The sequence below is a fragment of the Halopseudomonas sp. genome (genome assembly GCF_036961105.1).
GTDB lineage: Bacteria > Pseudomonadota > Gammaproteobacteria > Pseudomonadales > Pseudomonadaceae > Halopseudomonas.
This window is the reverse complement of the sequence record NZ_JBALWW010000006.1, coordinates 1-57,312: the sequence shown is the minus strand read 5'-3', so window position 1 is coordinate 57,312 and position 57,312 is coordinate 1. Positions and strand designations below refer to the sequence as shown.

General features: G+C 60.2%; 54 protein-coding genes, 1 tRNA gene, 2 pseudogenes and 1 riboswitch (1 of these 58 only partly in view). Of the genes and pseudogenes, 24 read left to right on the top strand and 33 right to left on the bottom strand.

All coding sequences use genetic code 11. The features are described from left to right. Positions 1-47: the final stretch of a DUF1853 family protein gene (locus V7756_RS08490; RefSeq protein ID WP_335609723.1), read on the top strand. The gene continues 895 nt to the left of window position 1, outside the view; only the last 47 of its 942 coding nucleotides appear in the window; the start codon falls outside the window, past its left edge; the stop codon is at positions 45-47. Here the strand turns inward: V7756_RS08490 and V7756_RS08485 are convergent, their stop codons facing one another. Continuing rightward, the gene (locus V7756_RS08485; protein WP_335609722.1) at positions 48-902 is read right to left on the bottom strand and encodes a hypothetical protein; all 855 of its coding nucleotides are present in this window, start codon (positions 900-902) and stop codon (positions 48-50) included. It abuts the gene before it with no gap. A 241-nt stretch (positions 903-1,143) separates the two neighbouring features. Further along, entirely contained in the window at positions 1,144-3,180 is a 2,037-nt protein-coding gene (locus V7756_RS08480; RefSeq protein ID WP_335609721.1) for an NADPH-dependent 2,4-dienoyl-CoA reductase, read from the bottom strand. A 192-nt stretch (positions 3,181-3,372) separates the two neighbouring features. Between V7756_RS08480 and V7756_RS08475 the strand changes: the two genes are divergently transcribed. Continuing rightward, positions 3,373-4,404, top strand: coding sequence for an AraC family transcriptional regulator (locus V7756_RS08475; protein WP_335609720.1), 1,032 nt, complete (start codon positions 3,373-3,375; stop codon positions 4,402-4,404). Between the two features lie 88 nt (positions 4,405-4,492). Here V7756_RS08475 and V7756_RS08470 read toward each other — a convergent pair whose 3' ends face one another. The 15 genes from V7756_RS08470 to V7756_RS08400 all read right to left on the bottom strand — a co-directional run bounded on the left by V7756_RS08470 (position 4,493) and on the right by V7756_RS08400 (position 18,605). Beyond that, on the bottom strand, positions 4,493-4,639 hold the full coding sequence (locus V7756_RS08470; protein WP_335609719.1) for a hypothetical protein: 147 nt from the start codon (positions 4,637-4,639) through the stop codon (positions 4,493-4,495). Between the two features lie 72 nt (positions 4,640-4,711). After that, positions 4,712-5,446: an adenosylcobinamide-GDP ribazoletransferase gene (locus V7756_RS08465; RefSeq protein ID WP_335609718.1), complete on the bottom strand. Its 735-nt coding sequence runs from the start codon at positions 5,444-5,446 to the stop codon at positions 4,712-4,714. After that, a complete protein-coding gene (locus tag V7756_RS08460; RefSeq protein WP_335609717.1) occupies positions 5,443-6,021 on the bottom strand; it encodes a histidine phosphatase family protein in 579 nt (192 codons plus the stop codon). The genes V7756_RS08465 and V7756_RS08460 overlap by 4 nt, the downstream gene beginning before the upstream one ends. Next, a complete protein-coding gene (gene cobT, locus V7756_RS08455; RefSeq protein ID WP_442908979.1) occupies positions 6,018-7,073 on the bottom strand; it encodes a nicotinate-nucleotide--dimethylbenzimidazole phosphoribosyltransferase in 1,056 nt (351 codons plus the stop codon). The genes V7756_RS08460 and cobT overlap by 4 nt, the downstream gene beginning before the upstream one ends. Beyond that, the gene (gene cobU / locus V7756_RS08450) at positions 7,070-7,591 is read right to left on the bottom strand and encodes a bifunctional adenosylcobinamide kinase/adenosylcobinamide-phosphate guanylyltransferase (protein WP_335609716.1); all 522 of its coding nucleotides are present in this window, start codon (positions 7,589-7,591) and stop codon (positions 7,070-7,072) included. Before cobU ends, cobT begins: the two co-directional genes overlap by 4 nt. Positions 7,592-7,629: 38 nt before the next feature. Further along, positions 7,630-9,114: a cobyric acid synthase gene (locus V7756_RS08445; RefSeq protein ID WP_335609715.1), complete on the bottom strand. Its 1,485-nt coding sequence runs from the start codon at positions 9,112-9,114 to the stop codon at positions 7,630-7,632. Next, positions 9,111-10,106, bottom strand: a complete 996-nt coding sequence (gene cobD, locus V7756_RS08440; RefSeq protein WP_335609808.1) for a threonine-phosphate decarboxylase CobD — start codon at positions 10,104-10,106, stop codon at positions 9,111-9,113. The genes V7756_RS08445 and cobD overlap by 4 nt, the downstream gene beginning before the upstream one ends. A gap of 22 nt (positions 10,107-10,128) precedes the next feature. Further along, complete coding sequence (cbiB, locus tag V7756_RS08435) at positions 10,129-11,040, bottom strand: adenosylcobinamide-phosphate synthase CbiB (RefSeq protein ID WP_335609714.1); 912 nt, start codon at positions 11,038-11,040, stop codon at positions 10,129-10,131. Next, positions 11,037-11,825 carry a cobalamin-binding protein gene (locus V7756_RS08430; RefSeq protein ID WP_442908983.1) on the bottom strand — a complete coding sequence of 263 codons (789 nt, stop codon included), beginning with the start codon at positions 11,823-11,825 and terminating at the stop codon, positions 11,037-11,039. The genes cbiB and V7756_RS08430 overlap by 4 nt, the downstream gene beginning before the upstream one ends. Before the next feature lie 4 nt (positions 11,826-11,829). Beyond that, a complete protein-coding gene (gene bluB / locus V7756_RS08425; protein ID WP_335609713.1) occupies positions 11,830-12,492 on the bottom strand; it encodes a 5,6-dimethylbenzimidazole synthase in 663 nt (220 codons plus the stop codon). Next, positions 12,489-13,781, bottom strand: coding sequence for a cobyrinate a,c-diamide synthase (locus tag V7756_RS08420; RefSeq protein ID WP_335609712.1), 1,293 nt, complete (start codon positions 13,779-13,781; stop codon positions 12,489-12,491). The genes bluB and V7756_RS08420 overlap by 4 nt, the downstream gene beginning before the upstream one ends. Beyond that, on the bottom strand, positions 13,778-14,392 hold the full coding sequence (gene cobO / locus V7756_RS08415) for a cob(I)yrinic acid a,c-diamide adenosyltransferase (RefSeq protein WP_335609711.1): 615 nt from the start codon (positions 14,390-14,392) through the stop codon (positions 13,778-13,780). The genes V7756_RS08420 and cobO overlap by 4 nt, the downstream gene beginning before the upstream one ends. After that, entirely contained in the window at positions 14,389-14,964 is a 576-nt protein-coding gene (locus tag V7756_RS08410) for a hypothetical protein (protein ID WP_335609710.1), read from the bottom strand. Before V7756_RS08410 ends, cobO begins: the two co-directional genes overlap by 4 nt. 109 nt (positions 14,965-15,073) lie before the next feature. Next, positions 15,074-16,879 carry a TonB-dependent vitamin B12 receptor gene (btuB, locus tag V7756_RS08405; protein ID WP_335609709.1) on the bottom strand — a complete coding sequence of 602 codons (1,806 nt, stop codon included), beginning with the start codon at positions 16,877-16,879 and terminating at the stop codon, positions 15,074-15,076. 118 nt (positions 16,880-16,997) lie between these two features. Beyond that, positions 16,998-17,224: riboswitch (cobalamin riboswitch) on the bottom strand. Between the two features lie 91 nt (positions 17,225-17,315). Further along, positions 17,316-18,605: a nitrate- and nitrite sensing domain-containing protein gene (locus V7756_RS08400; RefSeq protein ID WP_335609708.1), complete on the bottom strand. Its 1,290-nt coding sequence runs from the start codon at positions 18,603-18,605 to the stop codon at positions 17,316-17,318. A gap of 300 nt (positions 18,606-18,905) precedes the next feature. On the opposite strand from V7756_RS08400, the gene V7756_RS08395 reads away from it, so the two are divergent. Continuing rightward, a complete protein-coding gene (locus tag V7756_RS08395; protein ID WP_442908982.1) occupies positions 18,906-19,349 on the top strand; it encodes a DUF2231 domain-containing protein in 444 nt (147 codons plus the stop codon). Further along, on the top strand, positions 19,346-20,635 hold the full coding sequence (locus V7756_RS08390) for a PQQ-dependent sugar dehydrogenase (protein WP_335609706.1): 1,290 nt from the start codon (positions 19,346-19,348) through the stop codon (positions 20,633-20,635). Before V7756_RS08395 ends, V7756_RS08390 begins: the two co-directional genes overlap by 4 nt. A gap of 170 nt (positions 20,636-20,805) precedes the next feature. Here the strand turns inward: V7756_RS08390 and V7756_RS08385 are convergent. From V7756_RS08385 to V7756_RS08375, 3 genes are all read right to left on the bottom strand, one after another. After that, a tRNA-Asp gene (locus V7756_RS08385) sits at positions 20,806-20,882 on the bottom strand. A gap of 156 nt (positions 20,883-21,038) precedes the next feature. After that, positions 21,039-24,074: an efflux RND transporter permease subunit gene (locus V7756_RS08380; protein ID WP_335609705.1), complete on the bottom strand. Its 3,036-nt coding sequence runs from the start codon at positions 24,072-24,074 to the stop codon at positions 21,039-21,041. Then, positions 24,071-25,156, bottom strand: a complete 1,086-nt coding sequence (locus V7756_RS08375) for an efflux RND transporter periplasmic adaptor subunit (protein ID WP_335609704.1) — start codon at positions 25,154-25,156, stop codon at positions 24,071-24,073. Before V7756_RS08375 ends, V7756_RS08380 begins: the two co-directional genes overlap by 4 nt. Positions 25,157-25,264: 108 nt before the next feature. On the opposite strand from V7756_RS08375, the gene V7756_RS08370 reads away from it, so the two are divergent. The 3 genes from V7756_RS08370 to V7756_RS08360 all read left to right on the top strand — a co-directional run bounded on the left by V7756_RS08370 (position 25,265) and on the right by V7756_RS08360 (position 26,874). Then, positions 25,265-25,897 (top strand): TetR/AcrR family transcriptional regulator, encoded by a 633-nt coding sequence (locus V7756_RS08370; protein ID WP_335609703.1) that lies wholly within the window; start codon positions 25,265-25,267, stop codon positions 25,895-25,897. 152 nt (positions 25,898-26,049) lie between these two features. Then, complete coding sequence (locus tag V7756_RS08365; RefSeq protein WP_335609702.1) at positions 26,050-26,259, top strand: DUF2897 family protein; 210 nt, start codon at positions 26,050-26,052, stop codon at positions 26,257-26,259. Between the two features lie 42 nt (positions 26,260-26,301). Beyond that, positions 26,302-26,874: a DUF2058 domain-containing protein gene (locus tag V7756_RS08360; protein ID WP_335609701.1), complete on the top strand. Its 573-nt coding sequence runs from the start codon at positions 26,302-26,304 to the stop codon at positions 26,872-26,874. 53 nt (positions 26,875-26,927) lie between these two features. Here the strand turns inward: V7756_RS08360 and rloA3 are convergent, their stop codons facing one another. Then, positions 26,928-27,593, bottom strand: coding sequence for a retropepsin-like aspartic peptidase RloA3 (gene rloA3 / locus V7756_RS08355; protein ID WP_335609700.1), 666 nt, complete (start codon positions 27,591-27,593; stop codon positions 26,928-26,930). A gap of 323 nt (positions 27,594-27,916) precedes the next feature. On the opposite strand from rloA3, the gene V7756_RS08350 reads away from it, so the two are divergent. Further along, positions 27,917-29,551: a methyl-accepting chemotaxis protein gene (locus V7756_RS08350; protein ID WP_335609699.1), complete on the top strand. Its 1,635-nt coding sequence runs from the start codon at positions 27,917-27,919 to the stop codon at positions 29,549-29,551. A 97-nt stretch (positions 29,552-29,648) separates the two neighbouring features. On the opposite strand, the gene V7756_RS08345 is transcribed toward V7756_RS08350, so the two are convergent. Further along, positions 29,649-30,968, bottom strand: a complete 1,320-nt coding sequence (locus V7756_RS08345) for a Na+/H+ antiporter family protein (protein WP_335609698.1) — start codon at positions 30,966-30,968, stop codon at positions 29,649-29,651. 412 nt (positions 30,969-31,380) lie between these two features. On the opposite strand from V7756_RS08345, the gene V7756_RS08340 reads away from it, so the two are divergent. After that, on the top strand, positions 31,381-32,616 hold the full coding sequence (locus V7756_RS08340; RefSeq protein ID WP_335609697.1) for an OprD family porin: 1,236 nt from the start codon (positions 31,381-31,383) through the stop codon (positions 32,614-32,616). A gap of 257 nt (positions 32,617-32,873) precedes the next feature. On the opposite strand, the gene V7756_RS08335 is transcribed toward V7756_RS08340, so the two are convergent. The 11 genes from V7756_RS08335 to V7756_RS08285 all read right to left on the bottom strand — a co-directional run bounded on the left by V7756_RS08335 (position 32,874) and on the right by V7756_RS08285 (position 49,520). Then, complete coding sequence (locus V7756_RS08335) at positions 32,874-34,775, bottom strand: SurA N-terminal domain-containing protein (protein WP_335609696.1); 1,902 nt, start codon at positions 34,773-34,775, stop codon at positions 32,874-32,876. 234 nt (positions 34,776-35,009) lie between these two features. Then, complete coding sequence (gene hupB / locus V7756_RS08330; RefSeq protein ID WP_092284196.1) at positions 35,010-35,282, bottom strand: nucleoid-associated protein HU-beta; 273 nt, start codon at positions 35,280-35,282, stop codon at positions 35,010-35,012. Positions 35,283-35,496: 214 nt separating this feature from the next. Beyond that, positions 35,497-37,896 carry an endopeptidase La gene (gene lon, locus V7756_RS08325; protein ID WP_335609695.1) on the bottom strand — a complete coding sequence of 800 codons (2,400 nt, stop codon included), beginning with the start codon at positions 37,894-37,896 and terminating at the stop codon, positions 35,497-35,499. A 186-nt stretch (positions 37,897-38,082) separates the two neighbouring features. Then, positions 38,083-39,366: an ATP-dependent Clp protease ATP-binding subunit ClpX gene (clpX, locus tag V7756_RS08320; RefSeq protein WP_335609694.1), complete on the bottom strand. Its 1,284-nt coding sequence runs from the start codon at positions 39,364-39,366 to the stop codon at positions 38,083-38,085. A gap of 175 nt (positions 39,367-39,541) precedes the next feature. Then, complete coding sequence (gene clpP / locus V7756_RS08315; protein ID WP_335609693.1) at positions 39,542-40,183, bottom strand: ATP-dependent Clp endopeptidase proteolytic subunit ClpP; 642 nt, start codon at positions 40,181-40,183, stop codon at positions 39,542-39,544. An 88-nt stretch (positions 40,184-40,271) separates the two neighbouring features. Beyond that, the gene (tig, locus tag V7756_RS08310) at positions 40,272-41,618 is read right to left on the bottom strand and encodes a trigger factor (protein WP_335609692.1); all 1,347 of its coding nucleotides are present in this window, start codon (positions 41,616-41,618) and stop codon (positions 40,272-40,274) included. Between the two features lie 171 nt (positions 41,619-41,789). Further along, positions 41,790-44,597, bottom strand: a complete 2,808-nt coding sequence (locus V7756_RS08305; RefSeq protein WP_335609691.1) for a putative bifunctional diguanylate cyclase/phosphodiesterase — start codon at positions 44,595-44,597, stop codon at positions 41,790-41,792. A gap of 8 nt (positions 44,598-44,605) precedes the next feature. After that, entirely contained in the window at positions 44,606-45,085 is a 480-nt protein-coding gene (locus tag V7756_RS08300; protein ID WP_335609690.1) for a prepilin-type N-terminal cleavage/methylation domain-containing protein, read from the bottom strand. A 288-nt stretch (positions 45,086-45,373) separates the two neighbouring features. Then, positions 45,374-45,592: a hypothetical protein gene (locus V7756_RS08295; RefSeq protein ID WP_335609689.1), complete on the bottom strand. Its 219-nt coding sequence runs from the start codon at positions 45,590-45,592 to the stop codon at positions 45,374-45,376. A gap of 1,160 nt (positions 45,593-46,752) precedes the next feature. Next, entirely contained in the window at positions 46,753-47,766 is a 1,014-nt protein-coding gene (locus tag V7756_RS08290) for a phage portal protein (protein ID WP_335609688.1), read from the bottom strand. Beyond that, positions 47,763-49,520, bottom strand: coding sequence for a terminase ATPase subunit family protein (locus tag V7756_RS08285; RefSeq protein WP_335609687.1), 1,758 nt, complete (start codon positions 49,518-49,520; stop codon positions 47,763-47,765). The genes V7756_RS08290 and V7756_RS08285 overlap by 4 nt, the downstream gene beginning before the upstream one ends. A gap of 148 nt (positions 49,521-49,668) precedes the next feature. Between V7756_RS08285 and V7756_RS08280 the strand changes: the two genes are divergently transcribed. The 15 genes and pseudogenes from V7756_RS08280 to V7756_RS08210 all read left to right on the top strand — a co-directional run. Further along, positions 49,669-50,514 carry a GPO family capsid scaffolding protein gene (locus tag V7756_RS08280; protein WP_335609686.1) on the top strand — a complete coding sequence of 282 codons (846 nt, stop codon included), beginning with the start codon at positions 49,669-49,671 and terminating at the stop codon, positions 50,512-50,514. A gap of 51 nt (positions 50,515-50,565) precedes the next feature. Beyond that, positions 50,566-51,576, top strand: a complete 1,011-nt coding sequence (locus tag V7756_RS08275) for a phage major capsid protein, P2 family (protein ID WP_335609685.1) — start codon at positions 50,566-50,568, stop codon at positions 51,574-51,576. A gap of 2 nt (positions 51,577-51,578) precedes the next feature. Next, on the top strand, positions 51,579-52,286 hold the full coding sequence (gene gpM / locus V7756_RS08270) for a phage terminase small subunit (RefSeq protein WP_335609684.1): 708 nt from the start codon (positions 51,579-51,581) through the stop codon (positions 52,284-52,286). A 97-nt stretch (positions 52,287-52,383) separates the two neighbouring features. Then, positions 52,384-52,845, top strand: coding sequence for a head completion/stabilization protein (locus tag V7756_RS08265; protein ID WP_335609683.1), 462 nt, complete (start codon positions 52,384-52,386; stop codon positions 52,843-52,845). Further along, a complete protein-coding gene (locus V7756_RS08260) occupies positions 52,845-53,054 on the top strand; it encodes a tail protein X (RefSeq protein WP_335609682.1) in 210 nt (69 codons plus the stop codon). Before V7756_RS08265 ends, V7756_RS08260 begins: the two co-directional genes overlap by 1 nt. 12 nt (positions 53,055-53,066) lie before the next feature. Next, entirely contained in the window at positions 53,067-53,432 is a 366-nt protein-coding gene (locus V7756_RS08255; RefSeq protein ID WP_335609681.1) for a putative holin, read from the top strand. Between the two features lie 2 nt (positions 53,433-53,434). Next, positions 53,435-53,707 (top strand): phage holin family protein, encoded by a 273-nt coding sequence (locus V7756_RS08250; protein WP_335609680.1) that lies wholly within the window; start codon positions 53,435-53,437, stop codon positions 53,705-53,707. Beyond that, complete coding sequence (locus V7756_RS08245; RefSeq protein ID WP_335609679.1) at positions 53,704-54,546, top strand: N-acetylmuramidase family protein; 843 nt, start codon at positions 53,704-53,706, stop codon at positions 54,544-54,546. Before V7756_RS08250 ends, V7756_RS08245 begins: the two co-directional genes overlap by 4 nt. After that, positions 54,543-54,950: pseudogene (locus V7756_RS08240) on the top strand (Rz-like lysis system protein LysB); the annotation flags it as partial. The gene V7756_RS08245 and the pseudogene V7756_RS08240, both read left to right, overlap by 4 nt. Beyond that, positions 54,877-55,122, top strand: a complete 246-nt coding sequence (lysC, locus tag V7756_RS08235) for an Rz1-like lysis system protein LysC (RefSeq protein ID WP_442908978.1) — start codon at positions 54,877-54,879, stop codon at positions 55,120-55,122. The pseudogene V7756_RS08240 and the gene lysC, both read left to right, overlap by 74 nt. Continuing rightward, positions 55,082-55,597 (top strand): phage tail protein, encoded by a 516-nt coding sequence (locus V7756_RS08230; protein WP_335609677.1) that lies wholly within the window; start codon positions 55,082-55,084, stop codon positions 55,595-55,597. The genes lysC and V7756_RS08230 overlap by 41 nt, the downstream gene beginning before the upstream one ends. After that, positions 55,590-56,045: a phage virion morphogenesis protein gene (locus tag V7756_RS08225; RefSeq protein ID WP_335609676.1), complete on the top strand. Its 456-nt coding sequence runs from the start codon at positions 55,590-55,592 to the stop codon at positions 56,043-56,045. The genes V7756_RS08230 and V7756_RS08225 overlap by 8 nt, the downstream gene beginning before the upstream one ends. A 61-nt stretch (positions 56,046-56,106) precedes the next feature. Next, positions 56,107-56,661 carry a phage baseplate assembly protein V gene (locus V7756_RS08220; RefSeq protein ID WP_335609675.1) on the top strand — a complete coding sequence of 185 codons (555 nt, stop codon included), beginning with the start codon at positions 56,107-56,109 and terminating at the stop codon, positions 56,659-56,661. Continuing rightward, complete coding sequence (locus V7756_RS08215) at positions 56,658-57,005, top strand: GPW/gp25 family protein (RefSeq protein WP_335609674.1); 348 nt, start codon at positions 56,658-56,660, stop codon at positions 57,003-57,005. The genes V7756_RS08220 and V7756_RS08215 overlap by 4 nt, the downstream gene beginning before the upstream one ends. After that, positions 57,002-57,312: pseudogene (locus V7756_RS08210) on the top strand (baseplate assembly protein); the annotation flags it as partial. The gene V7756_RS08215 and the pseudogene V7756_RS08210, both read left to right, overlap by 4 nt.

Here is a 57,312-nt window from a genome sequence, read left to right as displayed (position 1 = left end):
TCCGCGCAGACCGCCTGATTTGTGTAGCTGACGGCTGGCCGGCCTGATCAATCGATATCGGTTGAGGTGCGGCTCTGCAGTTTCACCAGGTCGCGTTTCAGCGCAACATTGAGTTTCTGCTGCTGGGCCAGCTCCTGCTTGATATCGAGCAGTTCACCCTGGACGATTTCCAGGTGATCGGCGTGGGTGCCCTTGAGCTCGGCAAGCGCCTGATCCTTTTCCAGGGTCAGCGCCTTGAGACGATTACTCAGCAACTCGATCTGGCGCTGGTACTCGCGAACCTCCAGTGCGTGCTGCTCAAGCACATCGTCAAGTTCATCGCTGTGCGGGGCGCTGGATTCGATAGGCAGGAGCGTGGTGTTGTCCGGATCAATGATTACGCCACTGCCGTACCAGGTATCTTCGGCGGCGACCTGGAGGCGTTCCGGGGAAAGTATGCTGATGGCTTCTTCGTCATCGCCCAGAATACCCAGAGAATTGCGCGTCACCGCGTCCTTCACCAGGGCCAGATCATTGGTACCGGCGCGCTGGCCGGGTTTCCACAGCAGGGGGCGATAATTGGGCAGTTTGTTGTAGCCCAGACAAACCAGGCGAATAGGACCGCCGCCCATGTCCGGACCGCGCTCGGCTTTCTCCGCCAGTTGGCGCAGCGGCATGTTCCACAGGCGGTTGACGTAACCGTCCAGATCGAAGTCGAGCGTAAAGAACACCGCTGCGCGAACCTGCAGCCGCGAGTTGATCTGTACGAATACCGCTTCGACGGTTTCATCGGCGAATTCGGGGGACGCCACGAGGCCATCCAGCAATGCTTCAAACTCGGGGAACAACATCTCCTTGCAGATGCCGCGCTCCGAGAAGAACATCACCGCCTCAGTGAGCATTGGCCGTGTTGCTGTGCTCATCATCTATCTCCTTGCCCTGCTCAATACTCTGCGCCTTTTTTCCGGCAAATGCATCCCGCACGCCTGTAAGGCAGCAAGTGTAGGGAAAAGGTTCATGACCTTATGTGATCGATTTGGCAAGCAGCCTATCTGCTGGCATAAAATCGTCATGGCAGAGGTGGCGCGGGCTGGAGACGAAAGCCGTGAAACGGGAAGACCGACACCGCAGCAGCGGTACAGCTGCGGTGCCGGCAGAACAAACTCAGATTGCCGCAGCCAGACGCGAGCCCTGATCAATCGCCCGCTTGGCGTCCAGCTCGGCGGCCACGTCGGCACCACCCACCAGATGCACCGGCTTGCCCTGCGCCTGCAATACCTCCTGCAACTCGCGCAGCGGCTCCTGTCCGGCGCAGATAATGATGGTATCTACCGGCAACACCCTGGGCTCACCTAACTCGCCGATCTGAATGTGCAGGCCAGCGTCGTCGACTTTCAGGTACTGCACCGCATTGAGCATCTGCACCTGCTTGCTCTTCAACCCGGCACGGTGAATCCAGCCGGTGGTCTTGCCCAGACCATCGCCGACCTTGCTCGCCTTGCGCTGCAGCAGATAGACCTCGCGCGCCGGCGCATGCGGCTGAGCCTGAATGCCGGCAATCCCGCCGCGCGCCTGTAGCTCAGGATCGATACCCCACTCTTTCCAGAACAGCTCAACACTCAGACTCGGGCTCACCCCCTGGTGAGTAACGAACTCGGATACATCGAAGCCAATACCCCCGGCGCCAATCACCGCTACCTTCTGCCCTACCGGCTTGCGCTGCTGGATCGCCTCCAGGTAACTGATGACCTTGGGATGATCGATACCGGGAATATCCGGCGTGCGCGGCTTGATACCGGTCGCCAGAATCACCTCGTCGAATTCGGCCAGATCAGCTGCATCAACTCGCCGGCCCAACTGCAGGCGCACGCCGGTTTTTTCGATCAGCTTGCTGAAATAGCGCAGGGTTTCATAAAACTCTTCCTTGCCAGGAATCAGCTTGGCAATGTTGAACTGACCGCCAATCTGCTCGGCGGAATCGAACAGCGTTACCTGATGGCCGCGCTCGGCCGCAACCGTTGCTGCCGCCAGGCCAGCCGGGCCAGCGCCCACCACGGCAATGTTCTTGACGCTGGTGGTAGCTATGTAGTTCAGCTCGGTCTCGTGGCAGGCGCGCGGGTTGACCAGGCAACTGGTCAGCTTGCCGCCGAAGGTATGGTCCAGGCAGGCCTGGTTGCAGCCGATACAGGTATTGATCTCGTCGGCCTTGCCAGCCGCGGCCTTGTTGACAAATTCGGGGTCGGCCAGAAACGGGCGCGCCATGGACACCATGTCGGCATCGCCCTCGGCCAGGACCTGCTCGGCTACCTCAGGCGTGTTGATGCGGTTGGTAGTGACCAGCGGAATGCTCACCTCGCCCTTGAGCTTGGCGGTCACCTTGGCGAAGGCCGCACGCGGCACCTTGGTGGCTATAGTGGGAATACGCGCTTCGTGCCAACCGATGCCGGTATTGATAATGGTGGCGCCGGCCTGCTCAATGGCCTTGGCCAGCATGACTACTTCACCCCAGGTGCTGCCACCTTCAATCAGGTCGAGCATCGACAGACGATAGATGATGATGAAATCGTCGCCGGTTGCCTCACGCACCCGTTTGACGATCTCTACCGGCAAACGCATGCGATTCTCATAGCTGCCACCCCAGCGGTCGGTACGCTTGTTGACATGACTGACCAGGAACTGGTTGATGAAATAACCTTCCGAGCCCATTACCTCAACACCGTCATAGCCGGCCTGTTTGGCCAGCGCGGCGCAATGGGCAAAATCGGCGATCTGCTTCTCGATGCCCGCCTCGTCAAGCTCCTTCGGCGTAAAGGGATTGATGGGCGCCTGCACCGCACTGGCCGACACCTGCTTGGGGCTATAGGCATAGCGGCCGGCATGCAGAATCTGCATGCAGATCTTGCCGCCTGCCTCGTGTACCGCTGCGGTCACTATCTTGTGCTGCTCGGCTTCTTCGGGCGTGCTCATCTTGGCCGCACCGTGAGCTACGCAACCCTCATCGTTGGGCCCGATGCCACCGGTTACGATCAGGCCTACGCCGCCGCGCGCGCGCTCGGCAAAATAGGCCGCCATGCGCTCGAAGCCATGGGGGCGCTCTTCCAGCCCGGTATGCATCGAGCCCATCAGGGTGCGGTTGCGCAAGGTGGTAAAGCCCAGATCCAGCGGGGCCAGCAGGTTGGGATAGAGCGTATGTGCAGTCATGGTTTACTCCGGCATCATCAGGCGGCATCACATCGAATAGGCCCGCGGGTACCTGCCCGGAGCCTGTTATGGCCAGAACAATAGGCCCAGGCGGGATGCCGCTCAATCACCTTAAATGACACATTCATAACCTTGAATTACAATCCCGTAGCCACCGCTCCCCCTTCGCGGGCCACTTGTAGAGCTATGCCCATGAAACTCGGCGACATCTCTGTCAGCTATCTGCTCAGCCTGCGCGCGGCTATTCAGCAGCTGCAGCTGGACCCTGCGCCCCTGCTGCGCCGCTTCGGCATTACCGACGCCTTGCTCAGCGAGCCCCACGCACGCATCAGCATTGCGCGCTTCATGCGCCTGGGCAATGCCGCCATCCGTTACACACAGAACCCCGCCATTGGACTGCTGATGGGCAACCATAGCCAGCTCAGCCACCTGGGCCTGGCTGGCATGACCGCGCAGTGCGCCCCCACGCTCGGCGAAGCCTTCGAGGTCATGGTTCGATATGAACGCCTGACCAGCCAGAACTATCGCGGGCATTCCAGTTTTGAAATTCCGGCGCTGCGCTTTTACTCCATCGCGCCTTACAACATGTTCAACCTGTTTGTCGTGGATTCTGCCCTGGCAGCACGTGCGTTAGCCGCCAGACAACTGACTGGCGCACAGGCGCAACTGCGCGAAGTGCATATCGAGTTTCCCGCGCCTACTTATGCAGCGCGCTATGAAGAGGTATTTCAATGCCCGGTGCTGTTTTCCCAGAGCCAGAATCAGCTGGTGTGGGAGCCGCGCAGCCTGCAGCTGCCATTGCTGCAGAGCGCGCCAGGCCATTATCAGCACCTGCTGTCCTTGTGCGACCAACGCTTACAGGAACTGACCCGCCATAGGGCCTTGCGCGAACGGGTCGAAAGCATTGTCGCGCCGCAGCTTCATCAACGGCTACCCAGCCTGGACGAAGTCGCGCGGGAATTGGGGTTGCCCTCCTGGACCTTGCGCCGGCGTCTGCAACAGGAGGATCACACCCGCTTCCAGGACATCATCGACCAAATGCGCCGCGACCTGGCGGTCAGCTACATTCGAGACACCGAGCTGGCGTTGGGCGAGATCGCCTTTCTCCTGGGATTTTCCTCACCGGAGGCATTTCAGCGGGCATTCAAACGCTGGAGCGGGTCAGCGCCCGGTAGCTACCGCCGTGCCCTATTGCTGGCACGCAACGCACAGGAGTCGATTTGATAACAGATAAATGCGGGGATGACGAGACAGGAAAAAACGAGAGGAAACAGCCACCTACTTTCTCTTTGTAGAAAACGCATGAAGAGAATTACATCTCTTCAGCGTCTTCTACCACTTCATCTTCACGTTGCTGCGCCTGCAGTTCAATCAACTCTTCAATATAGTCGCTCATATCGCCTCCCTTTTCTTCTTGGCGGTTCTGACATACTGCTATCGCAAGGTTTACGTTAGCCATGCCAGATGACATTCAGATGAAAGACTAGCGGCAAAAGTTCAACTCCAGCACCGGGTTGGCACAGAATTGTGATCAAGCTAACACTACGGCCGCCACTACCAGAACCGTACATTCGGCGACCTCCAACAGCGCGCCGGCGGTATCACCAGTGGTGCCACCCAAACGCTGCAGCAGCAGGCGACGCGCCAGCAGCGTCAGGACGATAGCCGTCATGAACGCCAGCAGGCCGACCAGGCCAAAACACAGCAAGACAACGGCGTTGCCCAGCAAAACCCACTGCAAACGCTGGCGTGGCATGGCGCGGGTCAGGCTCTCGCCCAGCCCACCGGCCCGCACGTAGGGCGTGGTCAGCAGCAGCAGCGGCAACAGACAACGCCCCATCCAGGGCGCAACCAGCAACAGACTCCAGAGCTGGTGCTGCAGCAGCAGCGCCAGCGCGCAGTATTTCAGCAATAGACACAGCAGTAGCGCCAGCACCCCAATGGGTCCGCAGGCCGGATCCTTCATGATCGCCAGGGTGCGTTCGCGATCGCCGTAGCCACCGATCCAGGCATCTGCGGTATCGGCCAGGCCGTCCAGATGCAGGCCGCCACTCAACCAGACCCAGGCAGCCAGCAACAGAGCAGCGCGCAGCGACACATCCACGCCGCTCAGTAGGACATTACCCAGCAACAACAAGAGCCCGAGCACCACGCCCACCAGTGGATACCAGAGCAGCGATTCGGCGCTTTCCTCTGCGCTGGGCGCGCGGCGCAGGCGCACCGGCAAGCGCGTGAGAAACTGCAGTGCCAGGGCGAAGGGCATCATGCCGGTAGCTCTGTCAGGCCGCGCTCTGGGTGATAATCCAGACGTACGCGCTCGGCATAACCGACCACCACTTGCAACAGTGCTGCCGGGGCCAGACCACGCGCACGCGCCAGTAGCAGACGCATCACGCCGGCGTGCGAGACTACCAGCAACCGCTCGCCGGCGTACGCCTCGTACAACCCCTGCAAAGCCGCGTCTATACGCTGAGAGAAGGCCCGCAAGGGTTCAGCTCCGGGCGGCGTAAAGGCATAGGGATCAGCCCAGAAACGTCCGAGTTCATCTGCCTGGGTCAGCATCAAGTCGCGCGGGTGCAGCCCCTCCCATTCGCCGAAGTGCAGTTCACGCAGGTCCGCGCAATGTTCGAAAGGCAGTTCCAGCCGCGCCGCGAGCTGTTCAGCGAAACGGGAACAGCGCTGCAGCGGTGAACTGACAATGCGCTGCCAATCGCCGGCCTGCGCCACAGCGGCCTGCATCTGCTGCCAACCCGCCGCCGTGAGCGCGTCATCCAGGCTGCCGCGCAGTCCGCCGCCCAGCTCGGTCTCACCGTGGCGCAGCCATTCCAGATACAGGGTCAAAACAGGCTGCCCGAGACCGCCGCTTCCTTGAAGGTAGCCATTTCATTGTGCAGTCGGCAGGCGCTTTGCAGCAGCGGCACTGCTACCGCAGCGCCGCTCGCCTCACCCAGGCGCATCTCCAGAGCGATCAGGGGTTCGGCGTCCAGCGCGTCGAGCAACTCCTGATGACAGGGTTCAGCACTGCGGTGACTGTAGAGCAGCCAGGGAATGATGCTCGGATTCATGCGCGTCGCGCAGAGCGCGGCGGCGGAGCAGATATAGCCGTCCACCAGTACCGGTATGCCCTCCTGCGCGGCAGCCATGTAGGCGCCGGCCAGGGCGGCAATTTCCAGCCCGCCGACCCGCACCAGCGCCTCTAGGGGGGAGGATATATGCGGTCGATGCAGCTTCAGGGCGGCTTCGATCACCCGGGTCTTGTGCTGCAGCCCGCCATTTTTCATGCCGGTGCCGGCGCCTACCAGACGCACCGCCGGCATATCCAGCAGCAGGCAAGCCAGTGCGCAGGCACTGCTGGTGTTGCCGATCCCCATATCGCCACCGATGAACAGGTCGGTGTCCTTTTCGCTACTGCGCAGCACTGCTTCTCGCCCGGCCAGCAGGGCGTGGGCGCATTGCACCTCGGACATGGCCGGCGCGTGCAGGAAGTTGTTGGTACCGGCTGCAATCTTCAGTTGCCGCACACCGGGCAGGGGACCGCTTTCGTCCACCAACCCCAGGTTGAGCAATTCGAGTTCGGCGCCGAGATGACGCGCCAGCACATTGATGGCAGCGCCGCCGCCGGCAAAGTTGGCCAGCATCTGCCCGGTGACTTCCTGCGGATACGCAGACACGCCCTCCTGAGCGATACCGTGGTCAGCTGCGAAAATGGATATCCAGATGCGCTCCATCGATGGTTGGCTGCGCCCCTGCAAGCCCGCCAGGTTAACCGCAAGCTGCTCCAGACGCCCCAGCGCGCCCTGCGGTTTGGTCAATTGTGTCTGGCGCGCCAATGCCTGCGCGCGTCTACCTGCGTCGGCGTCCCGCGCCCTTGTCTGCCACCAAGCTCCGTTCACACCTTTTCTCCCTTCAAGGTCTGCGGCAATCCCGCAATACAGACCACAACCCGGTCACAGTGTGCGGCCAACTGCTGATGCAGCCAACCGGATTCATCGACAAACCGCCGGCTCAGCTCCCCCATGGGAACCACGCCCAGCCCCGTCTCGTTGCTGACCATGATCACCCGCCCAGGCAACCCCGGCAGAGCGGCAAACAGCGCCTCGCGCTCAACAGCCCAGTGCTGAGGGTCATCGCTGAGCAGCAGATTACTGAGCCACAATGTCAGACAGTCGACCAGCAGGCATCGACTTGGCGCGGCCTGCTCGCGCAAGACCTGCGCCAGCGACCGCGGCTCTTCCACCAGAGCCCACTCTGCGGGACGCTGCGCACGGTGCTGGGCCACGCGCTCGGCCATTTCCCGATCACGCGGCTCACAGGTGGCGATATAGGTGACCGGCAAGCCGGACTCCACTGCCAAACGCTCGGCGAGTCGGCTCTTGCCCGAACGCGCGCCCCCCAGGATCAACTCATGCACGCTTCAGACTCCCAAGCTCAGACTTCATGGTTCACTCTTCATGATTCCGACTCCATGACGTTGATTCCAGGGTTCAGACCACAAAGCCGACGCAGCATCGCCGTATCCAGATGCGCCTCGACCAGATCAGCCAGGCGCTCAAGGTCGCGTTCGCGCAGCGCAGCATAATCCAGACCTTCGGCCTGCGTCAGCCCTGCCCAGCGCAGGATCGCCTGTTGCGCTGCCGGCTGCTCGAACAACCCATGCAGATAACAGCCCGCCACCTGCCCGTCTTCACTCAGCGCGCCATCGCGGCGGCCGCTTGACAGTTGCACCAGCGGCTTTTCCAGTGCCGCGCCCAGGCTGACGCCGGCGTGAATTTCGTACCCGCTCACCGCCGCCTGTCCCAGGCTCAGCACGCCGGTGACATTGGTCAGTTGCTTGGCCGCCTGCAGCTCAGTGCGCATCGCCAGCAGACCCAGGCCAGGCACGCTACCTGGCGGGCCTTCCAGGCCCAGCGGGTCTGCCAGTTCAGCGCCCAGCATCTGGAAGCCGCCGCAGATACCCAGCAGTTTGCCACCGTAGCGCAGATGGCGTTGCAGCGCCGATTCCCAACCCTGCTCACGCAGAAAGGCAAGGTCTGCAGCCACACTTTTGGAGCCCGGCAGTATGATCAGGTCAGCCAGCGGTATCGATTGCCCCGGACCGACAAATTGCAGCTCCACCTGGGGATGCAGGCGCAGGGGATCAAAGTCGGTGTGATTGCTGATGCGCGGCAGCACCGGTACTACTACCTTGAGGCATTCCTGCCGCTTTGGTGCCTGGCGGGTGTCGACAGCATCCTCGGCCTCCAGATGGAGATCCTGCAAATAAGGCAGCACGCCGATCACCGACTTGCCCGTGCGTGCTTCGAGCCAGCGCAGGCCCGGTTCCAGCAGCGCAATATCACCGCGAAAGCGATTGATGACAAAACCTTGGACCCGCGCCTGCTCGCTGGCCGAGAGCAGCTCCAGGGTGCCCACCAGGTGGGCAAAGACGCCACCCTTGTCGATATCCGCCACTATGATCACCGGGCAATCCACCGCCTCGGCAAACCCCATATTGGCAATATCCCCTTCGCGCAGGTTGATCTCGGCCGGTGAGCCGGCACCTTCCACCACCACCACCGGGTAACGCGCGCTCAAGCGCTGATGCGCCGCCAGCACTGCCTGCATGGCAACGGGCTTATAGGCGTGGTAGGCGACCGCATCCATGTTGCCGATGGGCTGGCCCTGAATGATGACCTGAGCTCCAACATCGCTGTTGGGTTTGAGCAGAATGGGGTTCATGTCGGTGTGGGCCGGGATACGCGCGGCCTGGGCCTGCACCGCCTGGGCGCGGCCTATTTCGCCACCCTCCTCGGTTACCGCCGCGTTCAGCGCCATGTTCTGCGGTTTGAACGGCGCGACATTAACGCCCTGGCGCACCAGCCAGCGGCAGAGCGCGCTGACCAGCGTGCTCTTGCCCGCGTCCGAGGTCGTACCCTGAACCATCAAACTGCTCATACCCATTCCTCGGAACTTTCAGACAAGGCCGACTCCAGCCGCTTCCACTGCGCGTCACTGCCCGGCAGACCAAAGCGCACCCCGGCAATGTCCGGGAACAGACGTATCAGTACGCCGCGCATCGCAAGGCTCAGGTACAACCTGCGCGCCTGATCAGCCGCAAGCGCGCGCCATTGAAACAGGCAACTGCCATCGCCCGGCAGGCCGCTGCGCTCCAGTAACGCTTGCAGACGCCTGCTATCCATCTGCAGCCGGCTGCGCCAGAGCTGTTGCGTACCCTGATCGGCGAGTACCGCCATACCGACGGCCCGGGCTGGCCCACTGACAGCCCAGGGACCGAGCTGCTGTTCAAGCCTGCCCAGCAGTGCTTCTTCGGCCAGCACAAAACCCAGCCGCACACCGGCCAGGCCAAAAAACTTGCCGAATGAGCGCAGTATTATGAGACCCGGAAGATGACTGAAGGACGACAGGCTGATGTCCGGCGTAGCATCGGCAAAGGCCTCATCTACCACTAACCAGCCTCCGCGACTGGTCAGCCGTTGATGCCAGTCGAGCAGCAACGGCGGGGCGACGACTGCGCCAGTGGGATTGTTGGGGTTAACCACCACCAGCACATCCAGTTGTTCCAGTTGCTGCTCCAGTTCGCTCACCCGCACACTCACCACCTCGTGCCCGGCACGCTGCCACGCCCGCCGGTGCTCGGCATAGGTGGGTTCCAGAATGCCCACGCGGCAGCGGCTGCGCAGCAGGGGCAGCGCCTGGATTGCTGCTTGCGAGCCGGCCACCGGCAAGGCGCTGGGCGCGTTGTAGTGCGCCGCCGCCATGTCACACAAGCCATCTTCGGGCTCCGGCAATCGGCTCCAGATACCGGCGGGAAGCGGCGGCAACGGCCAGTGATAAGGGGCCAGACCGGTCGAGATATCCAGCCACTGCGCCAGGGGAATACCAAAGTCGCGGGCGGCGCGTTGCAAGCGCCCGCCGTGTTCCAGCATGCCCATAGGCTCAAGGCTCCGCTCATCCATGTTCAGCCAGTCCCCAGAGCAGCATTACTACAAGCAACCACAGCCACAGGCTGCGGTGCACCAGTTGCAGCGCACGCACGATATCCGCTGCGGCCGGTGCCGCGCCGCATCCCAACACCGGCCGTTCTACCGCCTCGCCGTGATAAATAGCAGAGCCACCCAAGCGCAATTCCAAGGCCCCAGCACCAGCCGCCATCACGGGTCCGGCGTTGGGACTATCCCATGCGGCGGCCTGCGTACGCCAGCTGCGCCAGCCAGTGCGGGCGCTACCGCACAGGCAATAACTCAGCGCGACCAGCCGCGCCGGCAGATAGTTGAGCGCGTCGTCGATCCGGGCTGCACTGCGGCCAAACAACAGAAATCGGGGTGAGCGATAACCCCACATGGCGTCCAGTGTATTGCTCAGCCGGTACAGCAGCACGCCCGGCGCGCCCAGTAGCAGAAACCAGAAGAGCGCCGCGAATACCGCATCGCTACCGTTCTCCAGCACCGACTCCACGGTCGCCCGCGCCACGCCCTGCTCGTCCAGCTGGCGCGTATCGCGGCTGACAATACGCCCTACCAACTCGCGCGCCAACGGCAGGTCATGGCACTGCAACGCCTGCGCTATGGGCTTGGCATGCGCGACCAGGCTTTGCCCACCCAGGCACAGGTACAGGCAGAATACGGAGAAAACCCAACCCAGCAAGGGCACGGCGGCCAGCCAGTAGGCCAGTAGCGTAAAGGGCAGTACCGCCAGGCTCCAGGCCAGGGCGCCGCTGAAAATGCTGCGCTGGCGGTTGAACCTGCCCTCAAGGTATTGCGCCCAGCGGCCAAAGCCCACCAGCGGATGCCAGCGCGCCGGCTCACCCAGCAGGCGATCCAGCAGCACGCCCAGCAGAGCCGCCGGCAATATCGCGATCATGCCGCGCGCCACTGAGCGATGATGCGCGCCAGTTGGTCCACACCATCGGTCAGCGCACCGACACCGGGCTGCAGGATATCCGCCGACTTGATTTCGTGCAGCTGCCCGGTCTGCACCGCCGGTATGGCGTCCCAGCCCTCACGTACCCTCACCTGTTCGGGACGAAAGCGCTTGCCGCACCAGGAACCGATGATGATGTCCGGGGCGCGGCGCACCACTTCCTGCGGGTCGGCAATGATGCGCTGGCGGGCACTGGGGTGACTCGCCAGCTCACTAAAGCAGTCCTCGCCGCCAGCCAGCTCGATCAGCTCACTGACCCAGCCGATGCCGGAGATCAACGGCTCATTCCATTCTTCGAAGTACACCCGCGGGCGGGGCCCAGTGCTGCTGGCATTGCGAACCTGCAGCAAGCCGTCCTCAAGCTCGGCGATCAGCGTGGCGGCACGCTCGGGAACACCTACCAGCGCCCCCAGCGTCGAGACCATACGCAAAATGCCGGCGACACTGCGCTGGTTGAATAGATGCACCTCCAGCCCCACGCGCGCCAGGTCGGCTAGAATGCCGGCCTGCAGATCGCAATAGCCGAGCACCAGATCCGGCTCGAGCGCGAGAATCTCGTCACTCTTGGCGCTGGTGAAGGCTGCCACTTTGGGCTTTTCCTTGCGCGCCTGCGGTGGCCGCACGGTAAAGCCGGAAATGCCCACGATGCGCTCCTGCTGACCCAGGCAATAGAGCACCTCGCAGGTCTCGGTGGACAGGCAGACGATACGTTGCGGCCCGCTCATGGCATCAGTTTTCATCACGCAGGGCTCCCCATTGATCAATAAACAGCAGCTCGGACAAGTTGCGCGGCTGTGCCCAGCGCTCCTGCACCAGCATGGGCTGCGGATAGAATTCGGCCACCGGCCCCAGGCAAAGCACTGCTACCGGTTTGGCACCCGCTGGCAAGTGCAGCAATTCAGCCAATGCCTGCGGATCGAACAGCGATACCCACCCCATGCCGAGGCCCTCCGCTCGGGCGGCAAGCCACATATTCTGAATCGCGCAGGCCAGCGAGGCCAGATCCATCTCCGGCAGTGTGCGGCGGCCAAACACATGCGCGTCACGCCCTGCCGGCAACGCCGCCACCAGCAGTTCGGCGCAGTCCAGCACACCTTGCACTTTCAGACGCATGAATTCATCCCGGCGCTCACCCAGGGCGTCTGCGGTGGCCTCTCGTTCCTGCTCCACCAACTGATGAATCTGCTCACGCAATGCCGGCTTGCACACACGAACGAAGCGCCAGGGCTGCATCAGACCGACGCTGGGCGCCTGATGCGCGGCCAGCAGAAGACGTTGCAACACGGTATCTGCTACCTCCCCGCCGCTGAAATGGCGCATATCCCGCCGCTCGCGAATGGCCCGATAAAGGGCTTCACGCTCTTCGACGGAATAAGCATGCGGCTGGCTCATGGAAGAAAGAGCGCAGCGGCAGCCTGCGGATTGCCCGGTAGATAAAAATGGATATAGGACGCGGTCAAGCGCTCAATGCGATAGACCGCTTCGGCCGTGCGCCGATAGTTGGGGCATTCGCCGCGCGCCAGCGGTTGCAGCTGGCTCTCGAGCTGCGAATGGTGAAAGGTATGTCCGTGCAGGCGGCCCTCGGGCAAGTCTACCGCCTGCAACGCCAGGGCACTGAGACGCTGCTGCATAGTTGCATTGCCCTCCAGCAAGCCGCACATCTCGAAGCGCTCCCCCTGCAGATCGGTCAGACTGTCGAGCAGATAGAGCATGCCGCCGCACTCGGCAACAATTGGCTTGCCCATCAGATAGTGTTCGGCAATATCTGCCTGCATCGACCTGTTGCCGGCCAGGCGCGCGGCGTGCAGCTCGGGATAGCCGCCGGGCAGGTAAAGGCTGTCTACCTCCGGCAGTCCGCTATCGTTCAATGGCGAGAAAAAGACCAGTTCTGCCCCCATCGCCTGCAACAGCTGAAGGTTGGCCTGATACACAAAGGCAAAGGCGGCGTCGCGCGCCACCCCGACGCTGACGCCAGCCAACAGTGGCTCGATGTCTTGTGCCAGGGGAGCGCGAAAGCTGACCGGCGCTGGCAGCGCATCGCTGACGCTGGCGGCCAATGCTGCCGCCGCGGCGTCCAGACGCGCCTCCAGATCGGCCAGTTCCGCAGCCTGCACCAGGCCCAGATGCCGGCTGGGCAGTGCGATATCTGCCGAGCGCGGCAAAGCGCCAAACCAGCGGATGTCCGCCGGCAAACTATCGCGCAGAATCTCGCCATGACGGGCGCTGCCCAGCTTGTTGCCCAGCACCCCGGCAAAGGGCAAGCCGGGCTGAAAATGCGCCAGACCGAAGGCCATGGCGGCAAAGGTCTGCGCCATGCCGGAGCCGTCGATCACCCCGAGTACCGGCACCCCGAACTGACGTGCCAGATCAGCTGCCGAGGGCGTGCCATCGAACAGCCCCATGACGCCTTCAATCAGAATCAGATCGGCCTCGCCGGCGGCTTCCCACAGCAGCCGCTGAGACTGCTCCAATCCCACCATCCAGAGGTCGAGCTGATGCACCGGCGCGCCGCTCGCCACTTCCAGGATCATGGGATCGAGAAAGTCGGGGCCACACTTGAATACCCGTACCTGCCTGCCCGCCAGCCGATGCATGCGCGCCAGCGCTGCGGTGACGGTGGTTTTGCCCTGCCCCGAGGCAGGCGCTGCAATCAGTACTGCCGGACATTCCCTATTATTCAAAATTCGATCCCCTTCTGCGCCTTGATCCCGGCCTTGAACGCGTGCTTTACCACGCCCATCTCCGTGACGGTATCGGCCACCTCCAGCAAGGCTGCCGGCGCACCGCGCCCGGTCACCACCACATGCTGCTCGGCTGGCCGTGCCTGAATATCGGCGATCACCTGGTCCAGCTGCAGGTATCCGTACTTGAGTGCGATATTCAGCTCGTCCAGCAGCACCAGTGCCACCTGCGGATCGCGCATCAGCTCTACGGCTACCGCCCAGGCGGCCTGTGCCTTGGCCATGTCATCTTGCCGGTCCTGGGTTTCCCAGGTGAACCCGGCACCCATCACGTGGTAACGCACCTCATCCGGGAAGCGGCGGAAAAAGTTCTCCTCGCCAGTGCTCTTGGCGCCCTTGATGAACTGCACGATGCCAATGCGCATGCCGTGCCCCAGGGCGCGCGCAGCCATGCCAAAACCCGAACTGCTTTTGCCCTTGCCGTTGCCGGTGAGCACCAGCAACACACCGCGCTCGTGCTGCGCGACGGCGATCTTTTCATCCACCACCGCTTTCTTGCGCTGCATGCGCTGGCGGTGGCGCTCGTCGCGCGACGGGTCCTGCTCACTCATGCCTGCGGGCTCTGCTTGCCGAGCAAGGCCTGCGCACTGCGGGCGCCCACGTACAGCACCACGGCAATGCCGACATAAAGCGCCAGGGTGCTCAGGTACTGCGGATAATAGTGCGCGGTGCGTTCAGCCATGCCCAGCAGCGTGGGTGTTTCATAGCGGCCGGAAAAAAAGTAGAAACCGCCGCTGGAAAACAGATGGCAGACCAGTGCGCTCAGCGCCATGACCGGTAGCAGAATGCCCAGCGAGCCGGCCTGTTCACGATGCCAGCCAGCGTACAGACGGCCGCCGAACCAGAGCGCGCCGTAGGCCGGAATCAGCATCCAGTAGGCCACGCTCATGCAATGGTGACCGGCATTGATCCAGCCTACGCTGGCCACGTCGATAAGCGTCGCTTCGGCAAACAGCAGCGGGAAAACCCACTTGGGCCGCAGCAGCACCCCCGCCAGGAAAAAGACCGCCCAGGAAGCGCTGGGCAGGTTCTGCAGCGGAAAGTGACTGCCACGGGTCATGGCCATCAGGGCCACCAGGGCAATGCCGAGGTAAATCTGAGTGGTTCTGGACAGGTTCAGCATATTGTTCTCCTCATTGAAACAGCAAAACGCCTGCAGCCTTTGTGGCTACAGACGTCTGTTGATGTCGGCCCATCTCAGTGAACCGACAAGCGTCTTACCCTCGCCGACGCTAGAGCACCTGATAACGCAGCGTCAGATAGCCTGCGCGACCCGGTTGCTGATAGCTCTCGACGGTTTCGTAATCGGTATCAAACACATTGGTGACCTGCGCCTGCAGGCGCCAGTCATGGCTCAGCCAGTACTCGACCCGCAGATCGACGGTGTTGTAACCAGGCATATCCTTGGTATTGGCCGCATCGTCCCAGCGCCGGCCTTCGGCATGCACGGTCGCGCCCAACCCAACGCGGCCAAAGCGGCGATCGACGTCGAGGTTGAATATCTGCTCGGGGGTGCGTCTGATCAGATCACCGTCGCTCGCCTTGTAAGAGCGGTTTTTCGGGTCCTGCAGCGTCAGGTTGGTCTGCCAGTTCCAGCCCAGTTGCTGGGTTACCAGTTCGAACTCAAGACCTTTGATCTCAGCCTTGTCGACATTTTCCGCCAGGGAAACGCCGGCTACGGTTACTGTTGAAATCATGTTGTCGATATCGTTGTTGAACGCGTTGACCGACCAGCTGCCCCAATTGTGCTGCCCGCGCACGCCGGCCTCGATGTTCTTTGAAGTTTCTGCCTCGATCGCGGGATTGCCGAAGCCCGGGTAGTAAAGCTGATTAAAGGTGGGTGCGTTGTAGGCGGTACCGTAGCTCGCCGCAAAACTGATGCTGTCGGTGAGGGCAAAACCGTAGCCAATACTGCCGGTGGTGTGCTCGCCGTAAGCCTGGTTGTCGTCGTGACGCAGGCTCAGTTGCCAGTCATGCTTGCCGGCCTGACCAAGATACTGCGCGAACAGACCGTGGTTGTAGCGGCTTTGCTCCGCATAGCTCACGCTGCTGCTGATCTGGTCTTCGAGCCAGTCATAGCCCAGCGTGACCAGTTGTCCCTCGGCGATACGCAGATCGTTCTGCCAACTGGCGCTGTCTCGCTGTGTATCAAAGCGGCTGTTGACGGTGCTACCCGAGTAGGTCTTGTTGTCATCTTCACTGCGACCCACCTGCAGGGTTACATCCCAGATGCTCGCCGGGGAGAAACGCGCGCGTGCACCGTAGGCACTCAACACACCGTCGGCATTGGCCTTGAAGCCCGAGTCGTAATCATTGTGCGACTCCACCCGCAACAGGTTGGCGTCAATCAGCAGGCCGTTGTCGAAGCGATAGCCACCGGAAAGCGTGCCAGAGAGTTCACGGTACCCGTCGTGATCACGCTCGCGCGAAGGTCGCGCGTCTATGCCTTCGGTTTTCAGACTACTCACGCCCAGGTTGTACCAGGCTTGGTCGCTGCCCCCGGAAATACCCGCTGTGCCGGCCAGGTGCTGGGCGCTGCCTACCGTGGTAGAAAAATACGGGCTGGGGTCGCCGCCATCGCCCCTGCGGGTGAAGATCTGAATCACGCCGCCGATCGCGTCGGAACCGTAGAGGCTGGAGCGCGGCCCACGCACCACCTCGATGCGCTCGATTTGTTCGACCGGGAGGTTCTGCAATGCAGCCACGCCAGAGGTCGCCGAACCAATACGGACACCGTCGATCATCACCAGTACGTGCTTGTCGCTGCTGCCACGGATGCTCACAGAGGTAGTTTTACCGGGACCGCCGTTATTGCTGATGCTGATACCAGGCACACGGCGCAGCACTTGCTCGACACTGGTAGCCTGCAAGCGATCAATGTCGGTGCGCTCAAACACTGTGGTTGCGGCAATGCTGCTGGTCTGGCTGGTCCGCGTAGCGGTTACCACCTGGTCTTCAAGACTGACCGTATGGCCAAAGGACAGGGAAGAAAGGCCAACGAGGCCGAGCGCCACTGGGGCACGAAGAAAGGTTTTCATACTGCTTGGTTGCTCCGTCGTACCCACCCGCACGACTCTGACTGAGATACACAGTGACGGAGGCAGGGGAACGGCAACAAGCATAGCGAGGGCCGCGCACCTACAGCGCCCACCGCACTGTTGTGAATAGCATCAGGCCGGTCTCCGGGCTTGCGCGTTGATCATTGGATCCTGCGACCTGAACCTTCCCATGCACAGCACAGTGGTTTTCTCAGGCGCATCGCCTTGTGGCGAACATCGCTTACCGTTGCGGGGGCAGCGCCGGAATTGTCTGCATTGGCAGACGCACCGGCTTCCCAGTTTCACCCTCTCTGAATAGAGGGAACCTGAAGCAGGCGTGAAGAGTAGTGACTTTGCCCGAAAGCGTCAACCGCGAGCCCTGGCGCCCGCATAAGGCGCAGCAGCAGAGGCCCGTGCGCCACTAGCGTGCAGGGCTTCAACGCGCCTGCGTCTGCTGCGCAGAGGGTTGCAGGAGTTCGTTGTAGTTGAGAATCGACTGGGCGACCTCGATAAGCTTTTGGCCGCGCTCCATCGCTGCGCCCTGCAGAGCCCGAAACGCCTGCTCTTCATTCAACCCTTGCCGGGTCATCAGAACGCCCTTGGCGCGTTCGATCAACTTGCGCTCGCTGAGGCTGCGACGCGCGGCGTCTAGCTCATCGTGCAGGTGCTGCAGGCGCACCGTCTGTTCGTGCACCAGTTCCAGCACAGAGCGTTGCATGTGATTACCGATACGCTCGCCCGGCAGTGCTTCCAGCTCGGTGGCTTGCACATTGTATAGGCGCGCGGCGGGGGCGTTACCCTCCTCGTCCAGTTGATGCAGGCGCCGGGTCAGGCGGCGTTGACTGTCCAGATCGGCACTGGCCTGCTGGATCTTGTGCTCACACAGGCTCTGCAGGCGCTCGGCCAATTGATCCTCCACCTGCTTCATGCTGTCGATGCGCTGCGAGGTAAGCTCAAACCACACTTCGCCCATACTGCTCTGCACCTGGCTCTGCTCACTGGTACGCAGCGCCACCTGACGCAAGCGCGCAATCTCACCCATCAACTCGCCACTGCACAGGGTTGCCCATGCGGCCCGGGTGTCCTGCTCGGCAAACTCCAGGAAGGTATCAAAACAGCGCTGCTGCGCCTCTTCGAGAAACCCCAGTCGGCTGCACTGCGGTTGCTCAAAATAGCCGGCGACAAAGCCGCAGACCCCGGCAGCGCGTTCCTGACCGGCCAACTCCTTGCCTTGCATGAAGTTGAACAACGCCACCAGCGCTCGGGTAATGCGCGGATCTACCGCGCTGTCTGCCGCTTCAAACACCACCGCCAGCAGGCCCGCGATCAGGCGGGTAAAACCGTGTGTGGCCTCCTGCGCGTCCAGTTGCTGTTCGCGCACCCGGCGACGCAAGGTGGGCAAGCCGTCCAGCCCATGCAACACAAAGGCCACCCGGGTAAACAGGCGTGCCTTTTCGGCACCGCAGCTGCGCTCCAGATCCATGCCATCAAAGGCCTTGCGCACAGCCTGTTCGCAGCGAGTGGCATCTCCGGACAAGGTATCCAACGACCTGCGATAGCGCTCGGCCTGGCCGCCCAGATACATATTGGAAAAGCCCCGCTCGCGCTGCAGCGCATGCACCAGCTGGCTGATCTCGCCTACCAGTTGGCAGGTAACCGCCAGCGCCTGCAGCCCCTGCATTTCGCTGCGCCGCGCTGCCAGCATGAACTCCAGAGCAGTCGACATACCATTCCTCCCATGACCATGACTGGCACAGGGAAGCTGCAGCAATACTTGTGCCAGCAGCAGCGAGGGAGAAATGGGCGCACGAGCTGGCATGGCAGATGCCCGCCGTCTTGAAAATCGTACGAACTTAACCAGGCCTTGTTCTTCTAAAGCTATGGAGCGCGCCTCGCACGAGGGCACCAACACGGCGGACCAGACGGCGGACCAGCTACAGCTGATGGCGACTCACTGAGCCCTCCAGCGCTAGCCCGGCGACAACCTGCAGTGCAAGACGTGGCCCGCCAAACCAACAATAAGGAGATCACCGTGTCTGTTCATAACGAGCGATCGCATCAGGTTATCCTGTACCCGCTACACCCGCTGCACGCCATCTTGCTCGCCGGGAGCATGCCGCTGTTTCTCGGCGCCCTGCTGAGTGACCTGGCCTATGCCAAGAGTTTCCAGATCGAGTGGAGTACCTTTTCCTCATGGCTGATTGCCGGCGGGCTGGTTTATGCCGGTCTGGCGATAGTCTGCGCCCTGCTGGGTCTGACTCGCCCGCACGGCAGAGACGGACGCAGCCTGATCTATCTGCTACTGCTGGTGGCCGCCTGGATTCTCGGGTTTATCAATGCTCTGGTTCACGCCAGAGACGCGTGGGCCATGATGCCAACTGGCCTGATTCTTTCGGTGATCGTAACCTTGCTGGCCTGCGCCGCCACCGCCGTTCGCTTTTCCAGCCGCCGCGTGGGAGGTGTGCAATGATACATACCAGCCGAATCCTGATACTCACCACCGCTGTGGCCCTGAGCGCGCAGGCCGCTGACGAACAAGCAGCTCAATACGGCCCCGACCCGCGACTACCCGAACAGCAACGCGGCCTGTTACCCAATATGACCATCGCCGAGCCGGCAAACTGGGGGGATCAACGCCCCACAGTGCCGGAGAATTACAGCATTACCGCGATAGCTACCAATCTGAAAATTCCCCGCCAGACCCTGGTCCTGCCCAACGGCGACATATTGGTTGCCGAGGGTCGCGGAGGCAACGCGCCCAAACTGAAACCCAAGGACGTCATTGCCGGCTACATCAAGGCACAGGGCAATACCTCGGTAAAAAGTGGCAACCGCCTCACCCTGCTGCGTGACAGCGACGGCGATGGCACCTACGAAACCCAGGGCGTGTTCGCCGACAACCTCAATGCGCCCTACGGCCTGGCGCTGGTGGACAACAACCTCTACGTGGCCAACCAGGATGCCCTGGTGCGCTTTGATTATCAGCCAGGCCAGACCCAGGCCAGTGGCCCACCAGAAAAGCTCACCGACCTGCCCTCGGCAATCAACCACCACTGGACCAAGGCGCTGACTGCCAGTGCGGACGGGCGCTTCCTCTATGTTGGCATCGGCTCCAACAGCAACATCACCGAGCGCGGCATGGCGGCCGAGGTGGATCGCGCGATGATCTGGCAGGTTGATGCGCAAACCGGCGCTCACAAGCCCTATGCCACCGGCTTGCGCAATCCGACCGCGCTTACCATCCAACCCGGCACGGATCAGCTGTGGGCGGTGGTAAACGAACGCGATGAGCTGGGGCCCAACCTGGTGCCAGACTACCTGACCGCCGTGCGCGAGGGTGCATTTTACGGTTGGCCTTACAGCTACTGGGGGCAGAATGTAGACCCGCGCGTGCGCCCGCAGAAGCCGGAGAAGGTCGCCGAGGCGGTCAAGCCTGACTATGCGCTGGGTTCGCATGTTGCCGCTCTGGGCGTCGACTTTTCCAGTGAGGTCATGGGTGCGGAATTTGCCGAAGGCGCTTTTGTTGGGGAGCACGGCAGCTGGAATCGCCCCGACCCGGTAGGTTACAAGGTCGTGTTCGTGCCTTTCAGCAACGGCCGTCCAAACGGGGACCCGGTAGACTTTGTCACCGGTTTTCGGGATGAGAATGGCAAGACTCGCGGGCGCCCGGTAGGCGTAACGCTGGACCCGCGCGGCGCGCTGATCATTGCCGACGATCTGTCCAATACCATCTGGCGGGTAACGCGGGCGCAGTAACGGGCCGCGATCAACCGAGCAGGCGCAGGTCCGGCCAGGAACACCCGGGTTGCCCGATCAGCTGCCCTGCCTCGGTACCAGACGGGACAGGCGCCCCAGGCGATCTGCCCGAGGCAATCTGCAGACCACAAAAAACCCCAGCCAAGTGAATGACTGGGGTTTATCTGAAATGGCGCAGCGGACGGGACTCGAACCCGCGACCCCCGGCGTGACAGGCCGGTATTCTAACCAACTGAACTACCGCTGCGCATCAGTCCAGAAGCACCGAAAACACCGTTTCCAGAGCGTCTGAACAGGCGCGCATTGTAAACATTCCGCCAAGGGAGTCAAGCACTTGCGAGAGATTTATTGCTGCGCGTGGTGCCGCTCCCGAAGGCTGCCGAAGCTATCGGGAGCACGCTATTCAAGCCTGCTGTGACGGCTCCGCGTGAAGCTGCACGATTCGCGCGCGCAACGCCAGACGACATACCGCCGGGACTACCAGCAGGGTCAGTACCGTCGAGGCCAACAACCCGGAAATGATTGCCCAGGCCATCGGCGGCCACAGCGTTGAGCTGGAAAAAGCCAAGGGCAAAAGGCCCGCGATAGTGGTTGCGGTCGTCAACAGGATCGGACGAGTGCGGCGCATCACGGCCTCGCTCACCGCGTCGCTGATCGACATCCCCTCGGCAAGCCGCTGATCCACCACGTCAATCAGCACGATGGCGTTGTTCACCACTATGCCCACCAGGGCAATCACGCCCAGCATGGATTGAAAGCCGAACGGCGAGCCCGACAGCACAAGGCCAGGAAACACGCCGACACTTGCCAGCGGCACCGTCAGCAGCACAATACCTACCCGGCTGAACGAGTTGAACTGCAGCAGCAGGAAGAACAGCAACAACATGATACCCACGGGCGCGGTGGTAAACAGCGCCCGGTTGGCATCGCCGGAACCCTCGCTGTCGCCACCGATTTCCATACGCACCCCTTCAGGTAGTGGAGCTTGCTCCAGCCGAGTGCGTAGTGCATCCAGCACCTGGCTGAAGCTATAGCCCTGCTCCAGGCCGGCAGTGACCGACAGAACGCGCACCCCATCGCGGTGCTGGATGCTCGCCGGCTGCCAATCGGGCTCAATGCGCGCCAATGCCGTCAGTGGAATAGCCTGCCCTTCAGGCGTAAACACGCTAGTCGACAGCAGCCGCTCCAACGACTGATAGCTGCCTTCATGCGAGCGCAGCAGCATGGGGATCGGATCCAGCTCCTGCCGGTATTGTTCGACCGTCAACCCCAGGCTCTGTCCAAAAAGCGTGCGCGCCACCTCCGCCCGACTCAGACCAAAGCGCTGGGCCTGCGCGTCGTCCACCAGCACCCGCACCACCGGCACGCCAAGGTCAATATTGTGCCGCACGTCCACCGCGCCCGGCACTTGTTTAAGTAACGAGAACAGATGCTCGGCGGCGGCAATGCGCTGGCGATCATCGTGGTGATAAAGGCGCAACTCCACCGGCGCCACGCGCGGCGGTCCCTGCCCCAGGGTACTGGCGATCACGTCCAGCTCGGGCCAGTTGCTGGCCACCTGTTCGCGTACCCAGTGAATCAGCGGCGCGGTATCGTCCAGGGATCGGGCATTGACCACCAGACGCGCGCGATTGGGCGCCTGCGGAGCGCGGTTGAGGTTGTAGTAGAAAGTCGGCCCGGTACCGCCCACAAACCGGTGGACCGAGAGCACGCCCGGCTGCTTGCTCAAGTCACCCTCCAGCTGTTGCGCCACGCTGGTGGTGCGACGCTGGTCCGTACCCTCGGGCATGTAGAGTTCGATCACCACCTGGGGTCGATCGGCATTAGGGAAGAACTGCAGCTTCATCAACGGCGTCATTGCCAGACTGGCTAGCACCATGGCACAGCCGAGCAGCACTACCCGCCAGGGCGAGTTGGTGCTGAGCCGCGCCAATCCGGTAGCCAGGCGCTCCAGACGCGGATTCATGCGCGTGGCGGCCGGTTGCAGAAAACGCCCTGCCAACAGGGGCGCCACACTGATCGCCAGCAGATAACTGACGCTCAGGGTCAACATGATCATGATCGGAATGCCGCGGGTAAAATCCGCCGTCCCGCCCTTGGACAACAGCATGGGGGTGAAGGCGGCCAGCGTGGTGGCAGTTGAAGCGCCCAGCGGCCCGGCCAGCTCGCGCACGCTGTCGAGCACCGCCGCGCGTCGCGTCTCGCCCGCATTCAGCCGATCCTGCAGGTTCTCTACCATGACGATGGCGTTGTCGATCAGAATGCCCAGCGAGATCACCATGCCAATGACGGCAATCTGGTGCAGGATACCGCCACCCAGGTCGTAAAGCCCCAGACTGATCAGCGCCACCATCGGCAGCATGGTCGCCACCAGCAGTCCCATGCGCCAGCCCATGCCGAATAGAATCACCGCAACGATGATCAGCACGCTGCCGAGCAGGTTGAACTCCAGCCCATCCAGACGCTCCTTCACCTGATCGGGTTGAAAGAACATCTCGTCGATCTGCAGCGGCGCAAAATCACCGCGCAGCCTGTCCAGCCGCGCGCGCAACTGCTCGCCAAAGCGTATTGCGTCTACCTGACCGCGTTGCGCCACCAGGGTGACCAGCACGCTCTGATCGCCATCGAACCAGGCGCGCTCATCCATAGGCTCGGCCGGCCCGCGCCAGATATCAGCAATGGCGACCAGCGGCACACTACCGCCGCTGGGCAGGGCAATCTGCGTCGCGCGCAAGGCGTCCAGACTGATGAACTCACTGTTCGGCAAGACCCCTACCCGCTGCCCCGCCACCACCACAAAGCCCCCGGGAATGACCTGATTGCGCTGTGCCAACAGATTGGACAGCGCTTGCGGCGGGAGACCAAGCCGGTTCATTTCAGCATCGCGTAGCGCTATGGTGATCTGCTCGTCGGTGTCGCCCATGATCTCGATGCGTGAAAGCCCGGGCAGGTCCATCAACTGGCGCTTGAGGCGCTCGGCCTCGTCACTCAGGTGCACCAGTGAAGCATCGCCGCGCAGCGCCAGTACTATCGCTGGCGTATCGATCAAACGGTCATCCAGCGCCATGCTGCGCACGCCATCAGGGAACTCCAGCTCGGCGCGGCTCATCGCCTGACGCACCCGGTCCCAGGCCTCTTCGGTGGCGTAGATGCTGTCCAGTAGCCGTACCTGTACCAGCGCCACGCCGGTGCGCGCGGTGGCCGTGGTGAAATCGATCTCTTCAACCTGCGAAAGCTCGTCTGCCAGGGGCTCCAGCACCAGGCGCTCGACCGATTCAGCCACCGCACCGGGGTAAACGACGGTAATCATGCCGGCGCGATAGGGGAAACTCGGATCCTCCTGGCGGGCCATGGTGAGATAAGAGGCGATGCCCAGCAGCGAGAGCATGACCACCATCATTGCCAACAGCCGCGGTCGCAGCAGCATGCGGGCGATCACTGCAGCAACTCCACGGCATCGCCCTCGGCAAGGCGGCTGAGCCCGGCATAAACTACCTGGTCGCCCGGCTGAAGACTATCGCCAGCCAGCAGCGCCCTCTCCCCCTGCAAACTGGCAACTGCAATGCTTACCCGCTCGGCCTGGCCGTTGCGGATGCGAAACACCGAGACCCCCTGCGCCGAGCGCATGATCGAAGCGAGCGGCACGGTCAACTGTGACGAAGCGGCATGCGCCAGCCCCACCTCCAGCGCGGCACCTGACTGCACGTCAGCCTCCAGACTCACCACCAGCGGATAGAGCACGCTGCCCTGGGACGCGCCACGGCCGATCTCGGCAATGCGGCCAATGAGTTCACGGTTGTCCAGCGTGCTCCACACTGGGAGGGGCGCCCCAACAACCAGGCCTTCCAGCAACGCTGCGGGTACCATTATTTCTACTTCCATGCCGCTGCCAGCCGCCATCTGCAGCACTGGCTGGCCGGCAGTGATGAACTCGCCAGGCTCCACCAGCAGATTCTCGATACTGCCGGCAAAGGGCGCCCGCAGCACGCTTTCACGGTTCAGTTGTTCGCTCTGCTGCAGGCTGGCGCGCGCGCTGCGCACCGACGCGTTGATGGCTTCCAGCTGAGCGCGTTGCTGCTCGCGCGCTTGCTCGGACAACACGCCGCGTTGGTACAGCTGCTCCACTCGCTCCAGGTCGCGTTGCGCCTGCCCGGCCTGGGCCTGCAACTCTGCCAGCCTCGCGCGGGCGGCATCGCGAGCCGGCTCGAGCTGGGGGTTGTAAAGTGTGGCCAACACTTCACCAGAGGCCACCTGCTGACCTATCTGCAAAGGCCGGGTGGCCAATACCCCACCCACCTGAAAGGTGAGACTGGCGCGCTGCTGGGCCCTGGCACTGCCGGCAAAGCGCAAGGGTTCGGCATCAGGCGCTGCCACCACATCAGCCACGCGAACCGCCACCGCCGAGGTTCCGGGGCTGGTAACCGCCGCCGTATCCTCACAGCCGCCAAGTCCCACCAGCAGCCCCGCAAGCGCGACCAGCCCAAGCCACCGGTACCCACTACCATCGATTACACTTGCCATCGGAAATCCGCTCCAGTTATACCCTGCCTTTTTACATACTGTCAGTTATTGACACTTTGTCAACAAGCGCACAGACTGGTTTTGTATCGACCCCTTACAGGTAATCGAATGACCTTGGATGAGCGACGAGAACGGGAAAAGCAGGAGCGCCGCGAGAGCATTCTCGACAGCGCAGAAACGTGCTTTTTCAACAAGGGCTACGAGCGCACTTCGATGGATGAAATCGCGCGCAACGCCCATTTGAGCCGTGCCCTGCTGTATGTCTACTTCAAGGACAAGGCAGCAATCATGCGCGGCATCATGCTACGGGCCGGCCACAGCCTGCTGGAGCGTTTTCGCGCCGCGCAGGTCGCAGGTACCAACGGACGGCAGCAGATGCAGGAGATCGGCTGGGCTTATTATCGCTTCGGGCTGGAACGCCCCGACTATTTCGACGTGCTGACCAATGCCAGTACCTTCGCGCACCTGGCGGACCCCGACGACCTGAGCCAGGAACTGGCCTGCTGCAGCGAACTGGCCATGGCCTGCATGGTCGAGTCACTGCAACTGGGGGTCAGCGACGGCAGTCTCAGCGCCGAACGGGTGGGCGACGCGCTGCAGGCCGCCTACTATTTGCGTGGTGCATTGCACGGCGTGATCATGCAGTCGCGGCAGGACAGCGCGGGCCTGCCCAATCAGCCCGAACCGGAAAAGCTGATTGGTTACACCATAGAGATGCTCACCCAGTCCTTGCGCGGCTGAGTCGGGTCAGAGGCGCCATCGGCCTGGCGCGTGAATCCAGGCATGCGCTGCGAATCATGCAACGGGGCGGATCGATCAGCCATGCGCACTACAACACCGTCCAATGAGACCAGTTACCGGTTCCTGGTTTGCCATGTGCGCCCGGAGCGACCATGATGAACACATCTTCACCACAAAGGATCGACACCATGCCCTGGTACGGATGGTTGTTCATGCTGCTGGCTCTGGGCAGCATCATCGGTAGTCTCCTCATGCTGCGCGATAATGCTGGCAGCAACAAGGTCAGCAAGGAAACCATAGCGCGCGTAAAAGCGCGCGAGGCAGAGCTTGCCGCAGAGGAAGCGCAGGAAGAAAAGCGCTAGACTAGCGGCGCAACGCCGCCAACGCGGCATGGATTCATTTGCGTGCTGGGGACCCCCGCGCCCTGGCCGCCGACAAGACAGTTACAGATCATGGTCAATTCACTGCAAGCTCAACTTCTCAAGGCCGGTCTGGTTGATGAGAAAAAACTCAAGCAAGCCCAACGCGCCAAGAAAAAGGCCGCCAAGACCGAACCCGAGCAGGACAATGGCCAGGCCATTGCCAAAGCTCGTGCGGAGAAAGCAGAACGCGACCGCCAACTGAACCAGCAGCGCCAGGAAGAATCCGCCCGCAAGGAGCGCGAAGCCCAGGTCAAGCAGATGGTGGAAAACAGCAAGCTGGATCGCAGCGGCGGCGAGCAACCCTACCAGTTTGTCAGCAAGAACAAGGTGAAGAAGATTCACGTCACCAAGGAGCAGTTCGATCAACTCAGCCGCGGCCGCCTGGGCATTACCCGGCTGTCCGGCAACTTTGTGCTGATTCCGCTGGAGATCGCCGAAAAGGTACGGGAACGAGCGCCGCACTGGCCAGTTTACGTAGCCGAGAACAAGGCAGAGGCCGTGGCCGAGGACGATCCCTATGCCGCCTTCCAGGTACCCGACGATCTGATGTGGTAAACAAAGTAACCCGGTAGCCGCTTGCGCTACCGGGTTATTTCACATGCCAGGCATTACTCTTCCGCTTCCAGCTCTTCTTCGGTTTGTTCCGGCTGATCGATCTCGCTATCGTCCACCAGCTTCTCGTCGTCCTTCATCCGCTCCTGCTTGTTGCGCTCCTCCTCGTGCTCCTGCTGTGAGCAGCTCGGCTTGAGCAGAAAGGTTTCGGACACATCGATCAGACCAATATGCTCGATGGTGCGCCGGCCGATCAGCACGGGATAGGTCATGTCGCCGCGGTCACGCAGGGAAAACTGCTCTTCATAGACCTGATCGCCCATGCAGATGGACATTTTGACTACCGGGCGACGATCAGATCCGCCGGCGCCGCGCACCAGAATGCGGCGAAAAACCGGCCGCTCGAACTGCATGGTCACCATATCGCCGGTATCGGCATCTTTTACCGGCACGTCATAGCGCACCCAGGGCTTACCTTTGTGCTCGAAGGTTTCGAGATTGACCGCGTGCATGGAAGAGGTCAATGCGCCCGAGTCGACCTTGATTTTTACCGCCGTATGCTCCGGCATGATCAGGCCTTTCTCGATCCAGCCGACTACCTGCGCTTCGTGCTGGCGGCCAGCCTCATCCGCCCCATCATCATCGCCTGCCAGGACAAAACCGCTGCCCGAGGCCATGAGCATACATACCGAAAACGACATAACCTTGAAAACTGACTGCATGAGAGATCCTTATCGCGAACTACCCAATAGACTGATCGGAGCTGAAATAGTGCCCGCAGGGAGGCGCTCAGTGTGGCACCTCGCTGTCATCTGACATAGATAACAGCGGCCTATCTTATATCGACCAATCACAGAAACCGATTGCTACTTGAAAGCCGTCGCAACATGACGTCAAATTGACATCATCTGCTGCCAATAAAATATCGCTCAGGTTATGCAGGGTATTGCCGATATGTTCGGTACCGGAACTTGGTCAGCCAAGTCCCTACCGCAGACAACAATAAAACAGAAGTCGTATGCCATTGAGTGCATGGAGGTTGTAGATGAAGCTGTTGCGCAGCATTCGAATCAGTCAACGAATCTGGTTGATCCTGATTATTGCACTGGCCAGTACCCTGATCATGGAAGGCGTCTCGCTCTCTCACCTGCACCATGAAATCCGCCAGGGCGAGATAACCAAGGCCACGCACCTGGTCGAGGTGGCGCACGATTTGATGAGCTTCTACCACCAGAAGGAGCTCAATGGCGAGCTCACAGGCGAGCAAGCCCGGCAGGAAGCCTTGGCCGCACTGGGCGCGCTGCGCTACGACGGTAACGAGTATTACTGGGTCAATGACATGAACAACATCATGATCATGCACCCCCTGGCGCCCCAGACCGTGGGTGTCGACCTGACCACCATGCGCAATACCGAAGGCGTCAACGTGATCAGCGAGATGGTCGCCCTCGCGCGCAGCCAGGGCACCGCCAGCTTCGAATACAACTGGCCAAAACCCGGCGAAGAAGAAGGCACGCCGAAGATTGCCGCCTTCAAGCATTTTGCTCCATGGGACTACATGGTCGGCACCGGTATCTATATCGACGACATGCAAGCCAAGTTCCACAGCGCGGTCACCAGCTCGGTCATCATCATGACCCTGGTCACCTTGATCATGGTGGTGCTGCTCTACCTGATTGGCCGTAGCATCACCCAACCGCTTACCAATGTGGTCGACGCCATGCGCGGCGTGGCCAGTGGCGAAGCCGACCTCACCCGCCGTCTGGATGATGGCGCCCATGATGAGGTCTCGCAGATCGCACATTACTTCAATCAGTTCAACCGCAACCTGAGCGAGATCATTCAGCAACTGGGTGACAGCGCACGTCAGTTGATCAGTTCGAGCCACCAGTTGGACCAGATCAGCGGTAACAGTCTACGCGACATGAACAACCAGTCCGAGCGTATGGAGCTGATGGCCACGGCCATCAACGAAATCACCTACGGCGTACAGGATGTGGCGCAGAACGCCAACGCCGCGGCACAGGAAGTCGAGAACGCCAACGAGGGCGCCAACAATGGGCGCTATCAGGTCGACAAGACCATCCAGGAAATCAATCTGCTGTCCACCAGCGTGCAGACGGCGGTGGAACACATGGAAACCCTGTCTACTGATGCCCAGGGGATCACCTCGGTACTGGATGTTATCCGCAATATTGCCGAGCAGACCAACCTGCTGGCGTTGAATGCGGCCATCGAGGCCGCGCGGGCGGGCGAGATGGGTCGCGGCTTTGCGGTAGTCGCTGATGAAGTGCGCAATCTGGCCCAGCGCACCCAGAAGTCGACCGAAGAAATCCACAACATGATCAGCAAGCTGCAGACCAATACCCAAACGGTGGTCGGCGTGATCAATGAAAGCAGCCGCCATTCGCAGCAGAGCGTGGAACAGGTCAACGAAGCCGGCAAGGCACTGGAACTGATTGCCCACTCGATGGAGCAGCTGGTTGCCTTGAACGCCTCCATTGCCAGCGCCACCACGCAGCAGTCCACCGTGGTGGAAGACGTCAACCGCAATGTGACCGAAGCGGCAGAACTGGCGCGCGAAACCACCGCCGGGGCGAAAGAGACCGCGCAGGCTGGGCAACACCTGGCCAGCCTGGGCCGGCAGATAGACGAGCTGCTCAAACGTTTCCGCGTTTAACCTTCAGTTCAGGCGCCACGCAAACCGGAAGGCAACCAATAAAAAAGCGCGCAGCGGATTATCCGCTGCGCGCTTTTTTCTGGCTGACGTTCAAGCCTCAGAGCACCATGACTGCAGCCCAGCCAAAGACCAGCAAGGGCAGATTGTAGTGCAGGAAGGTGGGCACCACAGTGTCCCAGATATGATTGTGCTGGCCATCCATGTTCAAGCCGGCGGTGGGTCCCAGCGTTGAATCCGAAGCTGGCGAGCCGGCGTCACCCAGAGCAGCGGCCGTCCCTACCAGCGCCACTATGGCCAGCGGACTGAAACCCAGCTGCATGGCCAGCGGCACGTAGATGGCGGCAATGATGGGGATGGTCGAAAAGGAAGAGCCGATCCCCATGGTGATCAGCAACCCCACCAGCAACATCAGCAGCGCCGCCAGCGCGCGATTGTCGCCAATGATGTCAGCCGAGCTGTCCACCAGTGTCTGGATGGCTCCGGTGGCGCGCATGACCTCGGCAAAACCGGCCGCAGCAATCATGATGAAGCCAATCATGGCCATCATCTTCAGGCCTTCGGTCACTACGCCATCGGCGTCCTTCCAGCGCACCACGCCCGAGACCGAGAAAATCACGAAGCCAGCCAGAGCCCCCATGATCATCGAGTCCAGCCACAGCTGAATGACGAAGGCGGCCACCACGGCAACCAGTGCCACCAGCAACGTGAGCGGGCTGTAACCGCCTTCCATGCGTTCGACCTGACGAATGCGCGCGACGTCGTACTCACGCGGCTTGCGATAACTGATGAACACAGCCACCAACAGGCCCAGCAGCATACCCAGTGCCGGCAGCGCCATGGCATGCATCACATTCAAACCCGCCACCTCGGCCCCGCTCTCCGCCACGTTGGCCAGCAGAATGTCATTCAGAAAAATCCCGCCAAAGCCCACCGGCAAAAACATGTAGGGCGTGATCAGGCCGAAGGTCAGCACGCAGGCCACCGCACGGCGATCCAGATTCAGCCGCGCCATGACATACAGCAGCGGCGGTACCAGCAGCGGGATGAAAGCGATATGGATCGGCAGAATATTCTGCGAGGCTATGGCCACCCCACCCAGCAGCAACAGCATCAGCAGCTTGAGCAGCCCTGCCCCGCTGTCCTGCTGCCGGTCGACCAGCTGCAGGGCGCGATCCGCCAGCGCATGGGCCAACCCCGACTTGGCAATAGCCACGGCAAACACGCCCAGCAGCGCGTAGCTCAGGGCAATGTTGGCCCCCTTGCCCAGGCCGGCCTGGAAGGTATCCAGGGTCACCTGCAAGCCCAGCCCGCCGAGTAAACCACCGGTCAGCGCACCCAGAATAAGAGCCACCACCACGTGTACTCGGCACAGACTCAACACCAACATGACGGCAACTGCCGCAACGACCGCGTTCATTCACGCTCTCCAACAGACCAAGGCTCGATTGTCTGCACGCTTGCGCAGCAATCCCGAAGGTCGCGTACTCTGCCGAAGGCCGCCGCTGCTGTCAAAAACGAACGACCGAAGGCTACGCGATGTTAGACCTTGCCAGGGTCGTCACGAGTACCAACCAGGCCTGCGTCAGCTTCCTTCGAGCCGCTGTTCAACCGGCACTAGACTAAAGTACGAGCCGCCCCACCTGCCTCGCCAACAACAGCAACAGCATGCACCGAGCCGTCAAGAACGAGCCTCCGGCCCTCCAGGGCTGCTTGAGCTGCAATGACACTTTGATGACGTTAATACTATCGTCGTAAGGCCCACCTTCAGCTCTCATGCTTTATTGACTCTGCGCCAACGCAGCGCACCGACTCACATCAGGAGAACAACAATGAAGCATGTGACAACCCACACCCTGCTGGCAGGCGCCATTGCCGTTGCGCTGGGTACCGTCCTGGCAGGCAGTGTCCAGGCTGCCGGATTCAGCGACGACGCCACGGCCAAACTGGAATTACGCAACTTCTACTTCAATCGCGATTTTCGTGACCCCGGCGCGCAGTCAAAGGCCGAGGAATGGGCCCAGGGCTTTATCTTCAAGGCCGAATCCGGCTTTACCGAGGGCTTTATCGGTTTCGGTCTGGATGTATACGCCGGGCTCGGCGTGAAACTGGACTCTGCAGACGAACGTGCCGGCACCGGCCTGCTGCCCAACAGTTATGGCAATGAAGGCCCTGGCAGCTATAGCGAAGCCACCGCTGCGGCCAAGGTGCGACTCTCCAGAAGCGTACTCAAGGTCGGCGGCCTGATGCCCAAGCTACCCATCGCCTCGTCCGGGGACCTGCGCCTGCTACCGCAGGAATTCACCGGCGCCAGCGTGGCAATGAATGAAATCGACAATCTCGACGTGCAAGGCGGCCAGTTGCGCGAAGTGAATTACCGCAACAGCACCAACTCTGAAGATATTCGCGCCACCCTGGGCGGCAGCTCGGACAGGTTCAACTACCTGGGCGGCGACTACAGCTTCAACGACAAGCGAACCAAGGTCGGCCTGTGGGGCGCGGAACTGACAGACGTGTATGAGCAGACCTTGCTCAATCTGGTTCACAGCCAGCCAATCGGCGACTGGACGCTCGGCGCCAATCTGGCCTACTTCGATACCGGCGACAGCGGCAATCAAGCACTGGACATCGATCACCAGATGAAATCGCTGCTGCTGTCGGCTGCAACCGGTGCGCATACCTTGCGCCTGGGTTATCAGCATAGCGATGGCGATACCGCCTTCCCGTATCTGGCCGAGACCGATCCCTATATCGCCAACTACGTGCAGATTCTGGATTTCACCCGTGCCGATGAGAAATCCTGGCAAGCGCGCTACGACATCAACTTTGCCTCACTTGGCGTGCCGGGTCTCAGTGCCTTCACCCGTTACGTAAGCGGGGACAACTTCAGCGTTGGCGCAACCGAAGGCAAGGAGTGGGAACGCGATATCGATGTCAGCTATACGCTGCAAAGCGGCCCGCTGAAAAACCTCGCACTGCGCTGGCGCAATGCCACCGTGCGCTCGAACGCCACTCGCGACATCGACGAGAACCGCTTGATCATGAGCTATTCCTTTGCCCTGAAATAAGTTGCTCCCGAACGGCTTCAAGCCACCCAACAAGAAGCCGGTCGTATTTTGCGGTGACGTTCGTCACCGCATTTTTTTACCGCTAACCGAATAGCCCTCTAGCTTATTCTGCCCTTGCCCTTGCCCTTGCCCTTGCCCTTGCCCTTGCCCTTGCCTTTAGCTTGTAGCTTGTCGCTTGCCGCTTGCCGCTTGCCGCTTATCGTCTGCAGGCAACAAAAAAGGCGCCGAAGCGCCTTCCTGTTTACTGCCTCACCGCCTTAGAAGCGTTCGATTTCCGCTTCCGTGCGCAATTGCTCCTGCGCGGCGCTGAAATCCTGCTGGCCAGACTGACCGGCGATGAACTGCTGATACTGTGACGCGGGCCCATCTTCTACTTGCACATCTTCAGCTGTGGCCACCCCGCGCAACGCTACCAGCCAGAAGCCGCCTGCAGGCTGATTCACACGCGCATAGACAGCCTGCTCTGCAGTGGGCTTGGGCAAGCCGAATATGCTGCGCAGCAACGGCGTGGGAATCTCGCTGGAAGACCGCCCCACTGCTTCGTATTGCTGCCACTCGCTGCCCTGCTCCTCTGCCAGAGCCTCAGCAGTCAGTTCACCCGAGCGCAAACCAGCAATATATTGCTCTACCTTATCCGCAGCGGCCTGCTCGGCCTTGTCGTACGCCAGCAACTCCCTGATTTCCTGCTCGACCGCTTCCAGCGGGCGCTGCTCGGGCTTCAGGTGCTCCTTGACGCGAACCACCACTACGGTATCGGCATCCAGCTCCAGCAATTCACTGTTGAACCCGTTCTTCAGCACATCGTCGCTGAATGCCGCGTTCATTACCTTGGGGTTACTCGCCAGACCTTCACCGCCCAGACGCTCCACCGGCCCCAGGGTTTCAATCTCCAGACCAAGCGCGGCGGCCGGCTCTGCCAGGTCCGACGCCTCGTGCGCCAGGTTGGCCAGCTCCTGCGAAGCATCCACAAAGGCGCGCTCCACCTGTTCGGACTTCAACTCCTGCACCAACTGCTCGCGCATGGAGTCCAGCGTCGGAACTTCCGGCGCCTTGAGGTTGGTCAGTTTGATCAGGTGATAACCATAGCTGGTACGCACAGGCGCAGAGACTTCGCCTTCCTGCAATGCAAAGAGCGCGTCATCAAAGGCCTGATCAAAGCTACCCTTGACCACATAACCCAGATCACCACCTTCGCGCGCGCTGCCACTGTCGTCCGATACATCGGCGGCCACGGTAGCGAAATCCTCGCCCGCTGCGATGCGCGCTGCCGCTGCTTCTATGCTCGCCTTGGCGTCTGCTTCGTCTGCCTCGTCAGGCACTTCAACCAGAATGTGAGATGCGCGGCGCTGCTCGGCCAGGTTGCCGATTTCGCGCTGGTACAGCTCGTTTACCGCCTCTTCACTGACATCCACTCGATCAAAGAAATCAGCTCGCGAGAGGGTCAGAGTTTCCAGTACCACCTGCTCCGGGGTCATGAACTGCTGGGCGTTGGCGGTGTAATAATCCTGAATTTCGTCGGCCGATACTTCGACTGCAGAGGCATCACCCACCGGCACGTCGATGACCGAAAAGTCGCGGGTCTGGTTTTCCAGCTCAACCAGCTGCTGACGCTCCATGGGCGTGGCAAAGGCCGTGGCTTCATAACCGTTACGGTACTGGGTGATCAGCAACTGCTGACGCAGCAGATCACGGAAGGCCATACGCGAGGGCATGCCCATGTTGCGGATAACGATATCGAAGCGATTGCTGTCGAACTTGCCGTCTACCTGGAAATCCGGGGTGGACAGAATGAGCTGGTCAATCATCTGCTCGGAGACGTCAAAACCAGCGTCCTTGGCTCCCTGCAGGAGCACAGAGCGCTCGATGAGACCGTCAAGCACGCTTGTGCGCAGAAAGCGCTCATCAATCATGCTCGGGTCAAAACTGTTGTTGCCCATCTGCTGCAACTGCTGAATCAGTTGGCGGCGCTGCAATGCTACAGCCTGCTCCAGTTCCAGCTTGGAGATTACCTCACCGTTCACTTCCGCCGCCTTTTCGGCGTCGCTGGAAAAACGGCTGATGGATTCCCAGCCAGTCAAAGCGAAGATCAGCACAATGACGCCAACGATCACCTTGGCGACCCAGCTTTGCGCATTGTCCCTCATGTTTTGCAGCATCATGCCCCCGAATTCTGTTTAACCCGAAACGCCTCGCCTCGGGTTCTTGCCGCTCAAGCCTTGAGCAACCTTTCTCTACTTCCAACAAAAAAGGCGCATCCTGTAGATGCGCCTTTCTGGTAACTGACGGAGCCATCTGGGTGACGTTGTCGGCCAAGCGGCCTGTGGCGTCCTGAGCGGCTCCGTAGCATGCCGTCGCACTGAACGCCGGCATGTCACATCAGATCAGGGACGCAATCAGTTCACAGCGTCCTTGAGTGCCTTACCTGCTTTGAAACCAGGAATCTTGGCAGCGCTGATTTCGATCGGCTGGCCAGTCTGCGGGTTACGGCCAGTGCGCGCAGCACGCTCCTTAACAGCGAATGTACCAAATCCTACCAATACGACCGAATCACCATCCTTCAGTGCACCAGTTACGGACTCGATGACGGCGTCAAGAGCACGACCGGCAGCAGCTTTAGGAATATCGGCGGATGCGGCGATAGCATCAATCAGTTCAGACTTGTTCACTCTAAGTCCCCTTATTTAATTCAATGAGTTGTTAGTCATTATGTAAGCTTGTGGTCTTAGCAAAGCTGTGGCCAGTCAGCATACCTGCTTAGGTCGAAGCACGCTTTATAGCAAGCGGTCAAAAACCGTGTCAAGGAATGCCTGAGGTAATCCCGGACCGGTTAGCAAAACACTCTCTCGCTGGAGGGTACTTCACTCACCGGACCTGATCGACTCAGTGAGTACTGATGCGTCCCTTCTCATCAGTCTCGCGATTGTCATCCTTTGCAACCATCTCTTCAACCCCTTCTTTCAAGGGCTCCGGCATGTATTGCAGCGCAATCTGCAACACCTCGTCAATCCATTTCACAGGTTTGACGTCAATATCCTGTTTGATCCGGTCGGGAATTTCCTTCAGATCGCGCACATTGTCATGCGGAATGATGACGGTTTTGATGCCGCCGCGGTGAGCAGCCAGGAGCTTCTCTTTCAGCCCGCCTATGGGCAACACCTGACCGCGCAGGGTGATTTCACCGGTCATGGCAACGTCCGCCCGCACCGGGATTTTGGTCAGCGAAGAGACCAGCGCAGTGCACATGCCGATGCCTGCGCTGGGACCGTCCTTGGGCGTCGCACCTTCTGGAACATGGATGTGTATGTCGTTGTTTTCATGGAAGTCTGCCTTGATCCCCAGGCTGGCGGCGCGACTGCGAACCACCGTCAGCGCGGCGCTGATCGACTCCTGCATGACGTCACCCAGCGAGCCGGTTTTGATCTGCCTTCCCTTGCCGGGTACTACCACGGCTTCGAGGCTCAGCAGCTCACCACCAACCTGGGTCCAGGCCAGGCCCGTGACCTGACCGACCTGGTCAGCCTCCTCGGCCAGACCGTACTTGAACTTGCGCACACCGAGGTAATGTTCAAGCAGATTTTCATCCAGCGCGACCGGCTTGGGCTTGCGCTCCCCGGACTGCTCTTTCACCACCTTGCGGCACACTTTGGCAATCTGACGCTCCAGCCCCCGCACGCCCGCCTCGCGGGTGTAGTAGCGCACCAGATCGCGCAGCGACTCTTCGCTGAAGGTCAACTCATCCTTTTTCAAGCCATTGTTCTTGACCTGCTTGGGCACCAGATACCGCTGTGCGATGTTGATCTTCTCGTCTTCGGTGTAACCCGGAATACGGATGATCTCCATGCGATCAAGCAGCGGCGCCGGAATATTCATCGAGTTGGAGGTGCAGATGAACATGACGTCCGAAAGATCGTAATCCACTTCCAGGTAATGGTCGTTGAAGGCATGATTCTGCTCGGGATCCAGCACTTCCAGCAGAGCGGAAGAAGGATCACCGCGCATGTCCTGCCCCATCTTGTCGATCTCATCGAGCAGGAACAAAGGGTTTTTAACCCCGGCCTTGGTCATCTTCTGAATCAACTTGCCCGGCAAGGAGCCGATGTAGGTTCGCCGGTGACCGCGAATTTCGGCTTCGTCACGCACGCCGCCCAGCGCCATGCGCACGAACTCGCGGTTGGTCGCGCGCGCCAGAGACTCGCCCAAGGAAGTTTTACCCACGCCCGGAGGCCCCACCAGACAAAGCACAGGGCCCTTCAGCTTGCGTACCCGCTTCTGTACCGCGAGGTACTCGAGGATCCGCTCCTTGACCTCTTCCAGGCCGTAGTGGTCGGCCTCCAGCACCTTCTCCGCCCGATCGATGTCGTGACGCACCTTGCTGGATTTTTTCCAGGGCACGGCCGTCAGCCAGTCGATGTAGGAGCGCACCACGGTGGCCTCGGCCGACATGGGCGACATCATCTTCAGCTTGTTGAATTCGGCGTTGGCCTTGGTCAGGGCTTCTTCCGAGAGGCCCGCCTCGTCAATCTTCTTGCGCAGATCGTCAAATTCACTATGACCTTCATCCAGATTGCCCATCTCCTTCTGGATGGCCTTCATCTGCTCGTTAAGGTAGTACTCGCGCTGACTACGCTCCATCTGCTTCTTGACGCGTCCGCGGATGCGCTTCTCTACCTGCAGCAGGTCTATTTCACCGTCCAGCACACCGAGCACATGCTCGACCCGCTCGCGCAGCGGCAATATCTCGAGAATCGTCTGCTTGTCTTCCAGCTTCAGCGACAAGTGCGCGGCCATGGTGTCTACCAGACGGCCCGGCTGGTCAATACTGGAGAGCGATGACACCACCTCGGAAGGCACTTTCTTACCCAACTGCACAAACTGTTCGAACTGGCTCATCAGGCTGCGCGTGAGTACTTCTGCCTCACGCTCGTCCAGTGCGCTTTCGTCGAGCAATTCGACTTCGGCCGACTGATAACCATCCACCTCGTCAATCGAGTCGATACGTGCGCGCTGCTCGCCCTCGACCAGCACCTTGACGGTGCCATCGGGCAGCTTCAGCAGCTGCAATATGGTGGCCAGGGTGCCCATGTCGTAAAGGCCGTCACGTGCCGGGTCATCCTCGGCGGGGTCGCGCTGGGCGATCAGCAACACCTGCTTGCCGCCCGACATTGCCTGCTCTAATGCCTGAATGGATTTGTCACGTCCGACAAACAGCGGAATGACCATATGGGGATAGACCACCACATCGCGTAATGGCAGGAGCGGGAATTCGCTAAGAGTCGTCATGGCTGAGGCTCACTCGCTGAGGGGCGCGAAAGGTACAACGGCGCCGAAAGATGAAAGGTTCTTGAATTCAAGATGGGGGCTAGGGAAAGAAAAAACAAGCAGGCAGAGCGTAATAATATTGCCGCATTTTGCTGCTCCGAAAACGACTGCGCCGCCAAAATGGCGGCGCAGTCAACAGCTTGCAGCTCAGTCTTCGGGCATCGCCTTGGGCGGTTGCTCGGGTGTCTCGTATATCAGCAGCGGTTTGGACTCGCCGTTGATCACGTTCTCGTCGATCACCACCTTGCTGACGTGCTCGGCCGACGGTATCTCGTACATGGTCTCCAACAGCACGCTCTCCAGAATGGAGCGCAGGCCACGGGCACCGGTCTTGCGTTCCAGCGCGCGTGAAGAAATCGCCTTGAGCGCGTCGGTACGAAACTCCAGCTCCACCCCTTCCATATCGAACAGGCGCGCATACTGCTTGGTGAGCGCGTTCTTCGGCTCGGTCAGGATCTGGATCAGTGCATCCTCGTCCAGCTCGTTCAGCGTGGCGATTACCGGCAGACGACCGACGAACTCGGGAATCAGACCAAAACGCACCAGATCGTCCGGCTCGACATCCTTCAGCGTATCGCCCACTTTCTTGCCGCCGTCCTTGCTGCGTACCGTAGCGTTGAAGCCAATACCGCTCTTCTCGGAACGATCACGGATGACCTTCTCCAGGCCGGCAAAGGCGCCACCACAGATAAACAGGATGTTGCGCGTATCCACCTGCAGAAACTCCTGCTGGGGATGCTTGCGACCGCCCTGCGGCGGCACCGAAGCAACAGTGCCTTCAATCAGCTTCAACAGTGCCTGCTGCACGCCTTCACCCGATACGTCGCGGGTGATGGATGGGTTGTCGGATTTCCGTGAAATCTTGTCGATCTCGTCGATGTAGACAATACCCATCTGGGCTTTCTCTACGTCGTAATCACACTTTTGCAGCAGCTTCTGAATGATGTTTTCCACATCCTCACCCACGTAACCCGCCTCGGTGAGGGTGGTCGCGTCGGCAATGGTGAAAGGCACATTCAGCAGGCGTGCCAGGGTTTCTGCGAGCAGCGTCTTGCCCGAGCCGGTAGGCCCGATCAGCAGAATGTTGCTCTTGCCCAGTTCGACTTCGTCTTTGCCCTGGCGCTGGTTCAACCGCTTGTAGTGGTTGTATACCGCTACCGAAAGCACTTTCTTGGCCCGTTGCTGGCCAATCACGTACTGGTCGAGGATGGAGCAAATCTCTACCGGCGTCGGCAACTTCTGATTGTTGCTTTCGGCCTGACTTTCCTGCACTTCTTCGCGAATGATGTCGTTACACAGATCAACGCACTCATCGCAGATAAACACGGAGGGGCCGGCAATCAGCTTGCGCACTTCATGCTGGCTCTTGCCGCAGAAGGAGCAATACAGCAGCTTGCCGTTGTCGTCACCCTTCCCAGTCATATCGGTCATCGAAAACCCCTACTCTTGAATCGCTCTTGAATATAAAGATGGGGGCATTGTGCCCACTTTGCAAGTGCGACCCGATCAACATGCACCGACAAATCCCGCAACACAGGCACAGCGCCAGGGCAGTGCCCGGCGCCGACAAGCGTCAGCGCAGGGTTGGTCGGCGTGAAACAAATGGTTACTCGGCGCTTGGACGCGATTCCAGCATCTTGTCGATCAGACCGTATTCAACCGCTTCGGTACCGCTCATGAAGCGGTCCCGATCGGTGTCACGGGCAATCACATCCAGTGGTTGGCCGGTGTGGTCAGCCAGCACCTTGTTCAGACGTTCGCGAATAAAGAGAATTTCACGCGCGTGGATCTCGATATCCGAAGCCTGACCCTGAAAACCGCCCAGCGGCTGATGGATCATCATGCGGGCGTGCGGCAGGCAGTAACGCTTGCCCGGCGCTCCGCCGGCCAGCAGCAATGCACCCATGCTGCAAGCCTGGCCGATGCACAGGGTGCTGACGTTGGGCTTGATGAACTGCATGGTGTCATAGATCGCCATACCGGCCGTGACAGAGCCACCAGGCGAGTTGATGTACAGATGAATGTCCTTGTCGGGGTTTTCCGACTCAAGGAACAGCAACTGCGCCACCACCAGATTGGCCATGTAATCTTCAACCTGACCCACGAGGAAGATTACGCGCTCTTTGAGCAGCCGCGAGTAGATGTCGTAGGAGCGTTCACCACGGGCGGATTGTTCGACAACCATTGGTACCAGACCGCCGGCGGCCTGCACGTCCGGGGGAAACTGCATAAAGCTGTTATGGGTCATGGATTCCTGTCACTCCAAGTATGCGTGTCGCGAAAACACGAGAGCCAGCCCGAAGGCTGGCTCTCGTTAGCGAAAAACGGCAACGAGATTACTCGTCTGCGCTGCTCTCTTCCGCCTCACCGGCTTCAACCTGTGCAGGCTGCGCGGGCTTGACGGCTTCTTCGTAGGCGACCTTCTTGTCGGTCACCTGCGCCTTCTGCAGCACAGTATCCACCACTTGTTCTTCCAGCACAACCGACTGGATCTCGCCCAGCTGTTGCTCATTCTGGTAGTACCAGTTGATGACCTGCTCGGGCTCCTGGTAGGCAGCGGCCAGCTCTTCGATCATGGCACGGACGCGATCGTTGTCCGGCTTGATGTCATTCTGCTTGACCACTTCTGCCACGATCAGGCCCAGGCTGACGCGACGCTTGGCTTGCTCTTCGAACAGCTCTGCCGGCAATTGGCTGGCCTGGATGTTGGCACCGCCAAACTGCTGTACAGCCTGCTCGCGCAGACGATCAATCTCGTTGGCCACCAGTGCCTTGGGCACGTCAACGGTATTGGTTTCCAGCAGACCGTCCATGACCTGGGCCTTGACCTTGGTCTTGATCGCCTGCTTCAGTTCACGGTCCATGTTCTTGCGAACTTCGGCGCGAAAACCTTCGATACCGCCTTCGTTGACACCAAACTGGGCGAAGAATTCATCGTTCAGTTCAGGCAATGTGGGCGCTGCAACCGCTTGCACGGTGACGTCGAACTCGGCGGCCTTGCCGGCCAGATCCAGGTTCTGATAATCCTCGGGGAAAGTCACCTTCAGCGTCAGACTGTCGCCTGCCTTGGCGCCGACCAGACCTTCTTCAAAGCCGGGAATCATGCGGCCTGAACCCAGCACGATGTTGCTGCCATTGGCAGTGCCGCCCTGGAAGGCCTCACCGTCAACCTTGCCAACAAAGTCGATGGTCAATTGGTCATCGTTCTGCGCAGCGCGCTCTACAGCTTCAAAACGGGTGTTCTGCTTGCGCAGAGTTTCCAGCATGGTGTCCAGATCGGCGTCGGTCACTTCAGACTCGAGGCGCTCAACGCTGATGCCGGAAAAGTCGGCCAGGGCGACTTCCGGGTAGACCTCGAAGGTGGCGATGTACTCAAAGCCCTTGCCTTCTTCCATGCCTTTTGGCTCAACACTCGGCGCACCGGCCGGGTTGAGCTTTTCCTGCATGATGGCTTCGTAAAACGAAGACTGGATCACTTCACCGATCACTTCCTGATGAGCAGAAGCACCAAAGCGCTTGCGGATGACGCTCATCGGCACCTTGCCTGGACGGAAACCATCGACCTTGGCGCGCTGAGCGGTCTGCTGCAGACGCTTATTGACCTCGTTTTCAATACGATCGGCAGGAATGCCAACGGTCATGCGGCGCTCGAGGCCGGAGGTGGTTTCAACCGAAACTTGCATGGAGAGTCCTCGTTGAACGAACAAATTAATTAGTGATTTCGTAAAAGCCGGATAGTCTAATCGCTAACGCAATGGAAGTCATCACCAGCTTGATGGACGTTCCGCCACCCACATTTCACGGCAGGCGGCTGGTAACAAGGTGCCGGACACGGCAAGAAGACAGCTGCCGTTTTACTGTATGTTCAGTAAGGGCTCGAAATCAGCCAGGGGCATGGGACGGTAAAAATAGTATCCCTGAACCACTTCACAACCCTTTTCCAGCAGCCAGGTGAGCTCCTCACGAGTCTCCACCCCTTCGGCGATGCAGCGCAGATCCAACTGTTTAGACAACTGAAGAATCACGTCTACAATGGCCGCATCTCGGTTGGAACGCGTGATATCGCGCACAAAACTTTGATCAATCTTCAACTTATCGATCGGCATCTTTTTCAGGTAAGCGAGAGAGCAATACCCTGTGCCGAAATCATCTATTGCCAGCCGCAACCCAATGGCGCGCAGCTCCCGCAGCACCTCTTGGGCGTGCCTTAAATCACTGATAAGTGCGCCTTCGGTAATTTCCAGCTCAATTTGATCGGCAGTGAGCCGGTACTCTGCAAGCGTGCTTTTCACCAGATCGACAAAATGCGGGTTCTGGAATTGTGCGGCAGAAATGTTGATCGCCAGTGTGACCGGCGCGATTCCCGCGTCCAGCCATTGACGGATCTGCCGACAGGTGGCGCGCAGAACCCAACAGTCGATGTCTGCTATCAACAGGGATTCTTCTGCAATGGGAATAAACACACCTGGCGGCACCAGACCCCGTTCGGGATGATTCCAGCGAAGTAGTACCTCGGCACTTTGCATCCGGCCGGAGGCCGCTGCAACCTGAGGCTGAAAGTAAAGCAGGAACTGGTCGCTCTCCAGCGCATGCCGCATATCGTTATCCAGTTCCATCCGGTCGCGGGAAGCGTCCTGCATATCCTGCGCGTAAAAGCGAAAGCCGTTACCGCCATTGCGCTTGGCTTGATACATCGCGGTATCGGCCTGCTTCATCAAGTCGTCGATGGTCTGCCCATCGTCCGGGCAGACAGAGACACCGATGCTCAGTGTGCTGCGCAGATCATGCATGCCGATGCGAACAGGTTTGGGTACGGTCTCCAGCAGGCGATTTACCACCGCCAGTACCTCAGCACCCATATCGACCTCTGGCGGAATATCCGCCATGACTACCGTGAACTCATCACCGCCCAGGCGAGAGACCGTATCTTCGCTGCGGACGCACTCGAGAACGCGTTGCGCCACCACCTGAAGATAGGCATCGCCGGCAGCGTGACCTATCGAATCATTAATCAGCTTGAATCTGTCCAGGTCAATGAACAGCAAGGCTACCCGCGTGCCTCGCTTGAGCGAGCGCTCCAGCGCACCACTCAAAGCCGCCTTGAGCGCTGCGCGATTCGGCAGACAGGTAAGGTCATCTACGTGCGCCTGGCGATACAGATCCGCCTCCCAGCGAGCCCTCGTCAACGCTATGGATAATCTGCCGGCTATCTGCGCTGCTCGACTCGCATCTGCTGCCTCGGCCTCCCAGCGAGGCAGCCCGCCGGCCAATACGAAGCCCTGCAGCGCGCCCGATATAAACAGCGGGAAAAACATCCACGCAATATAGTCTTCAGACACAACCAACGCAGACAGCCCATCTGGCAAGCTATCCATGCGCACACAAGGCTCTGTTTCAAACGCTTTCATCACCGGATTCAGTGCAGTCGCGTCGTCAAGCTCACTGGCACGCACCTGCTCGGAGCCTTGGCGCACCGCCGTCAGCTTTACCTGCCCCTGCTCATACACCCCAACGACAAGCGTCTGGCATTTCAAAAAATCAATCGCGCGAAACAGCACTTTATTGACCACATTGCGTGAATCCATCGACGACAGTATCAACCTGTCCAGCTCCATCAATGCTTCACGTTGCTCGAACTGGCGAGCGAGCCTGTGTGTCATGCTGTTGAAAGCCACGGCAAGCTCTTCGAACTCGTCTCCGCTGGTGATCGTAACTTGCTTGTCCAGCTTGCCTTCGTATACCTGCCGGGTGGCGTTTCTAAGCTTTTGCAGCGGCTTGAGAACCCGCCTGAGATGACCAATACTGAACATCAACGCCATCAGGATTGATGCTAGTACGATGATGATTAACGTACTCTGAAAGCGTCTGGTGGTGGCAAACAACTCCTGCTCTGGCTGACTGAGCACCACAGTCCAGTTGGTATCCATACCTAAATTCTGCAAAAACACTTCCCAGTACACCGCCCGCATAGGCTCCTGCGCCCAATCCCATTCAAAGGAACCCAGGGAAGAGTTTGCTCGTGCAGAGGAAAAGGCCGCAAGAAAGTCGGTAGGGAGTGAATCGCTGCAAAACAGCGCGCGGTCAGTGGCTGCCAGAACACACACTATTTTGTCATGAGGCAACTGTTCAGTATCCCAGAAAAACTCGGGGCGCAACTGTGCGCCAAGATAATCACCCGACGCCAACCGCAGGGAAACGAACAACCCTGTATTGCCGGAGATATTCAACTGGTGGATACGCATAGGCTCGGCGCCCGCCTGAGCCGCCTCGGACAGCTGTTCGATGAAACCGTCATACAGAACCGCGTCGGTGACTTCCGGATAAAGCCAGGCAGGCCGCCCGTCAATATCACTACCGACCGTGCGCACGGAGAGCTGCTTCTCGGCAGTACCGGCTACCAACGACCGAACAAACGCATCGGGGCGATTTTCGGCCAATAATGGTAGCTCGTCGCTGACTCGTTGCAGACCAACGAGCAGGCTCATACCCAGATACTTCGCATCCTGCTGGAGTTCTTTTCGATGCTGATCAGCGGCATACCCGGACAGCTGGAAAAAAATCACCGAGACCAGCACCAGGATAGGAAGCGTTACCGCGAGGAAAAAAAACAGAAATAGCCGACGAGCAATCGGACTATTGAACGTATGCAGATCTATGACCATGAAACGGTCTAGTAATCTGAAACGGGACCGACATACCCACCGTCGTTCGCGCGAACAATATCGTCTCTGGAGGCCTGAGCAGTGAACGGCGCATTGGTACGCCCATCCTTGCCCATGCTGTACAGGTCGTAATCAGAATTGACGGGCACCAGATTCTTGTCTTTCCGCATTTTCCCTTTCCCTTTCAGACCCGCAAAACTGAGGTACTGATAGGGGTTTTCCCAAGGATCAAGCAGCGGAACATTACCGAGCTGCGCCAAGCTATTTGGGAGAGAACGATTTACAACCCGGTATACCTCAATCGCTCCCGATATAGTAACGATATCGACTGAGGCCAATGCGATTTTCGTGCGTTCGACATATCGATAATAACTAGGCAACGCAATGGCTGCGATCAAACCCAATACAGCAACAGCCATAAGCAGCTCAGCCAGCGTGAACCCACGCCTTCGCTTGTCAATATGCTGATAGCACGAGCAATGCCTCATACGAAACAACCTGTCAGGAAATTAAACACTTGATAACAAAAAGCCACCACACAAACAAGAAGCAATGGGCCGCTTTCCATCTACTAACCTCTCATCCGACGCCGGCGCGAGATGACATAAGCCTGGTAGCGACCAAGAATAACGTTTTTTGCAGAGAAATTATCGAGAAGCGCAAGAACGGCAAATGGTGAAAACAGTAAAACCTCGACAGCCAGTCCTTTCAACGCCGGCAAGGAGGATCTGGATCGCAGCGTGGCGCCGCATCCCCACGGATCAGCTATGACTAGATCAAACCACTCCGAGCAGCGTATAAGCATGGACAGCACTATCGAGCTCCGCTGCATGCAGACCGAGTAATACCAGAAAAAGACCAAGCGCACCCAGCGCCATTGCGACAAAACCCACGCCCAACTGCAAAACCCAGGCACCACCCGCCTCCCAAATAAGGCGCACCACAACCCACATGGCTATAACCGACAGCACCATCACCGCCAGTATCGTGTTCATGCCCATATCGTGACCTTCCCCCTCTCCCAGAGGAGACATGCGAATCACCCGTGTGAACCGCCTTGATATTGATATCTCAGCCACAGTCAGGGCCCGAGCCAGAGGTCTAGCTCAGCGCCAGCCGAAATTGCAGATTAGAACAATCCTGATTCTCATACCACTGGGTAAGGGCAGTAGAGCAATAAAAAAATGGACTGAGAAGAAGATAATCGCAGCTAGCGCTGCAGGAACGAGACCGACCACACAACGCCGGCAATATCATCCTGGCAGCAGCACAAGGCTGAAATGAAAAAAGCCACCCTGAACAAGGTGGCTTTCGATAATCAACATGACTAATACAGACCCGTGCCGAGCTGCTTAGCCAGTAGTCAAACGTTCAAAACACGAACGCAACGACTTTTTGGATGGTGCGGACGGGGAGACTCGAACCCCACGCCTCTCACACTTCCCGCCTGGAGCCCGCATTCTACCGTACCTGCAAGAGTGCTTTACCTGTGCGCGTGTTCCCAGAGTGTTCCCAGCTTTGAGAGTGGCGAGATCCTGAGAGCGGCCGTAGGGCAGCTTACTCTGATTTAGGTTCCGGTATCGATAAAAGGTAATTTATGTAATCTGTTTATTTAATCACCAATATTTCTAATGGATTCAGGCATTTATCAAGCCCTTTTGATCGTGATTAAACTGCAACATTGGGGTAACCAAATTACATTTTCATACTGTCACTATTGTGAAAACAAAGCCCCTTAAAAATCAGACACTTACAGAAAAATTACATTTCACATTACGTAAAATTACCTTTTTGTGTAACCAGTCCAGGCCAGAGACCATGCGGCCTGGGAGCCGATAAAGCACCCTGATTACAGAAATTACGTTTATGCGGTGTTTTACCTGAGATAGGCCGCTGCGGGTCTGCCCTGAAAGTCCCTATCTGCGCGGAAATCCGAGGAACCGAACCAGGCCGCCATCACCCGCAAGGCCGCTGTGCTGGCTGGCCGAACGCCTTGTGCGGGGATGCAGAAAAAACCACACACGAAGCCCCCAGGTGAGGTGGGGAGAAGACTGCGCGCGCCGGGTGCCATATTGGGTTTTTGGGCGCTGGGTATCACTGGGGCGCAGGCACAAAAAAGCCGCCTCGGTGGCGGCTTCTTGAGGCGCTGGTCCGATCAGCTCAGGCGTGTGCTCGGCGGCTGCAGGTTGTTGTCGAAGCGGATCACCTCTTCACCCATCCAGTCATTCAATGCAGTGAACCGCGCCTGCAGCGGTAGCAGCTCGTTGTCGGTCCAGGTCTGGGTTGCTTCCCTGGACGATCCAAACCCACCCGCGTTGGCCGGCACGATGCCGATCAGCTGCGGCGGCACGCGCAGTGCGGCCAGTTGATCGTCACGACTGACATTCTTGATTGAACCGAAGTCATCCTTTGCCGCCACTTCACTGATCGGGATCACCTGCAACCCATCCTTTTTCCCACCTGGTGCATAAACCAGCAGGTTGCGGAAATTGCCAGGGCCTTTGCTTTGTTTCATGGCATCGCTGATGGCGCTGATGTCCTGCTCGTCATGCACGGTATCGTTGATGTAGAGCACAAAGCCCGCGTGTGATCCGTTCTGGTAATACTTGCGCCGAAACAGTGTGGCCGACTCATTCAGCAACGCGCTATGCAGTGCCGCGTACCACTCAGGCACACCATAGATCTCCTGGTTGATATCCGCTTCTCGCAGATGGAACACTGCCCCAGTCTTGAAGGCGTGTTCGTCTTTCCAGCCACGCACTTGGTAGTAGGTATCGAGATCCGCGCCGCGCCGCATGTATTTCGCGAGCGCAGGCAGCAACCGCATAGGCTCACGCAGCCGGTTTTCCTGCAGCTCAAGGTAGCCGTTACCACTCCACAGGAAGTCGAGTGCATACTGCTCGAAGTGCTGGCGGCTCAGCAGGCGATGGGGCACAAACGAGCGGCTCAGCATATTGCGCTTGAACATCAACCCCGACTGCAAAAACACAGACGCCCTGGTCGCCTTCGCCAGCCCATTCAACGACAGCGGCGGCTCATACCACTTGCCGTTCATCCAGCATTCCAGATAGTCCATCAGCTCACGGCTATCGAGCACCGGCATAGGGTCGCCAAAAGTGAACGCCTGAATGCCGCTTTGCGGGCCTGCGGCGGTTGTCTCGTTGCTCATCCAATAATCTCCATTCTTGCCGTGTTGGCGCCGTTGCGACCCTCAAGCGGCTCGTTGTGTAGCGCGTGAAAAAGTGCCCATGCCAGATCCGCGTGGCCTGTGTCGTCGGTGCGTCCTGCCACAAAGGTCATCTGTCTGCCGCTGGGTGTCATGGTTTTGCGGATAGCCATCAGGCTGGCGGCCAAGTCGGTCCAGCCGGCATCGAACTGCAGGCGTGCGTTGCGAATCACGTCCATAGCCTTCATCACCAGGCGCACTTTCACCTCTGGCGAATAGCTGAACGTCGTAAGTCCCGGGAAGAACTGTTTCACCAGCTGCGCCACCCCTGAGCCCATACCGGTGGTATCAAGCCCTATGTAGGTCACCCTATAACGTAGCGTGACCTTGCGGATGAACTCAGCCTGCGCCTGAAAATCCATGCCACGGAATTGGTGCCGCTCCAACACGCGGAACGGGCCACCGGCCACCAGTGGCGGCGCCACTACAATCAAGCCGGCACTGTCGCCGTTTTCGGCAGGGTCATACCCCACCCACACCGGCCGGTCAGCCAACGGCCTGGCCGCAAAGGGTTTGTAGTCGTCCCACGCTTCCCAGGTATCCACCATGCACGGCTGCAACAGCTTGAGCGGGAATATCGAATCGCCGTCATCGATGAAGAGGCACATCAACAGATTGTTGAACTCTTCCGGGCTGTACTCTTCGCGCAGCTCGTCCAGATCGAACAGGTCACAGCCCCTGCCCGCAGCATCCAAAATGGTGACGATCTGCCGCCAGATCCGATCCTCACACAGCCGGCCTTGCTGCAACACATCGTGGCTTAAATCCAGCTTTACCCGCTTGTCCGCTGGCAGGCGCTTATTCCTGCGCTCACCGTTCCAGAGCGTGAAGGCCTCGTGTGCCATGGTGGATGGCGTGCTGAAATAGGTTTTGCGCCACTTTTTGTGCAGCGCCATACCGCTGGCCACTTTGTTGATCTGGTCAAAGCCATGCACCCAGAAGAACTCATCAAAGTAGAAGTTACCGCTACGGCCCTGTGCCGTCCGGTAGTTGGTGCCCAAAAAGTGCAGCTCGGCACCGTTCCACAACACAATGGGGTCACCGGTCAGCTTCACGCCGAGCACGTCCATCAAGAACGTCTGCATGTAGGTTTTGAACTGGTGCGCCTGGGCCTTGCTCGCTGACAGGAATATCTGGTTGCGCCCGGTAGTGATTGCATCAATCAGCGCTTCCCGGGCGAAGTACCAGGTGGCGCCAATCTGTCGGGATTTGAGGATCATGCGCGTGCGCATGTTGCCGGCGCGGTACCAGTCGAGCTGGTAGTCAAAACACCCCTCGCGGAATGCATCGACCAGCTTCTCGATTTGCTCCTCGCTCAGCTCGTTGCGCGTCGGCGCCTTCTTCGGCCCTGCGTTGCGCGCCGCAATGTTGGGATTCAGATCAGTTTCAGTGCCGCCACCCTGATAGCGCTGAATTCGCGCCTGCCGCTCTAACTGCCTGTGCAGCAAATCAATCTCTTTGAAATCGCCGGATGTCTTCTGATCCTTGATGATCAGCTGCACCAACCGGGCTTCCAAAGCGCCGCCAACTCGCTCTACAGTATCGGCCTTGTCCCAGCCGTCGCGGTCTTTCCAGCTGTGTACCGTCTTCGCCTTCTCGCCCAGGTGATCGGCGATATCGCAGACGCGCCAACCCGTCCAGAACAGGAATCTGGCATGGCGGCGGCTGTCGGTAGGTGGTTGCTCAATAGCATTCATGGGGCAGATGCTGACGCCCTCCCGCGCGCGCAGCCTCACCGCCAAGGTGTAACGCCCCCCGCCCCACCTGCTGTGCGTTGCTGGCAGCAGCGCCACTGCCGACCATGCCCTCAACACCTATCAGGTTTCAGGATTGAGGACGCAAGGCATGCCAACCAAATTTCGCTCCAAGTTCTTCCGCGTCGCCGTAGAAGGCGCCACCACCGACGGCCGCAAGATCGAACGCCAGTGGATCGAAGACGCCGCAGCCAACTACAACCCCAACACCTACAGCGCCCGCGTCTGGATGGAGCACTTCCGTAGCATCACTGCTGATGGTCCATTCCGTGCCTACGGTGACGTTGTCGCCCTCAAGGCTGAAGAAGTTGAAGTCGCAGGTCAGAAGCGACTGGCGCTGTTCGCGCAAATTGAGCCCACCGACGAGCTCATCGCCATGAACAAGAAGCGCCAGAAAATTTTCACCAGCATCGAGCTGAACCCGCGCTTCTCTGACACAGGCAAGGCCTACATGGAAGGTCTTGCGGTGACCGACAGCCCTGCCAGCCTGGGCACTGAGATGCTGACCTTCTCTGCGAACAACCCTGACGCCAACCCGCTGGCAGGGCGCAAGCAGCACAAAGACAACCTGTTCACCGAAGCGGTCGAGGTCGATCTCGACTTCGAGGAAGTCGCCCCCGCCGAACCGAGCAAAGCCGATGGTCTCTTCGCCCGCGTGCGCGAGATCATGGGTAAGCAAAAGGACAAAGAAGGCAAGGACGCCACCCTCTTCAATGAGCTGGGTGAAAGCGTCGAAGCCATTGCCCAGCACCTGGCCGACCAGGACAAAAACCACACCCAGATCAAGGCCGATCTGGACTCTTTGCGCAACGACTACAAGAGCACCTCGCAGCAGCTCGAAGCGCTGCTGAAGAAGCTCGAAAGCGAGCCAGACCGTGACTACACCCAGCGCCCACCGGCACCAGGCGGTACCGGCCAAACGCTGGCCACATTCTGACCTCAACCCAACCTGACCAACGCTGACCAACCCTGACGCACGGAGCACCTCATGCGCAAAGATACCCGAATTGCCTTTAACGCCTACCTCGGCCAAATGGCCAAGATCAACGGCGTAGCCGAAGCTGTACACAAGTTCAGCGTTGAACCATCCGTTCAACAGTCGCTGGAAACGGCGATTCAAGAATCGACCGACCTGCTCACCAAGATCAACATCATGGGTGTAACCGAGCAGTCCGGTGAGGCCCTGTTGTTGGGTGTGAATGGCCCCATCGCCAGCCGCACCAACACCGCTGGCGGCAACCGCCGCAATCCAGGTGACCGCAGCTCTCTGAGCAAAGATGAGTACACCTGCAAGAAAACCGACTTCGACAGCGCCTTCCCTTATCAGCTGCTCGATCAGTGGGCCAAGTTCCCTGACTTCCAGCCACGCCTGAGCGGCGCCATCGCCAAACGCCAAGGGCTTGACCGCATCATGGTCGGCTTTAACGGTGTCAGTGCCGCTGTCGAAACCGATATCGACGCCAACCCACTGGGCGAAGACGTGAACGTCGGCTGGTTGCAAAAAATCCGCGTCGGCGCACCTGATCGCGTGATGGACGAAGTTGTGGTCGATTCCGACGCTGTCACCATCGGCGCCACCGGCGACTACAAGTCGCTCGATGCCCTGGTGTACGACGCCGTGCAAATGCTCGACCCCTGGCACCGCAACCACCCCGATCTGGTGGTCATGGTTTCGCGCAACCTGCTGCACGGCAAGCTCCTGAAAGCCGTTGAGCGTGGCGCGGCATCCAACCAGGAAGAGCTGGCAGCGGATGAAATCATCAGCAATGCCCGCCTCGGTGGCCTGCGTCCCTACGATGCGCCCTACTTCCCCGATAACACCGTGCTGGTCACCACCTTGAGCAACCTGTCGATCTACTGGCAGGAAGGCGCCCGCCGCCGCCACATCAAGGAAGAGCCCGAGTATGACCGCGTTGCCGACTACCAATCTTCCAACGACGCCTACGTCATCGAAGACTTTGGCCTCGTCGCCCTGGTCGAGAACATCGCAGAGGTATAACCGTGCCGCTTTCACCCGCCCAGCAGTCACAACAACGCAAGCGCGCCGCCAAGGCGGCCGCTTCCGTTGGCCCGGCCCTGACAATGGCAGGCGCCACCGCCTACGAGATGCAGCTCGCCCAGCTGCATCAACACCGGCTGCAGCTCAAGCAGGTGCAGAGCCAGGAGAACAAAGCCGAGCTCAAGCGCCGGATCCTGCCCGACTACGGCCCTTACATCGACGGCGCACTGAGCGCCGGCAAAGGTGCGCAAGATGAGGTGCTCACCACCCTCATGCTCTGGCACTTTGACGCCGGCGAATACATCGTCGGCCTGCGCATTGGTGAGTACGTGCTGCAGCACAAAATGACCATGCCGGATCGCTTCAACCGCTCAGCCGCCTGCCTCATCGCCGAAGAGCCCGCAGAACTCGCCCTGCGCGCCATGAAGGCCGGCAACAGCTTCCCGGTAGAGTCCCTGCTCGAAGCCCAGCGCATCACCGCCGAGCACGATATGCCAGACCAGGCCCGCGCCAAGTTGCATCTGGCCATCGGCCGGGCTTATGCCTTTGGCATCGACAAGGATCAACTGACAGAAGATCAAGCCGAGCTGCTCGAAAACGCCCGTGAGCACATCACCCGCGCTATCGAGCTGGACGACAAGTGCGGTGGCAAAAAAGATCTCGAAGGCGTCGCCCGCCTTCTCAAGAAACACGCCGGCACCACCGGCTAACCGAGCGTTCCCCACGCACCGGCGGCTCGGGTCTGATCAGCGGTTTACTCCTTTCCTGCTGTGACGCCCCGACCACCGCCGACTATTTGAGGTACTCATGAGCGGATTCGTCGGCCAGGCTCAAACCGAGCCATTCATCCTCAGCAACGACGGCTTTTTTCCCGCCATTGACGCCACCGCCTTGCGCGCCGGCATTCGCCTATCGGGCGACGTCTCAGACGCCCGACTCGAAGGCAGCATCATCAGCGCCATGATCACCACCAACCGCGAACTGCAAGTACGTAAAGCCATCTGGAAAGCAGCCGGCCACAACACCCTGGCAGCCGTAAACCCGATGACAATCGGCAACAAGAACGCACTTGAAGTCACCTACACCCGCGCCGTGCAGGCGCTGGTAGGGGCAGAACACGCCGAGCGGTACCGCGGCTACGACGCGACCAATAGCGGAGCCAGCCAAGGTGACGAGATCCTGCCTACCGCAGACGACTACCGCCGTGACCATCGCCACGCCCTGCGTGATCTGCTGGGCACCGGTCACGCCACAGTAGAGCTCATCTGATGGAACAGGCCCGCTCGATCCAGGGTGACACAGTGGATGCCATCGCCTGGCGTTACTACGGCCGCACCGCTGGCGTGGTCGAGCAGATCCTGCAGGCCAATCCCGGCCTGGCAGATCAAGGGCCGGTACTAGCCAACGGCACCTTGGTCGCCTTGCCAGCAGCACCCGCCACCACCGAAACCGCCAAAGCGGTCAACCTCTGGGATTAACAAGGACGTCACATGGCCGACCCCACCAGCAGCACCGTTATTGTCACCGCCGCCGCCGGCGTTGGCCTCTCAGCCATAGCGCCGCAGTTGGATGGCAACGCCCTGTTTGGCGCCATTATTGGTGCCGCCCTTATTGCCGTGAATCAACGCGACATGAAGGCCTGGCAGCGTCTGCTGGGCCTGCTGCTTTCCATCGGCGCGGGCTACGTCAGCGCCGCCGAGATCGTTACCCAAACCCCCATCACCCGCACCGCTCCTGCTGCCTTCATCGGCGCCGTGCTCGTGGTACCCGTTGCACTCAAGGCACTAGAAGTCATTGAGAAAACCGACTTTGCCAGCCTAGTGCCGGGCTGGCTCAAAAGGGGCAAGGGAGAATGACCATGCTCAGCACCCTGTTTGCCACGCTCGTTGCCATCGCTCACATCATTACCGCTCTGCGGCTGGTCTGCTTTCGCCGCCGTGGCTCACGCATCCGGCGCGGCATCGCCCTGCTGGCTGCGCTACTGATCGGCACCCTGCTGTGCAACGCCGTCGACATCATGGTGTTTGAGCAGCCGGTCACGATCTGGCAAGGCTCGCTTGCCATCTTGCTGCTGATCCTTGTTTACCGTTCACGCGGCAACCTGGCCGCCCTGCTGAGGCCCGCCCCATGAACCCAACACTGCGCCACGGCGCCACCGGCCAACCCGTCAGCCAGCTGCAAAAGCGGCTCAACCAGCACGGCGCCGCGCTACTGATCGACGGAGATTATGGCGACGCCACTGAGCGCGCCGTGCGCACCTATCAGCTGCAAATCGGGCTGGTAGCCGATGGCATCGCCGGCCCCAAGACGCAACATGCACTAGCCGGCGGCGACTGCGCCCTGCTGTTACACAACAGCACCCTACAGGCCGCTGCGCATCGCCTCGGCGTCGAGCTGGCCACTGTGTATGCCGTCAATGAAGTAGAGAGCAGCGGCGCCGGCTTTCTGGCCAACGGCAAGCCCAAAATTCTGTTTGAGCGCCACGTCATGCATCAGCGCCTCAGCCTCATGCGCACCGAGGACGACGACGCCACACTGCTCAAGGCTCACGCCGATCAGCTCGCCGCGTTATACCCCAATCTGATCAACACCAAGCCCGGCGGCTACGCCGGCGGCACCGCCGAGCATCAGCGTTTGGCACGCGCCAAAATGATCGACGCCAACGCCGCGCTGGAGTCCGCCAGCTGGGGCGCCTTCCAGATCATGGGCTACCACGCCGAGCGGCTCGGCTATGCCAGCGTGAGCGACTTCACGCAGCGCATGGCAGAGGGTGAAAACCAGCAGTTTGAAGCCTTTGTCCGCTTTATCGAAGCTGACCCAGCCCTGCACAAAGCACTCAAGGCCAAGCGCTGGACCGAATTCGCCCGCCGCTACAACGGCCCCGCCTACGCCCGCAACCTGTACGACACAAAACTGCAGCGCGCCTATCAGCGCCATGCAGACTGTGAGTGCGGAGCAAAAGCCGCATGACCACCCTGCGCCAAAGCCTCTTTGGGCTGGCCCTCATCGCTGCCCTCGCCGGCTTAATCTGGATCCAGCACCAGCGCGTGCAGATCGCCCAAGGCGAAGCCAAGCTCGCCACCCACCGCGCCGAGCAGGCCGAGCTACAAAGCCTCGCCCGCCAGCAAACCATCGGCGAGCTCACCAGCGCACTGGCCACAGAGCGCACCAGCCAACAGCAGCTACAGGCCCAGCAAACCAGCATGCGCCAGCAGCTACGCACCAGCCAACAGAAGGTAGAGGCGCTAACCCGTGAAAATAAAGAACTCCGCCAATGGTCTGATACTGAGCTGCCTGCTATTGCTCGCAGCCTGCGAGACCGTCCCGCCATTACCGGCGCCGCAGACTATCAGGCTTGGTTGTCCCGCCGTAACGCCCTGCACCCTGTCGGCAACAAGACCCCAGCGCAACGGCAACCTGCTGACTGACACAGACGTCATCGAGTCCGACTGGGCCGAATGCGCCGCCAAGGTCGATATGCTTTACCAGTACCAGGAGCAACACCATGTACAAACCCAGCAGCCTCAAACAACACCTGATCAGTAGCGTTGCCGAGCTGCGCCCCTCGCCTGATCGCGTGCTGGTGTTCATGGATGACGGCAACGTGGTCTGCTCCAGCGCCGCAGGCCTATCGTTTGAGTACCGTTACACCCTCAAACTGATAATCACCGATTTTGCCGGCGACCCTGATGCCGTGTTCATTCCCCTGCTCGCCTGGATCGGCGAGCACCAGCGCGAGCTGCTCGACAACCACGACCAACGCCAGACCGCCATCGGCTTTGATGCCGAAGTGCTCGCCAACGACCTGGTCGACATCGAGATCAGCCTGCCGCTCACAGAGCGCGTGATCGTCAAGCGGCAAGAAAACGGCACACTCACCATCACCCACCCAGCCGAGCCGCAGCTCGATGCGCCCCTGCCCGCCGGCAACTACCAGCTGATCACAGCAACGGGCGACATCGCCGCCGAGTGGCAAAGCGGCGAGCCTCTTGAGGCCTACGGAACACCCGCCAGTGAATGATGACCTGCAAGCGCTGGAAGACTGGGCCGGCGCCCTGCTCAACCGTCTGGATCCCAAAGAGCGCCGCACCCTCTGCCAAAGCCTCGCCCGTGATCTGCGCCGCAGCCAGCAGCAGCGCATCAAGGCGCAGCAGAATCCAGATGGCACCGCCTACGCTCCCCGTAAAAAGCAACTGCGCAACAAGGCCGGCCGCATCCGCCAACGCAAAATGTTTACCGGGCTCAGCAAGGCCAAGTACCTCAAGGCCAGCAGCAACGCTAACGGCCTCAGCGTTGGTTTTGTCGGGCGCACCGCCTGGATCGCCCGCGTGCACCAGCGCGGCCTGCGCGACAGCGCCGCCAAAGGTGGCCCCAAAATCGACTACACCCAGCGCCAACTGCTGGGCCTCACCAAAGCCGACCTTGAAATGATCCGCGATGGTCTACTCGCTCACCTGGGCGACGTGTAACGCCCCCCGCCTAACCGCCCACCTGCTGCACCTCACCCGCGCGTGAGCAACCATCAGCGGCATGAACCCAATCGCCGAACTCCGCCGCCGCTTAGACAACCTGATCCGCCCCGGTACCCTGTACGCCGTGGATCCGGTCAAGGCCCGTTGCCGCGTCAAATCCGGCGAGTTGCTCACCGATTGGTTGCCCTACTTTGTGCGCCGTGCAGGATCCCGCCGCGACTCAGACCACCCAACGCTCAACGAGCAAGCCGTGGTATTCAGCCCCAGCGGCGAGCTGGGCGCCGGCTTTGTGCTTGTCGGCCTCAACTCGGAAGCGTTCCCCAGCCCCAATGCAGACCCAAACCTGCACAGCAGCCACTTTGCCGATGGCACCTGGTTTGGGTACGACCAGGGCGCGCACCGCCTGCGGTTCGTAAACGGGCCAACCGAGATCAGCGCAGACCGCACCGCGATCAGCCTGGTCTGTAACGGCAGCGCCATCGTCGTCAACGAGTCGGGCATCTTCTTCAATGGCGCGCTGGTTGCCCACGGCGGCATCAACATCGGCAACACCCATGCACACCCGATTACAGGCGGCAGCTCAGCACCAGGCCCCACAGGTGCCCCCCAATGAATGGCATGAGCACATCAGGCAAACCCATCAGCGGGCTCGACCACCTGCGCCAGTCAATTGCCGACATCCTCACCACCCCCATTGGCTCGCGCGTCATGCGCCGGGACTACGGCAGCTTGCTGCCCAGCCTGATCGATCAGCCGCAAAACGATGCCACCACCGTGCGCCTGTACAGCGCCATCACCTCAGCGCTGATGCGCTGGGAACCGCGCATCAGGCTCAGCCGCGTCAGCATCGAGCACACCGCCGCTGGCAAAAGCGCGCTCACGCTTGAGGGGGAAAACATCGAGTCTGGTGAACAAACAGTGCTCCAAGTACCCCTACAACTCGGTGCCGCAACATGAGCAGCTTCACCGCCGTAGACCTCAGCCAGCTACCACCGCCGCAGGTAGTCGAGCCGCTCGACTTTGAAACCATATTTGCCCGCAAGCTGGCGCAGCTCATCGAGCTGGACCCGCAGTTCGATGCCCTGGTCGAATCAGACCCCGCCTATAAGATCCTGCAGGTTTCCGCCTACGACGAGCTCCTGCTGCGCCAGCGCGTCAACGAAGCGGCCCGCGCGGTCATGCTGGCCTACGCGCAAGACGCAGACCTCGATCAGCTCGCCGCCAACTTCAACGTGCAGCGGCTGCTCATCACACCCGGCAACCC

What these genes read in the sequence shown, in the direction of transcription:
- cbiB (WP_335609714.1), bottom strand. Translation starts at nt 11,040, where the DNA reads ATGATCGCGATATTGCCGGCGGCTCTGCTGGGCGTGCTGCTGGATCGC.
- clpX (WP_335609694.1), bottom strand. Translation starts at nt 39,366, where the DNA reads ATGACCGATATGACTGGGAAGGGTGACGACAACGGCAAGCTGCTGTAT.
- tig (WP_335609692.1), bottom strand. Translation starts at nt 41,618, where the DNA reads ATGCAAGTTTCGGTTGAAACCACCTCCGGCCTCGAGCGCCGCATGACC.
- V7756_RS08475 (WP_335609720.1), top strand. Translation starts at nt 3,373, where the DNA reads ATGAAACTCGGCGACATCTCTGTCAGCTATCTGCTCAGCCTGCGCGCG.
- V7756_RS08250 (WP_335609680.1), top strand. Translation starts at nt 53,435, where the DNA reads ATGCTCAGCACCCTGTTTGCCACGCTCGTTGCCATCGCTCACATCATT.
- clpP (WP_335609693.1), bottom strand. Translation starts at nt 40,183, where the DNA reads ATGACCCATAACAGCTTTATGCAGTTTCCCCCGGACGTGCAGGCCGCC.
- V7756_RS08280 (WP_335609686.1), top strand. Translation starts at nt 49,669, where the DNA reads ATGCCAACCAAATTTCGCTCCAAGTTCTTCCGCGTCGCCGTAGAAGGC.
- V7756_RS08370 (WP_335609703.1), top strand. Translation starts at nt 25,265, where the DNA reads ATGACCTTGGATGAGCGACGAGAACGGGAAAAGCAGGAGCGCCGCGAG.
- V7756_RS08400 (WP_335609708.1), bottom strand. Translation starts at nt 18,605, where the DNA reads ATGTCGACTGCTCTGGAGTTCATGCTGGCAGCGCGGCGCAGCGAAATG.
- V7756_RS08300 (WP_335609690.1), bottom strand. Translation starts at nt 45,085, where the DNA reads ATGAGGCATTGCTCGTGCTATCAGCATATTGACAAGCGAAGGCGTGGG.
- V7756_RS08365 (WP_335609702.1), top strand. Translation starts at nt 26,050, where the DNA reads ATGATGAACACATCTTCACCACAAAGGATCGACACCATGCCCTGGTAC.
- V7756_RS08390 (WP_335609706.1), top strand. Translation starts at nt 19,346, where the DNA reads ATGATACATACCAGCCGAATCCTGATACTCACCACCGCTGTGGCCCTG.
- V7756_RS08245 (WP_335609679.1), top strand. Translation starts at nt 53,704, where the DNA reads ATGAACCCAACACTGCGCCACGGCGCCACCGGCCAACCCGTCAGCCAG.
- V7756_RS08295 (WP_335609689.1), bottom strand. Translation starts at nt 45,592, where the DNA reads ATGAACACGATACTGGCGGTGATGGTGCTGTCGGTTATAGCCATGTGG.
- V7756_RS08485 (WP_335609722.1), bottom strand. Translation starts at nt 902, where the DNA reads ATGAGCACAGCAACACGGCCAATGCTCACTGAGGCGGTGATGTTCTTC.
- V7756_RS08350 (WP_335609699.1), top strand. Translation starts at nt 27,917, where the DNA reads ATGAAGCTGTTGCGCAGCATTCGAATCAGTCAACGAATCTGGTTGATC.
- V7756_RS08445 (WP_335609715.1), bottom strand. Translation starts at nt 9,114, where the DNA reads ATGAGCAGTTTGATGGTTCAGGGTACGACCTCGGACGCGGGCAAGAGC.
- V7756_RS08465 (WP_335609718.1), bottom strand. Translation starts at nt 5,446, where the DNA reads ATGATGCCCTTCGCCCTGGCACTGCAGTTTCTCACGCGCTTGCCGGTG.
- V7756_RS08430 (WP_442908983.1), bottom strand. Translation starts at nt 11,825, where the DNA reads ATGAGCGGGCCGCAACGTATCGTCTGCCTGTCCACCGAGACCTGCGAG.
- V7756_RS08285 (WP_335609687.1), bottom strand. Translation starts at nt 49,520, where the DNA reads ATGAATGCTATTGAGCAACCACCTACCGACAGCCGCCGCCATGCCAGA.
- bluB (WP_335609713.1), bottom strand. Translation starts at nt 12,492, where the DNA reads ATGAGCCAGCCGCATGCTTATTCCGTCGAAGAGCGTGAAGCCCTTTAT.
- V7756_RS08260 (WP_335609682.1), top strand. Translation starts at nt 52,845, where the DNA reads ATGGAACAGGCCCGCTCGATCCAGGGTGACACAGTGGATGCCATCGCC.
- rloA3 (WP_335609700.1), bottom strand. Translation starts at nt 27,593, where the DNA reads ATGCAGTCAGTTTTCAAGGTTATGTCGTTTTCGGTATGTATGCTCATG.
- V7756_RS08480 (WP_335609721.1), bottom strand. Translation starts at nt 3,180, where the DNA reads ATGACTGCACATACGCTCTATCCCAACCTGCTGGCCCCGCTGGATCTG.
- V7756_RS08375 (WP_335609704.1), bottom strand. Translation starts at nt 25,156, where the DNA reads ATGGCAAGTGTAATCGATGGTAGTGGGTACCGGTGGCTTGGGCTGGTC.
- V7756_RS08220 (WP_335609675.1), top strand. Translation starts at nt 56,107, where the DNA reads ATGAACCCAATCGCCGAACTCCGCCGCCGCTTAGACAACCTGATCCGC.
- btuB (WP_335609709.1), bottom strand. Translation starts at nt 16,879, where the DNA reads ATGAAAACCTTTCTTCGTGCCCCAGTGGCGCTCGGCCTCGTTGGCCTT.
- V7756_RS08265 (WP_335609683.1), top strand. Translation starts at nt 52,384, where the DNA reads ATGAGCGGATTCGTCGGCCAGGCTCAAACCGAGCCATTCATCCTCAGC.
- cobO (WP_335609711.1), bottom strand. Translation starts at nt 14,392, where the DNA reads ATGAGTGAGCAGGACCCGTCGCGCGACGAGCGCCACCGCCAGCGCATG.
- V7756_RS08255 (WP_335609681.1), top strand. Translation starts at nt 53,067, where the DNA reads ATGGCCGACCCCACCAGCAGCACCGTTATTGTCACCGCCGCCGCCGGC.
- V7756_RS08335 (WP_335609696.1), bottom strand. Translation starts at nt 34,775, where the DNA reads ATGATGCTGCAAAACATGAGGGACAATGCGCAAAGCTGGGTCGCCAAG.
- V7756_RS08290 (WP_335609688.1), bottom strand. Translation starts at nt 47,766, where the DNA reads ATGAGCAACGAGACAACCGCCGCAGGCCCGCAAAGCGGCATTCAGGCG.
- V7756_RS08340 (WP_335609697.1), top strand. Translation starts at nt 31,381, where the DNA reads ATGAAGCATGTGACAACCCACACCCTGCTGGCAGGCGCCATTGCCGTT.
- cobD (WP_335609808.1), bottom strand. Translation starts at nt 10,106, where the DNA reads ATGCTGGAACACGGCGGGCGCTTGCAACGCGCCGCCCGCGACTTTGGT.
- V7756_RS08305 (WP_335609691.1), bottom strand. Translation starts at nt 44,597, where the DNA reads ATGGTCATAGATCTGCATACGTTCAATAGTCCGATTGCTCGTCGGCTA.
- V7756_RS08230 (WP_335609677.1), top strand. Translation starts at nt 55,082, where the DNA reads ATGTACAAACCCAGCAGCCTCAAACAACACCTGATCAGTAGCGTTGCC.
- V7756_RS08345 (WP_335609698.1), bottom strand. Translation starts at nt 30,968, where the DNA reads ATGAACGCGGTCGTTGCGGCAGTTGCCGTCATGTTGGTGTTGAGTCTG.
- V7756_RS08215 (WP_335609674.1), top strand. Translation starts at nt 56,658, where the DNA reads ATGAATGGCATGAGCACATCAGGCAAACCCATCAGCGGGCTCGACCAC.
- lon (WP_335609695.1), bottom strand. Translation starts at nt 37,896, where the DNA reads ATGACGACTCTTAGCGAATTCCCGCTCCTGCCATTACGCGATGTGGTG.
- V7756_RS08470 (WP_335609719.1), bottom strand. Translation starts at nt 4,639, where the DNA reads ATGGCTAACGTAAACCTTGCGATAGCAGTATGTCAGAACCGCCAAGAA.
- V7756_RS08410 (WP_335609710.1), bottom strand. Translation starts at nt 14,964, where the DNA reads ATGCTGAACCTGTCCAGAACCACTCAGATTTACCTCGGCATTGCCCTG.
- V7756_RS08275 (WP_335609685.1), top strand. Translation starts at nt 50,566, where the DNA reads ATGCGCAAAGATACCCGAATTGCCTTTAACGCCTACCTCGGCCAAATG.